Source organism: Pseudoflavonifractor sp. An44 (genome assembly GCF_002161675.1).
Lineage (GTDB): Bacteria > Bacillota > Clostridia > Oscillospirales > Oscillospiraceae > Enterenecus > Enterenecus faecium.
This window is the reverse complement of record NZ_NFIH01000003.1, coordinates 1-57,166: the sequence shown is the minus strand read 5'-3', so window position 1 is coordinate 57,166 and position 57,166 is coordinate 1. Positions and strand designations below refer to the sequence as shown.

At 60.2% G+C, this 57,166-nt stretch carries 53 protein-coding genes, 3 tRNA genes, 1 pseudogene and 1 riboswitch (1 of these 58 cut by a window edge); of the genes and pseudogenes, 22 read left to right on the top strand and 35 right to left on the bottom strand.

What is annotated here, in order from left to right; all coding sequences use genetic code 11:
* The 13 genes from B5F98_RS02235 to B5F98_RS02175 all read right to left on the bottom strand — a co-directional run.
* On the bottom strand, positions 1-367 hold the beginning of the coding sequence (locus tag B5F98_RS02235; RefSeq protein ID WP_206418058.1) for a M15 family metallopeptidase. Its footprint begins 668 nt before the window's first position; 367 of the gene's 1,035 nt are visible here — the first part of the coding sequence; its start codon is at positions 365-367; its stop codon lies off the left edge, out of view.
* A 112-nt stretch (positions 368-479) separates the two neighbouring features.
* Positions 480-1,217 (bottom strand): tRNA pseudouridine(38-40) synthase TruA, encoded by a 738-nt coding sequence (gene truA / locus B5F98_RS02230; RefSeq protein WP_087369424.1) that lies wholly within the window; start codon positions 1,215-1,217, stop codon positions 480-482.
* A gap of 3 nt (positions 1,218-1,220) precedes the next feature.
* The gene (thrS, locus tag B5F98_RS02225; RefSeq protein ID WP_087369423.1) at positions 1,221-2,981 is read right to left on the bottom strand and encodes a threonine--tRNA ligase; all 1,761 of its coding nucleotides are present in this window, start codon (positions 2,979-2,981) and stop codon (positions 1,221-1,223) included.
* 652 nt (positions 2,982-3,633) lie between these two features.
* Positions 3,634-4,410 (bottom strand): TatD family hydrolase, encoded by a 777-nt coding sequence (locus B5F98_RS02220; RefSeq protein WP_087369422.1) that lies wholly within the window; start codon positions 4,408-4,410, stop codon positions 3,634-3,636.
* A gap of 14 nt (positions 4,411-4,424) precedes the next feature.
* A complete protein-coding gene (gene metG / locus B5F98_RS02215; protein WP_087369421.1) occupies positions 4,425-6,404 on the bottom strand; it encodes a methionine--tRNA ligase in 1,980 nt (659 codons plus the stop codon).
* Positions 6,397-7,443, bottom strand: a complete 1,047-nt coding sequence (locus B5F98_RS02210) for a hypothetical protein (RefSeq protein ID WP_087369420.1) — start codon at positions 7,441-7,443, stop codon at positions 6,397-6,399. The genes metG and B5F98_RS02210 overlap by 8 nt, the downstream gene beginning before the upstream one ends.
* Positions 7,444-7,461: 18 nt before the next feature.
* Positions 7,462-8,145, bottom strand: coding sequence for a signal peptidase I (gene lepB, locus B5F98_RS02205; RefSeq protein ID WP_087369419.1), 684 nt, complete (start codon positions 8,143-8,145; stop codon positions 7,462-7,464).
* On the bottom strand, positions 8,138-10,015 hold the full coding sequence (gene ftsH / locus B5F98_RS02200; protein WP_242961578.1) for an ATP-dependent zinc metalloprotease FtsH: 1,878 nt from the start codon (positions 10,013-10,015) through the stop codon (positions 8,138-8,140). Before ftsH ends, lepB begins: the two co-directional genes overlap by 8 nt.
* A 34-nt stretch (positions 10,016-10,049) precedes the next feature.
* On the bottom strand, positions 10,050-10,592 hold the full coding sequence (gene hpt, locus B5F98_RS02195) for a hypoxanthine phosphoribosyltransferase (RefSeq protein ID WP_087232071.1): 543 nt from the start codon (positions 10,590-10,592) through the stop codon (positions 10,050-10,052).
* On the bottom strand, positions 10,585-11,898 hold the full coding sequence (gene tilS, locus B5F98_RS02190) for a tRNA lysidine(34) synthetase TilS (RefSeq protein WP_087369418.1): 1,314 nt from the start codon (positions 11,896-11,898) through the stop codon (positions 10,585-10,587). The genes hpt and tilS overlap by 8 nt, the downstream gene beginning before the upstream one ends.
* Positions 11,898-13,262, bottom strand: a complete 1,365-nt coding sequence (gene dnaB, locus B5F98_RS02185) for a replicative DNA helicase (RefSeq protein WP_087232077.1) — start codon at positions 13,260-13,262, stop codon at positions 11,898-11,900. Before dnaB ends, tilS begins: the two co-directional genes overlap by 1 nt.
* A gap of 30 nt (positions 13,263-13,292) precedes the next feature.
* Entirely contained in the window at positions 13,293-13,742 is a 450-nt protein-coding gene (gene rplI, locus B5F98_RS02180) for a 50S ribosomal protein L9 (protein WP_087232080.1), read from the bottom strand.
* 43 nt (positions 13,743-13,785) lie between these two features.
* Positions 13,786-15,807: a DHH family phosphoesterase gene (locus B5F98_RS02175; protein ID WP_087369417.1), complete on the bottom strand. Its 2,022-nt coding sequence runs from the start codon at positions 15,805-15,807 to the stop codon at positions 13,786-13,788.
* A gap of 351 nt (positions 15,808-16,158) precedes the next feature.
* Between B5F98_RS02175 and B5F98_RS02170 the strand changes: the two genes are divergently transcribed.
* A complete protein-coding gene (locus tag B5F98_RS02170; RefSeq protein WP_087369416.1) occupies positions 16,159-17,226 on the top strand; it encodes a branched-chain amino acid aminotransferase in 1,068 nt (355 codons plus the stop codon).
* A 717-nt stretch (positions 17,227-17,943) separates the two neighbouring features.
* Here B5F98_RS02170 and B5F98_RS02165 read toward each other — a convergent pair.
* The 6 genes from B5F98_RS02165 to B5F98_RS02140 form a co-directional block, all read right to left on the bottom strand.
* Complete coding sequence (locus B5F98_RS02165; RefSeq protein ID WP_087369506.1) at positions 17,944-19,545, bottom strand: CTP synthase; 1,602 nt, start codon at positions 19,543-19,545, stop codon at positions 17,944-17,946.
* A gap of 180 nt (positions 19,546-19,725) precedes the next feature.
* Complete coding sequence (locus B5F98_RS02160) at positions 19,726-20,472, bottom strand: ABC transporter ATP-binding protein (protein WP_343219388.1); 747 nt, start codon at positions 20,470-20,472, stop codon at positions 19,726-19,728.
* Complete coding sequence (locus tag B5F98_RS02155) at positions 20,469-21,497, bottom strand: ABC transporter substrate-binding protein (RefSeq protein WP_087369414.1); 1,029 nt, start codon at positions 21,495-21,497, stop codon at positions 20,469-20,471. The genes B5F98_RS02160 and B5F98_RS02155 overlap by 4 nt, the downstream gene beginning before the upstream one ends.
* Entirely contained in the window at positions 21,494-22,285 is a 792-nt protein-coding gene (locus B5F98_RS02150; protein ID WP_087369413.1) for an ABC transporter permease, read from the bottom strand. Before B5F98_RS02150 ends, B5F98_RS02155 begins: the two co-directional genes overlap by 4 nt.
* Positions 22,251-22,553, bottom strand: a complete 303-nt coding sequence (locus B5F98_RS02145) for a thiamine-binding protein (protein WP_087369412.1) — start codon at positions 22,551-22,553, stop codon at positions 22,251-22,253. The genes B5F98_RS02150 and B5F98_RS02145 overlap by 35 nt, the downstream gene beginning before the upstream one ends.
* Positions 22,554-22,606: 53 nt before the next feature.
* Positions 22,607-22,713, bottom strand: a riboswitch (TPP riboswitch).
* A gap of 26 nt (positions 22,714-22,739) precedes the next feature.
* Positions 22,740-23,606: a GHKL domain-containing protein gene (locus B5F98_RS02140; protein ID WP_087369411.1), complete on the bottom strand. Its 867-nt coding sequence runs from the start codon at positions 23,604-23,606 to the stop codon at positions 22,740-22,742.
* Between the two features lie 502 nt (positions 23,607-24,108).
* Here B5F98_RS02140 and B5F98_RS02135 point away from each other — a divergent pair.
* The 3 genes from B5F98_RS02135 (at position 24,109) to B5F98_RS02130 (ending at position 26,157) form a co-directional block, all read left to right on the top strand.
* Complete coding sequence (locus B5F98_RS02135; RefSeq protein ID WP_087369410.1) at positions 24,109-24,486, top strand: TnpV protein; 378 nt, start codon at positions 24,109-24,111, stop codon at positions 24,484-24,486.
* 197 nt (positions 24,487-24,683) lie between these two features.
* Positions 24,684-25,370: a hypothetical protein gene (locus tag B5F98_RS12620; protein WP_143482713.1), complete on the top strand. Its 687-nt coding sequence runs from the start codon at positions 24,684-24,686 to the stop codon at positions 25,368-25,370.
* A 55-nt stretch (positions 25,371-25,425) separates the two neighbouring features.
* Positions 25,426-26,157, top strand: a complete 732-nt coding sequence (locus B5F98_RS02130; protein WP_087369409.1) for a hypothetical protein — start codon at positions 25,426-25,428, stop codon at positions 26,155-26,157.
* 78 nt (positions 26,158-26,235) lie between these two features.
* Here B5F98_RS02130 and B5F98_RS02125 read toward each other — a convergent pair whose 3' ends face one another.
* Positions 26,236-26,712 (bottom strand): hypothetical protein, encoded by a 477-nt coding sequence (locus B5F98_RS02125; RefSeq protein ID WP_343219387.1) that lies wholly within the window; start codon positions 26,710-26,712, stop codon positions 26,236-26,238.
* 65 nt (positions 26,713-26,777) lie between these two features.
* On the opposite strand from B5F98_RS02125, the gene B5F98_RS02120 reads away from it, so the two are divergent.
* Positions 26,778-26,957, top strand: coding sequence for an ATP-binding cassette domain-containing protein (locus B5F98_RS02120; RefSeq protein ID WP_087369408.1), 180 nt, complete (start codon positions 26,778-26,780; stop codon positions 26,955-26,957).
* Entirely contained in the window at positions 26,917-27,318 is a 402-nt protein-coding gene (locus tag B5F98_RS02115; RefSeq protein ID WP_143482712.1) for a hypothetical protein, read from the top strand. The genes B5F98_RS02120 and B5F98_RS02115 overlap by 41 nt, the downstream gene beginning before the upstream one ends.
* Positions 27,319-27,433: 115 nt before the next feature.
* Here the strand turns inward: B5F98_RS02115 and B5F98_RS02110 are convergent, their stop codons facing one another.
* The gene (locus tag B5F98_RS02110) at positions 27,434-27,820 is read right to left on the bottom strand and encodes a four helix bundle protein (RefSeq protein WP_242961577.1); all 387 of its coding nucleotides are present in this window, start codon (positions 27,818-27,820) and stop codon (positions 27,434-27,436) included.
* A gap of 130 nt (positions 27,821-27,950) precedes the next feature.
* A tRNA-Leu gene (locus tag B5F98_RS02105) sits at positions 27,951-28,037 on the bottom strand.
* A gap of 170 nt (positions 28,038-28,207) precedes the next feature.
* Here B5F98_RS02105 and B5F98_RS13425 point away from each other — a divergent pair.
* The 5 genes from B5F98_RS13425 to B5F98_RS02080 all read left to right on the top strand — a co-directional run bounded on the left by B5F98_RS13425 (position 28,208) and on the right by B5F98_RS02080 (position 30,829).
* Entirely contained in the window at positions 28,208-29,152 is a 945-nt protein-coding gene (locus tag B5F98_RS13425; RefSeq protein WP_158099750.1) for an SH3 domain-containing protein, read from the top strand.
* 61 nt (positions 29,153-29,213) lie between these two features.
* Entirely contained in the window at positions 29,214-29,786 is a 573-nt protein-coding gene (locus B5F98_RS02095) for an STAS domain-containing protein (RefSeq protein ID WP_158099749.1), read from the top strand.
* 107 nt (positions 29,787-29,893) lie between these two features.
* The gene (locus B5F98_RS02090) at positions 29,894-30,517 is read left to right on the top strand and encodes a hypothetical protein (protein ID WP_087232126.1); all 624 of its coding nucleotides are present in this window, start codon (positions 29,894-29,896) and stop codon (positions 30,515-30,517) included.
* Between the two features lie 132 nt (positions 30,518-30,649).
* Positions 30,650-30,725, top strand: a tRNA-Thr gene (locus tag B5F98_RS02085).
* Between the two features lie 19 nt (positions 30,726-30,744).
* Positions 30,745-30,829: transfer RNA gene (locus B5F98_RS02080), tRNA-Tyr, on the top strand.
* Positions 30,830-31,181: 352 nt separating this feature from the next.
* Here the strand turns inward: B5F98_RS02080 and B5F98_RS02075 are convergent.
* The 3 genes from B5F98_RS02075 to B5F98_RS02065 form a co-directional block, all read right to left on the bottom strand.
* A complete protein-coding gene (locus B5F98_RS02075; RefSeq protein ID WP_087369404.1) occupies positions 31,182-31,976 on the bottom strand; it encodes an ABC transporter ATP-binding protein in 795 nt (264 codons plus the stop codon).
* On the bottom strand, positions 31,969-32,922 hold the full coding sequence (locus B5F98_RS02070) for an ABC transporter permease (protein ID WP_087369403.1): 954 nt from the start codon (positions 32,920-32,922) through the stop codon (positions 31,969-31,971). The genes B5F98_RS02075 and B5F98_RS02070 overlap by 8 nt, the downstream gene beginning before the upstream one ends.
* A 71-nt stretch (positions 32,923-32,993) precedes the next feature.
* The gene (locus B5F98_RS02065; protein WP_087369402.1) at positions 32,994-33,986 is read right to left on the bottom strand and encodes an ABC transporter substrate-binding protein; all 993 of its coding nucleotides are present in this window, start codon (positions 33,984-33,986) and stop codon (positions 32,994-32,996) included.
* Between the two features lie 477 nt (positions 33,987-34,463).
* On the opposite strand from B5F98_RS02065, the gene B5F98_RS02060 reads away from it, so the two are divergent.
* The 3 genes from B5F98_RS02060 to B5F98_RS02050 are packed head-to-tail and all read left to right on the top strand — an operon-like array spanning position 34,464 to position 36,221.
* A complete protein-coding gene (locus B5F98_RS02060) occupies positions 34,464-35,126 on the top strand; it encodes a thymidylate kinase (protein ID WP_087369401.1) in 663 nt (220 codons plus the stop codon).
* Positions 35,127-35,139: 13 nt separating this feature from the next.
* Positions 35,140-35,697, top strand: coding sequence for a DJ-1 family glyoxalase III (locus tag B5F98_RS02055; protein ID WP_087232141.1), 558 nt, complete (start codon positions 35,140-35,142; stop codon positions 35,695-35,697).
* Positions 35,694-36,221, top strand: a complete 528-nt coding sequence (locus B5F98_RS02050) for a 5-formyltetrahydrofolate cyclo-ligase (protein ID WP_087232144.1) — start codon at positions 35,694-35,696, stop codon at positions 36,219-36,221. Before B5F98_RS02055 ends, B5F98_RS02050 begins: the two co-directional genes overlap by 4 nt.
* Positions 36,222-36,276: 55 nt before the next feature.
* On the opposite strand, the gene B5F98_RS13055 is transcribed toward B5F98_RS02050, so the two are convergent.
* Positions 36,277-36,444, bottom strand: a complete 168-nt coding sequence (locus B5F98_RS13055) for a hypothetical protein (protein WP_164488793.1) — start codon at positions 36,442-36,444, stop codon at positions 36,277-36,279.
* A gap of 190 nt (positions 36,445-36,634) precedes the next feature.
* Between B5F98_RS13055 and mltG the strand changes: the two genes are divergently transcribed.
* Positions 36,635-37,750: an endolytic transglycosylase MltG gene (gene mltG, locus B5F98_RS02045; protein WP_087369400.1), complete on the top strand. Its 1,116-nt coding sequence runs from the start codon at positions 36,635-36,637 to the stop codon at positions 37,748-37,750.
* Positions 37,747-38,958, top strand: a complete 1,212-nt coding sequence (locus B5F98_RS02040) for a U32 family peptidase (protein WP_087369399.1) — start codon at positions 37,747-37,749, stop codon at positions 38,956-38,958. The genes mltG and B5F98_RS02040 overlap by 4 nt, the downstream gene beginning before the upstream one ends.
* 277 nt (positions 38,959-39,235) lie before the next feature.
* Here the strand turns inward: B5F98_RS02040 and B5F98_RS02035 are convergent, their stop codons facing one another.
* The 6 genes from B5F98_RS02035 to B5F98_RS02010 all read right to left on the bottom strand — a co-directional run bounded on the left by B5F98_RS02035 (position 39,236) and on the right by B5F98_RS02010 (position 48,351).
* A complete protein-coding gene (locus B5F98_RS02035; RefSeq protein WP_087369398.1) occupies positions 39,236-40,657 on the bottom strand; it encodes a 6-phospho-beta-glucosidase in 1,422 nt (473 codons plus the stop codon).
* A 14-nt stretch (positions 40,658-40,671) separates the two neighbouring features.
* Positions 40,672-42,558, bottom strand: coding sequence for a beta-glucoside-specific PTS transporter subunit IIABC (locus B5F98_RS02030; RefSeq protein ID WP_087369397.1), 1,887 nt, complete (start codon positions 42,556-42,558; stop codon positions 40,672-40,674).
* 38 nt (positions 42,559-42,596) lie between these two features.
* On the bottom strand, positions 42,597-43,454 hold the full coding sequence (locus B5F98_RS02025) for a PRD domain-containing protein (protein ID WP_087369396.1): 858 nt from the start codon (positions 43,452-43,454) through the stop codon (positions 42,597-42,599).
* A gap of 264 nt (positions 43,455-43,718) precedes the next feature.
* Positions 43,719-45,503 (bottom strand): cadherin-like beta sandwich domain-containing protein, encoded by a 1,785-nt coding sequence (locus tag B5F98_RS02020; RefSeq protein ID WP_087369395.1) that lies wholly within the window; start codon positions 45,501-45,503, stop codon positions 43,719-43,721.
* A 10-nt stretch (positions 45,504-45,513) separates the two neighbouring features.
* Positions 45,514-47,532 carry a cadherin-like beta sandwich domain-containing protein gene (locus tag B5F98_RS02015; protein ID WP_158099748.1) on the bottom strand — a complete coding sequence of 673 codons (2,019 nt, stop codon included), beginning with the start codon at positions 47,530-47,532 and terminating at the stop codon, positions 45,514-45,516.
* Positions 47,533-47,925: 393 nt separating this feature from the next.
* Positions 47,926-48,351 carry a DUF3842 family protein gene (locus tag B5F98_RS02010; protein ID WP_087369393.1) on the bottom strand — a complete coding sequence of 142 codons (426 nt, stop codon included), beginning with the start codon at positions 48,349-48,351 and terminating at the stop codon, positions 47,926-47,928.
* A gap of 157 nt (positions 48,352-48,508) precedes the next feature.
* Between B5F98_RS02010 and B5F98_RS02005 the strand changes: the two genes are divergently transcribed.
* The 6 genes from B5F98_RS02005 to B5F98_RS01980 are packed head-to-tail and all read left to right on the top strand — an operon-like array spanning position 48,509 to position 53,746.
* Positions 48,509-49,333 (top strand): purine-nucleoside phosphorylase, encoded by an 825-nt coding sequence (locus B5F98_RS02005; RefSeq protein ID WP_087369392.1) that lies wholly within the window; start codon positions 48,509-48,511, stop codon positions 49,331-49,333.
* Positions 49,334-49,343: 10 nt separating this feature from the next.
* The gene (locus B5F98_RS02000) at positions 49,344-50,645 is read left to right on the top strand and encodes an amidohydrolase (RefSeq protein WP_087369391.1); all 1,302 of its coding nucleotides are present in this window, start codon (positions 49,344-49,346) and stop codon (positions 50,643-50,645) included.
* Positions 50,646-50,675: 30 nt separating this feature from the next.
* The gene (locus B5F98_RS01995; RefSeq protein ID WP_087369390.1) at positions 50,676-52,331 is read left to right on the top strand and encodes a polysaccharide biosynthesis protein; all 1,656 of its coding nucleotides are present in this window, start codon (positions 50,676-50,678) and stop codon (positions 52,329-52,331) included.
* Between the two features lie 55 nt (positions 52,332-52,386).
* A complete protein-coding gene (gene mazG, locus B5F98_RS01990; protein ID WP_087369389.1) occupies positions 52,387-53,178 on the top strand; it encodes a nucleoside triphosphate pyrophosphohydrolase in 792 nt (263 codons plus the stop codon).
* A gap of 30 nt (positions 53,179-53,208) precedes the next feature.
* Entirely contained in the window at positions 53,209-53,484 is a 276-nt protein-coding gene (locus B5F98_RS01985; RefSeq protein ID WP_087234414.1) for an HU family DNA-binding protein, read from the top strand.
* Positions 53,485-53,506: 22 nt separating this feature from the next.
* Complete coding sequence (locus B5F98_RS01980) at positions 53,507-53,746, top strand: RNA-binding S4 domain-containing protein (protein WP_087234412.1); 240 nt, start codon at positions 53,507-53,509, stop codon at positions 53,744-53,746.
* Between the two features lie 696 nt (positions 53,747-54,442).
* On the opposite strand, the pseudogene B5F98_RS01975 reads toward B5F98_RS01980, so the two are convergent.
* The 3 genes and pseudogenes from B5F98_RS01975 to B5F98_RS01965 all read right to left on the bottom strand — a co-directional run.
* Positions 54,443-55,036, bottom strand: a pseudogene (locus tag B5F98_RS01975) (ATP-binding cassette domain-containing protein); the annotation flags it as partial.
* Positions 55,037-55,192: 156 nt separating this feature from the next.
* Positions 55,193-56,110, bottom strand: a complete 918-nt coding sequence (locus tag B5F98_RS01970) for a SufD family Fe-S cluster assembly protein (RefSeq protein ID WP_087234509.1) — start codon at positions 56,108-56,110, stop codon at positions 55,193-55,195.
* On the bottom strand, positions 56,107-56,844 hold the full coding sequence (locus B5F98_RS01965; protein WP_087369388.1) for an ATP-binding cassette domain-containing protein: 738 nt from the start codon (positions 56,842-56,844) through the stop codon (positions 56,107-56,109). The genes B5F98_RS01970 and B5F98_RS01965 overlap by 4 nt, the downstream gene beginning before the upstream one ends.
* Between the last annotated feature and the right edge of the window lie 322 nt (positions 56,845-57,166).

Sequence of the window (57,166 nt, the reverse complement as noted above, 5' to 3'; positions counted from 1 at the left end):
ACGCCTTGCCGCTGGGGCTGAGGGTCTGGGGCTTGGAGGTGGACGAACCCCCGGTGGAGGAGCCGCCTCCCTGGCTGCCTCCTCCCCCTAGAGAGCTGCCCCCCTGCCCGGACTGGGTGGGCTTGGGGGTGGGCGGCGTGGTGGGAGTGGCCGTCTCCTGGGGCTTCTGGGTCACCTCCGGGCTGGGGGAGAGCGAGGGACTCACCTGGGGCAGTTCCGACTCCGCTGTCCCCGGCTGGGTGTGCTCCACCCCTTGGGTAGCGGGGGCCTGGGTCCCTACCTGGTTGGCGGTGTCTCCACACCCTGCGGCCAACAGAGCCAGGGCTGCCGCCCAAGCTGCCAGAGCCACCAAACGCTTGTCTCTCATGGCCGTTCCTCGCTTTCTCTCCGCCTCCCATGGAGGCCGGATGTACAGTTACCCTCATTTTACCAAAAATTCCCCCCGGTGTAAATGGACTTTCACAAATATTTATAAAATCTCAAGGGTAGTACACCTCTTGCAGCACCAGGCCCTGGGCGGGGGCAGTTTTCCCCGCTGCGGTGCGCTCACGGGCCTCCAAAATATCCACCATACTCTCGGGGGTGCGCTGGCCCAGCCCCACCTCCAGCAGGGTACCGGTCAAAATCCGCACCATGTTGTACAGGAAGCCGTCCCCCCGGTACACCAGGGTCAAATCACTTCCACACACCTCGACCCCGATGTGGAACACTTCCCGCACCGTGGACTTTTTGAAGCGGCGATTTCCACAAAAGGAGCGGAAGTCGTGCTTCCCGGTGAGGTACCCGGCGGCCCGCTCCATGGCGGCCAGGTCCAAAGACTCCTCCACCCGGTACTGGTACTTCCGGGCGAACACGTCGGGGACGCTGCCCATGCGGATGTGGTAGCGGTACTCCTTGCCGGTGGCAGACAGGCGGGCATGGAACCGCTCCCCCACTTCCACCACGTCCACCACCGCCACATCCTCGGGAAGATAGCGGTTGAGGTAGTTCTGTACCTCCTGGGGGGTGTAGCCCTCTGGCAGATGAACGCTGGCCACCTGGCCACGGGCGTGGACCCCGGCATCGGTGCGGCCCGCCCCCTGGATTTCCACAGGCTTCCCCACCATACGGGACAACACACCCTCCAGGCGGCCCTGGAGGGTGTTGTCGGTGTTGCCCTGACGCTGCCAGCCGTCGTAGCGTGTGCCGTCGTACTGTATCGTCAGTTTGAAATTCATTTCTTACTTCTTGGCCTTGGTATTCACCACGTCGGTGAGCAGGGCGGCGAACTCGTCGAAGGACATGGCACCCAGGTCGCCGTCGGCGCGGTGACGGGGGGAGACGGTGCCGTTCTCCATATCCCGGTCGCCCACCACCAGCATATAGGGGACCTTCTCCAGCTGGGCCTCCCGGATCTTCTTGCCGATCTTCTCGTTGCGGTGGTCCACTTCCACCCGGAAGCCCATGTTGTCCAGCTTGGAAGCCACCTGGTCGGCGTACTCGGCGGCCCGGTCGGTGACGGGCAGCACCTTCACCTGCACCGGGGACAGCCAGGTGGGGAAAGCACCGGCAAAGTGCTCGGTGATGACGCCGATGAACCGCTCGATGGAGCCCAGCACCACCCGGTGGATCATGACGGGGCGGTGCTTCTCGCCGTCCTCGCCCACGTACTCCAGCTCGAAGCGCTCAGGCAGCTGCATGTCCAGCTGGATGGTGCCGCACTGCCAGGTACGGCCCAGGGAGTCGGCCAGATGGAAGTCCAGCTTGGGGCCGTAGAAGGCGCCGTCGCCCTCGTTGATGACGTAGTCCTTGCCCAGCTCCTCCACAGCGGCCTTCAGGGTCTCGGTGGCGAAGTCCCAGTCCTTCTCGTCGCCCATGTGGTCCTCGGGCATGGTGGACACCTCGATCTGATAGCTCAGGCCGAACACGGAGTACACCTCATCGAACAGGCGCACCACGTTTTTGATCTCGTCCTTCATCTGGTCCCAGGTCATAAAGATGTGGGCGTCGTCCTGGGTGAAGCAGCGCACCCGGAACAGGCCGTGGAGGGCGCCGGACAGCTCGTGGCGGTGCACCAGGCCCAGCTCACCCACACGCAGGGGCAGGTCCCGGTAGGAGTGGGGCTGGCTGGAGTACACCAGCATGCCGCCGGGGCAGTTCATGGGCTTGATGGCAAAGTCGGTGCCGTCGATGACGGTGGTGTACATGTTGTCCTTGTAGTGGTCCCAGTGGCCGGACCGCTCCCACAGCTGACGGTTGAGCATCATGGGGGTGGAGATCTCCACATAGCCGTAGCGCTTGTGCACCTGACGCCAGTAGTCAATCAGGGTGTTGCGCAGCACCATGCCACGGGGCAGGAAGAAGGGGAAGCCGGGGCCCTCGTCCCGGAGCATAAACAGGCCCAGCTCACGGCCCAGCTTCCGGTGGTCCCGCTTCTTGGCCTCCTCGATCTTGGCCAGGTACTCATCCAGTTCGTCCTTCTTGGGGAAGGCCACGCCGTAGATACGCTGGAGGGTCTGGCGGTTGGAGTCGCCACGCCAGTAGGCGGCATTGCAGGCGGTAAGCTTGATGGCGTTGCCCTTGATGCGGCCGGTGGAGTCCAGGTGGGGACCGGCGCACAGGTCGGTAAACTCGCCCTGACGGTAGAAGGAGATGACGGCGTCCTCGGGCAGGTCGTTGATGAGCTCCACCTTGTAGGGCTCGCCCTTCTCCTCCATGAACTTCACGGCCTCGGCCCGGGGCAGCTCAAACCGCTCCAGCTTCAGCTTCTCCTTGCAGATCTTGCGCATCTCCGCCTCCAGCTCAGCCAGCTGGGTCTCGGAGAAGGGCTCGGGGGTGTCAAAGTCGTAGTAGAAGCCGTTCTCAATGGCGGGGCCGATGGCCAGCTTCACCTCGGGGTGCAGCCGCTTCATGGCCTGGGCCAGCACATGGGAACAGGTGTGCCAATAGGTCTTGCGGTACTCAGGATTTTCAAAGGTATACAGATTCTTTTCTTCGCTCATGGTATTGCCCTCCTATCAGATTGGTTCGGGGCGAAGGTATGCAAAAAGCCTCACCCCTGAGATTGGTTCAGGGGTGAGGCATACAGTTCAAACTGATGGTCCCACGGTTCCACCCTGCTTACGGCGCAAAGCGCCGTCGCTTGTGTCCTCTGTAACGGGAGGGTCCCGTCCCGGTCATGTCCCGGGCAGCTCGGGAGTGGTACCGCCGAAGGCAATTGCAGGATGCTTGCACCAAACACATCCCTCTCTGGGCAGCTGCTGATTTCGGCTCTTCTCCGTCCACGCCATTTTGATGGGGACACTATATCACCTGTGGGGGGAATTGTCAAGGGTAGGGTGCACCGTATCGGCTCCCTCCGGGAGGGATCATCCTCCTCCAATGTCTCAGGTGCCGGCTTGCCAGCCTGGCGGGGGACGCTCCGCTGGGGTCCATTTTGACTGGCCAAAATGGACGAAAAGCCACTTAGGGCGTTCCCCCATTTCTTATCGCTAAGAAATGGGGCCCAGCGGAGCGCGTCTCCCCTGCCAGGGTGGCAGGGCAAAACCAGGAAAACGGGGAGGAGCAAGCCCCTCCCCTACGCCCCTATATGGGTGAGTATTTGCAAAAACACCCAATCCCCGGGATTTCTTCCAGAGATTGGGTGATGTTTCATCATTCTGGTTTCTGGATGCCGAAGAAGCGGCATCCGTTTTGGGTGGTGGCCTCCACCACCTCTGCCACGGTGAGGTTTTTCACCAGGGCGATGGTCTCCGCCACCCGGTAGACGTGGCGGGAGTCGTTGCGGCGGCCCCTAAAGGGCTCAGGAGAGAGATAGGGAGAATCCGTCTCAATCATGATCCGGTCCAGAGGCAGCCACTCCAGCACCTCCAACGCCTTGCGGGCGTTTTTGTAGGTGACCACTCCGGTAAAGGAGAGCATCCACCCCATTTTCACCAGGGTTTTGGCGTCCTCCAGGCTGCCGGAGTAGCAGTGGTACACGCCCGTGATGTTGGGGTGGGCCTGCACCGCCTCCAGGCAGTCCCCGTGGGCCTCCCGGTCGTGGACGATGATGGGAAGATTCAGCTTCTCCGCCAGGTCCATCTGGGCGTGGAACACATGCTTTTGAAGCTCCCGGGGCGGGTTGTCCTTCCAGTAGTAGTCCAGGCCGATCTCGCCGATGGCCCGCACTTTTTTATGTTCCCGGGCCAGCTGTTCCAATTCAGAAAGCCAGCTGTCCTGCCAATCGGCGCAGTCCCCAGGGTGGACACCCACGGCGGCGTACACGTAGGGGAAGGTCTCAGAGAGCTCCACGGCGGTGCGGGAGGTGGCCAGGTCACAGCCGGGGTTCACCACCAGCCCCACCCCGGCCTGGGGCAGGGCGGCGAGAACTTCCATGCGGTCGTCCTTGAACTGGTTGGAATCGTAGTGGGCGTGGGTGTCAAAGAGCATGGTAGACACCCTCGTTAGCACAGCTTGGCCCCGGCGGGGATGGCGTCGCTGACCATCAGCAGGTTCAGCTTCTCCTCGCCACGCTCGGTGTGCACGGCGGAGATGAGCATACCCTGGCTCTCCTGGCCCATCATCTTGCGGGGGGGCAGGTTGACAATGGCCACCAGGGTCTTACCAATGAGCTCCTCGGGCTTGTAGTACTGAGCGATGCCGGAGAGAATCTGTCGGGGCGTTCCGGTGCCGTCGTCCAGAGTGAACTTGAGAAGCTTGTTGCTCTTCTTCACGTTCTCGCAGTTTACAACCTTCACAGCACGGAGGTCGTTCTTGCAGAAGGTGTCAAAGTCCACCTGCTCCTCACTGAGAGGCTCCACCTCCAAAGCGGGGAGAGCGGCCTTCTTGGCCTCCTCGGCCACCCGCTCCAGCTCCTCCAGGGCCTTCTCGGCGTCCACACGGGGGAACAGGTTCTCACCCTTGGACACGGTGGCATGGTCGCTCAAGCTGCCCCATACACCGGCGCTGTCCCAAGTGCGGCAGCCCTCGCAGGCGCCGATCTGGGCAAACAGCTTGTCCATGCTCTCGGGCATGAAGGGGGTGAGGAGCACGCCGCAGATACGGGTGGTCTCCAGCAGGTTGTACAGCACGTGGGCCAGGCGGGCGCCGCTTTGCTCCATGTCCTTGGCCAGGGCCCAGGGGGCGTTCTCATCGATATACTTGTTGGCCCGCTGGATGACCTTGAACACCTCTTCCAGAGCCTTGTGGGGGGCGTAGGTGTCCATGTCCTTCTGGTAGGCGTCCCGCAGGGCGGAGGCCATGCCGATGAGCTGAGTGTCCACCTCCTGGGGCTCGGCCCAGGTCTTGCACCCGGCGGGCAGCTGGCCGCCGAAGTACTTGCCCACCATGGCGGTGGTGCGGCTGACCAGGTTGCCCAGGTCGTTGGCCAGATCGGTGTTGATGGTCTGGATGAGCAGTTCGTTGGAGAAGTTGCCGTCGGAGCCAAAGGGGAAGGTGCGCATGAGGAAGAAGCGCAGAGCGTCCACCCCGAACATCTCAGCCAGGATATAAGGGTCCACCACGTTGCCCTTGGACTTGGACATCTTGCCGCCGTCCAGCAGCAGCCAGCCGTGGCCGAACACCTTGCGGGGCAAAGGCAGTCCCAGGCTCATGAGCATGGCGGGCCAGATGATGGAGTGGAAGCGGACGATCTCCTTGCCCACGATGTGCACGTCGGCGGGCCAGAACTTATCGAAGTCGTCGTACTTGTCGTTGTCATAGCCCAGAGCGGTGATGTAGTTGGACAGGGCGTCCACCCACACATACACCACGTGGCCGGGGTCAAAGTCCACGGGCACACCCCAGGTGAAGGAGGTACGGGACACGCACAGGTCCTCCAGGCCGGGCTTGATGAAGTTGTTCACCATCTCGTTGACCCGGCTGCGGGGCTCCAGGAAGTCGGTGTTCTCCAGCAGGTCCTGGATGCGGTCGGCGTACTTGGACAGGCGGAAGAAGTAGGCCTCCTCCTCAGCGTCCTGCACCTCCCGGCCACAGTCGGGACACTTGCCGTCCACCAGCTGGGACTCGGTCCAGAAGGACTCGCAGGGCTTGCAGTACTTGCCCACATACTTGCCCTTGTAGATGTCCCCATTCTCGTACATCTTCTTGAAGATTTTCTGGATGGCGGAGACATGGTAGTCGTCGGTGGTGCGGATGAAGCGGTCGTTGGAGATGTTCATCAGCTTCCACAAATCCAGCACGCCCCGGTCGCCGCACACGATCTTGTCCACGAACTCCTTGGGGGACACGCCGGCCTCGGCGGCCTTGTCCTCGATCTTCTGGCCGTGCTCGTCGGTGCCGGTGAGGAACATCACCTCACGGCCCCGCAGACGCTGATAGCGGGCGATGGCGTCGGTGGCCACGGTGCAGTAGGTGTGGCCGATGTGCAGCTTATCGCTGGGGTAGTAAATGGGGGTTGTGATATAAAAACGATTGTCAGACATGGGTATCCTCCTCCTTGTTCTCTCCGGTACAATTCATGGCTTGGGATTCTTCCCGGCTCCAGGTCCAGTCCTCCTCCACCCGGGGCTGGGGCTCCGGCTGGGTCAAAGGCGGCTGCGGCTCCTGGGGCTCAACCTGGGGCTCTGAATCCTGAATGGAGCAGGTGTCCAGATTTCCCTCCCAGCCCACCTTGGGCGGATTTTGCAGGTTGATGGGCAGCCGCCACAGGGCCGCCAGGGCGGCGGCAGACTGGGAGATGAGCAGCATGGCGGTGCCAGTGTCCGGACTGGAGGCCAGGGCCACCCAGGAGCACACCACCGTCATGCCCGCCAGCCACAGGGTGCGGCGGGGCCGGGCGGCGGCACAGGACATGCCCGCCCAGTCGGTGTACATCAGCATTCCGGCGATCACCGCCAGCAGCAGGGGCACATAGTCCCACAGCACCGGGTCAGCGGCACAGTTGCGGTAGGTGTTCAGCAGCCAGCCGCACCCGGCACAGGCGGGCAGGGCCGCCCAGAAGCCGCCCCGGCTTCTCCGCCCGGGATGGTAGCCGTCCCGGCCAATTTGCAGCAGTCCGAAGAAGGCCAGCAGGGCCAGCACGGCGGTGACCATACTCAGCACACCGTTGTCGCCCCCCTGCCAGGTCTTCATGGCCAAAGCCACCTGATAGGCCTTCCACAGGGCCCGGCCCTGTCCAAAGAGCATGGGTACAGCGGCCAGAGCGCTGAAGGCACTGAACCACATCAGGGCCAGAAAGACCAGGTCTCCGGTGGCAAAAAAGCTCATGGCCCATCTCCGGCCCCGGACCTGAGCGCGCGGGGGCCGAACGATCGGCTGACGGGCGGCCAGAATGCACAGCACCGCCGCCGCCATCACCAGCACACACACCATGGCCACGCTGGCGGTGGCGCCCCGGACGGGCAGACCGAAGTCCCCCTCAAAGACGGTGGACTCCTGCCACAGCCGCACTCCGGTGGCAAGCCCGGCCAGAGCCAGAGTGCATATCAGCCACAAAATCTGATAGGGTTTCTTTCCACGCATGGAATTCTCCTCCTTCCGTTACAACAGGGTGAAATCCTGGAAGGGGAAGAGCACCATCACCGCCCGCCCAATGACGCTGCGGGTGTCGATGATGCCGATGCTGGGGTAACGGCTGTCGGCGGAGTCGTTGCGGTTGTCGCCCATGACGAAGATACACCCTTCCGGCACCGTCACATGGTTGACGCCCTCGCCGTAATTGGGCACCTTCATGGCCTCCTTGATATAATCCTCTTCCAATGGGGTGCCGTCCACATAGACGGTCCCGGTGTCATAGTCAATGTCCACCCGCTGGCCCTCGGTGGCGATGACCCGCTTGACCAGAGAGTCCTCCTGGTAGGAGCGCTGGGTGAGCACCACAATGTCCCCCTGCTTGGGCTCATAGCCCAGGCACCACACCAGCATGGAGTCCCCGTTTTGCAGGGTGTTCTCCATGGAGCTGCCGCTGACCACGATGATGCGCACCACGAAGGTGAAGATCAAAATGAGGGCGGCCAGCACAAACACCAGGGTGCGGACATTCAAGTACAGCTCGTAGCCCAGGGAGGTGTCCTTCTTGGTGCGGGTGGGGGTAGGCGGCGGGGTGGTGGTCTCGGTCAGGTCGGTGAGGTCCGACAGATCACCGAGATTCAGATTTCCCAGGCCGTCGGTGCCCTCCGGCTCAGACGGGGTGGTGGGCTGGCTGTCCTGCCATAGTTCATCCATTATTTTCCACTTCCTCTGTGGGGATTTGTTGGGCCAGAGCCTGGGGGTCGTCGTACACCATCTGGAAGGTGTCGGCGTCCATGGTCTCAAAGGCCAGCAGATAGCGGGCCACCAGCTCCAGCTTGTCGCTGTCCCGCTTCAAAATCGCCTGACAGGCCTCATAGGCCTGGTCCAGCAGGTGCTTGACCTCGCTGTCAATGAGGGCAGCGGTCTCTTCCGAGTAGGGCTTGGCCTGGGCCATGGAGCGGCCCAGGAACACCTCGTCGTGCTCGGAGGAGAAGGTGACCAGTCCCAGCTTCTCGCTCATGCCGTACTTGGTCACCATGTCCCGGGCGATGGCGGAGGCCCGCTGCAAGTCGCTGATGGCCCCGGTGCACACAAAGCCCAGGGCGTGGGCCTCGGCGGCCCGGCCGCCCAGCAGGGTGCACAGGGTCTCGCACAGCTCCTGGCGGCTCACATGGCCCTTGTCCTCCTGGGGCCGGTTGATGGTCATACCAGCGGCCTGGCCTCGGGGGACGATGGTGATCTGGTGCACCGGGTCCTGGGTGGCCAGGGCGTGGCTGACCACGGCGTGGCCCGCCTCATGGTAGGCGGTGATGCGGCGGTCCTCCTCCAGCTGGGCCCGGCTCTTCTTCTCGGGGCCAGCGATCACCTTAATCACCGACTCCTGAATGTCCTTGAGGGTGATAAAGGGCTGGTTTTTCCGGGCGGCCAGCAGGGCGGCCTCGTTCATCAGGTTCTCCAGGTCGGCCCCGGTGAAGCCGGTGGTCTCCCGGGACACCTCTTTGAGGTCCACGTCCTCGGCCAGGGGCTTGCGCCGGGCATGGACCTTCAGAATCTCCTCCCGGCCCTTCATGTCAGGGCGGCCCACATACACCTGGCGGTCAAAGCGGCCGGGGCGCAGCAGGGCGGGGTCCAGAATGTCCTGGCGGTTGGTGGCGGCCAGCACGATGACCCCCTCGTTGGCGGCAAAGCCGTCCATCTCCACCAGCAGCTGGTTGAGGGTCTGCTCTCGCTCGTCGTGGCCACCGCCCAGGCCAGCGCCACGCTGGCGGCCCACGGCGTCGATCTCGTCAATGAAGACAATGGCGGGGGCCTCTTTCTTGGCCTGGTCGAACAGGTCACGGACACGGGAGGCGCCCACGCCCACGTACAGCTCCACAAAGTCGGAGCCGGAGATGGACAGGAACTTCACCCCCGCCTCCCCTGCCACGGCCTTGGCCAGCAGGGTCTTACCGGTGCCCGGAGGGCCCACCAGCAGCACGCCCTTGGGGATGCGGGCGCCCAAATCGATGTATTTTTGGGGGTTGCGCAAAAAGTCCACCAGCTCTTGCAGCTCGGCCTTCTCCTCGTCGGCCCCCGCCACGTCGGCAAAGGTGACCTTCACGGTACCATCCCCCTGGACGGTGCGGGCCTTGCCGAAGCGGCTCATGCCCCCCTGTCCGCCCTGGGCGTTTTGCTGGCGCATGGCCATCACGCCCCAGATCACCATGACCACCACCACGGTACCCACAATGGGAATGGTGATTTGCAGCCACAGGGGCATCTCATAGGCGGGCTGGATGTCAAACTCCTTTAAGGTGCCGTCGGCCTGCTGCTGGTCGATGACGTCCCCCAGGTCGTTGTAGAACAGCTCCACATCCGCCAGGCGGTGGTACCACACCTTTCCGTCCTCCATCTGGAGCACCAGGGTCTGGTTGTCCTCCACCTGGAAGGCAGTGACCTGTTCGTTTAAGAAATAGCTTCGCACCTGGCTGTATGAGATGAAGTTCTCCTGTTGGGCGGAGCGGAAGGCGGTAAAGCTCCACACCAGCAGCAGAATGAGCACCACATACACCACGGCGCTGCGCACATGTTTTCCACGATTCAAAATTGAATACAGCTCCTTTTCTCCCCGAAGGGGCTCACTCGCCGCCGTAGACGGAGGGCTTCAAAATGCCCACATAGGGCAGATTGCGGTACTTTTCGTCGTAGTCCAGGCCATAGCCCACCACAAAGGCGTCGGGGATGGTAAAGCCCACATAGTCGGCCACGATGGGCTGGGTGCGGCGGTCGGGCTTATCCATCAGGGTACAGATGCGGATGGAGGCGGGCTTGCGGGCCTTGAGAATCTCCATGAGGTAAAAGAGGGTGTTGCCGGAGTCCAGAATGTCCTCCACGATGATGAGGTCCCGGCCCTCGATGGAGTCGGACAGGTCCTTCTTAATTTCCACCTGGCCGGAGCTCTTGGTGCCCGCTCCGTAGGAGGACACCGCCATAAAGTCCACCGTCACCGGCAGGTCAATGGCCCGGGTCAGGTCCGCCATGAAGATATAGGAGCCTCGCAGCACCGAGGCCAGCACCGGCTCCTTCCCGGCGTAGTCGGCGGTGATCTGGGCGCCCAGCTCCTTCACGCGCTGACGGAGCTGCTCTTCACTATACAGAATGGATTCCACGTGTTCATGCATGGTCTTCGTTCTCCTTTGTCACATTGATAGATCGGGCGGGCTGTCCGGGCTGGGCCAAAAAGGCCTGGTCCACCCCCAGCAGCGCCACCGCTGCCACCCGCTCCCCCTGGGCCACCACCGGAAGGCGGGGGCGGAGGTGGGAGGGGATTTTCTTCTCGATCATAAGTTTTTTCACCGTCTTGGTGGGTCGCTTGGGCAATTGCAGGGTGTCCCCCACCTCTCTGGGGCGGAGCACATAGTCCCCGGGGACGAGCCACAGCCCCTCCCTGTTCTCTTGGGGACATACCGCCGTGCGGCACTCCACCCGCCATTCCCCCCACAGGGTATCTCCGTCCCAGAGGGGCACCGAGCAGAGGGGGGGGGCCTCCCCCACGGGGGTGATTTTCATCTGATTCCAGCTTTTCCGGGCCACATAGCCGGGCAAATCCAGCCGGGCCCCGCTCTGGGCCTGGGCCATGAGTCCATACAGCCCATCCAGGTACACCTGGGAGGGGTGGATGTGCAGCCCGGTGAGGGCCTGGGCCAGCCGCCGCATCACCAGCGGTCTGGGCTGAGAGAGAAGCTGGGAAATGTCCACCGCCACCCCCTCCGGCCCTTCCGTCACCCCGGGCACAGCTTGGGCCAGGGTGTCCAACAGCTGGGCGTCCTCCCGCAGCTTGGCCGCCGCCTGGGCGATGTGGTGTACCGCCTGGGGGTTGAGTTCCCCCAGCAGGGGCAGCACCTGGTGGCGCATCCGGTTGCGGGTGTAGGCGGGGTCGGCGTTGCTCTCGTCCTCCACGTGGGGGACGTGGCGGCGGCGGAGGTAGTCCTCCACCTGATCCCGGGTCACCTCCAGCATGGGGCGGATGAGCATCCCCTGCCGGGGCTGAATGCCCCGCAGGCCCTGGAGTCCAGAGCCTCGGATGAGGTGCATGAGCACCGTCTCCGCCTGGTCTCCGGCGTGGTGTCCGGTGGCAATGAGGGTGTACCCCTCCCGCCGGGCGGTGTCGTAGAGAAAGGCATAGCGCAACGCCCGGGCGGTCTCCTCCACCCCCTGCCCCCGCTGGGCGGCAGCGGCGGGCACGTCTCCGTGTCCCACATGGAGGGGGACCTGGTGGCGTTCACACCAGGCACGGACAAAGTCCTCCTCCCCGTCGGAGGCCTCCCGGATGCCGTGGTGGAAGTGGGCGGCCCCCACCTGGTAGCCGCCCCGGCTGGCCCCGTCCAAGAGGCGGCAGAGCAGATACATGGAGTCCGCTCCCCCGGACACCGCGCACAGCACCCGGTCCCCGGGGGCAATCAGGTGGTAGGAAAACAGCTCTGCCATCAGTAGTCCTCTTCGTCGTAGTTGTAGGCCAGATTGCGGAAGGTGGTGAACTCGGGCCGCCACTCCAGCATGACGGTGCCCGTCTCGCCGTGGCGGTTTTTGGCCACAATGCACTCGGCCACGTTGGGGTTCTCGGTGTCGTCCTCGTAGTAGCTCTCCCGGTAGATGAACATGACGATGTCGGCGTCCTGCTCGATGGAGCCGGATTCCCGCAGGTCGGAGAGCATGGGCCGCCGCTGGCCCGCCGCCCGGCTCTCGTTGGCACGGGAGAGCTGGGACAGGCAGATGACGGGGACGTTGAGCTCCTTGGCCATGAGCTTCATGGAACGGGAGATGTCGGAGACGATCTGCTGGCGGTTGTCGCTGGCCCGGGTGGGCCCTCCGGCGGAGGTCATCAGCTGGAGGTAGTCCACGATCACCAGCCCCAAATCCTTGATGCGGCGGCACTTGGCGTTCATGTCCGCCACGGACAGGGAGGAGTCGTCGTCCATGTAGATCTTGGCCTGGCTGAGGGTGGCCACCGCCATGGCCAGCCGGGACCACTCCTCCTCCCCCACAATGCGGCCGGTGAGCAGTTTTTTGTTGTCAATGAGGCACTCGGTGGAAATAAGGCGCAAACCCAGCTGCTCCCGGCTCATTTCCAAGGAGAAGATGGCCACGCTCTTGCCCGAGTGCTTGCCCGCCTCCAGGCCGATGTTCAGAGCCAGAGATGTCTTACCCATACCGGGTCGGGCGGCGAGAATCAAAAGGTCGGAGTTGTTCAGACCGGAAATTCTCCGGTCCAGGTCAATGAGGCCGGTGGAGATGCCGGGGAACTCCGCCCCGTTCTCCTGCCGCTCCTTGATGGTCTCCCACACCTGGCTCATCACCGTGGCGATGTGGGTCATGCCCTGGGCGGAGCGGCCCTGGCGGATGGCGTAAATGCGCTGTTCGGCGGCCTCCAGAATCTGCTGGGCGGTGCCGCTCTCGCTGCGCACCATCTCCTCCAGCTCCCCGGCGGTCTCCCCCACTCTTCTCAGCAGGGCCTTGTCGGCCACAATGCTGACGTACTCCATGACGTTGGCCGCCGTGGGGGTGATCTCCATGAGCTGGCGCAGGTAGGCCACCGAGGTGTTCTCGTCGTACACCCCCGCCTGTTTCATGCGGTCCAGCACCGTCACCGGGTCGATGGTCTCGAAGCGGTTGAACATGGTGAACAGCACCTGATACAGCTCCCGGTTTTGCCGCAGATAGAAGTCGTCGGGGGTCAGGCGGGCCACCACGTCGGGAATACACCGGTCGTCGATGAGCATGGAGCCCAGCACTGCCTGTTCCGCCTCCACCGAGTGGGGCAGGCGCAGGCCATTGAATTCGTCCACTGTCATCCCTCCCAGTTGTATACTGTGGGCGTAATCTTACGCCTCCTCGGTGACCATCACACGGACGGTGCCGGTGATCTCATAGCCCAGCTTGCACTTGACCTCGTAGCCGCCAAAGGCCTTGATGGGGTCAGCCAGCACCAGCTTGGACTTGTTGATGTCGATGTTGTACTGCTGCTTGAGGCCCTCGGAGATCTCCTTGGTGGTCACCGAGCCGAACAGGCGGCCACCCTGGCCAGCCTTGGCCACGATCTTCACCGGGCACTCCTTCAAACGGCTCACCAGGTCCATGGCGGCCTGACGCTCCTCGGCCTCACGGGCGCGGCGGGCCTTATCCTGCATCTTCATGGTGTTGATGTTCTCGGCGCTGGCCTCCACGGCCAGCTTGCGGGGCAGAAGGAAGTTGCGGGCGTACCCGTCGGACACGTCCACCATCTGGCCCTTCTTGCCGTGGCCCTTCACGTCCTGCTGTAAAATCACTTTCATGATGTGTTCCTCCTAAAAATATGGTTTGCTTGGAGGGAAGTGTTTACTCCTCCTCTTCCCCCATCTCCTCCGGGTCGTCGGTCTTGAAGTACCGCTCCAGAGTGGCCATGAGGGATTCCGTCACCTGCTTCAACGTCTGCCCGGTGATCTGGGCTCCGGCGGCTCCGGCGTTTCCGCCGCCGCCCAGGGCCTCCAAAATCACCTGGACATTGGTGTCGTTGATGCTTCTGGCCGACACCACCACCCGGTCTCCGTCGGGATAGAGGACGAAGGAGGTGTTGATGCCTGCAATATTCAACAGCTCATCGGCCGCCTGGGCGGCTGTGACCCGATTGACGGTATGGTCTACCGGCGCAATGGCAATATCCTGCCGGTACATCTTGGCATTTTGAATGATGCCGTACTTGGCCACGGTATCGGCCAGGCCGGTCTGGAACATCTTCTTCACCTCGCCGGTGTCCCCTCCGGCCCGGCGCAGGAAGGCGGCGGCCTCAAAGGTGCGGCCTCCGGTGCGCATGGTGAAGTTCTTGGTGTCCAGCATCAGGCCCGCCATCATGGCCTCTGCCTCGCCCCGCAGCAGCTCCCCGGGCTCCATGAGGTAGCCCAGCAGCTCGCTGACCAGCTCACAGGTGGAAGAGGCGTAGGGCTCGTGGAAGTAGAGGGCGCCGCCCTCGATGTAGGTGGCGGCCCGGCGGTGGTGGTCGATGACCGCCACCTTGTTGCAGGACTGGAGCACCTCTCGGCTGGCCACCTGCTCGGGGCGGTTGGTGTCCACCACCACCAGCAGGGACCGGGAGTCTGCCTTCAAAAGGGTCTCCTGGCTGTCCAAAAACAGGTCCTTGTACTCTTCCATCCCCTCCAGCTTGCGGTACAGCTGGTCGGCGGGGGTGGGTCCGCTCTCCCGGACGATGTAGTGGGGCACGCCCTTCTTGCGGGCAATGGCGCACACGCCCACAGCAGCACCCACGGCGTCCATGTCGGCGGCGGCGTGGCCCATGACGAACACACAGGAGGCGTCCGCCACCAGCTCGCCCAGGGCGGAGGCCATGACCCGGCTCTTGACCTTGGTGCGCTTCTCCGTCTCCTTGGCCCGGCCACCGAAGAACTCGAAGTTGAAGCGGTTTTTCACCACCGCCTGATCGCCACCCCGGGACAGGGCCATCTCCACGGACAGAGAGGCAAAGCGGTACAGGTCCGCCGGGGTCTCCCCGTCCACGCCCAGCCCCAACGACAGGGTCACCGAGATGCCGTTGGGGGTCTGCACCTGGCGGATGGAGTCCAGAATGGAGAACTTCTCCTCCTTGTACCCTTGCAAATACTGCTCCTCAAAGATGTAGAGGAAGCGGTCCCGGTCCAGGCGGCAGAAGATGCCCCCCACATCCCCCATCCACTGGGAGATGCGCTGGTTGATGTCTGCGATCATGTTGGAGGCCACATTTTCCGGCAGCCCCTTGATGGTGTCCTCGTAGTTGTCCAGCAGCAGGATGGCCACCACCGGACGGGTGGCCTGGTAGATCTCTTTCAAATTGCTGGCCTCGGTGACGTCCAGCCAGTAGGTGGTGGCCAGCAGGCTCTCCTGGCCCTCCTCCTGGGTGCGGCCCACGTTGCCGAACACCTGGTAGCGGCGGCGGCCCATGGCCACCTCGTGGGGGCACTCGTGCTTGCCCTCCAGCAGCCAGCGGCTGTCAAACTGGGGGGCAATGTCGGTGAGTTTGGTGTCAAACAGGCGGTTCCGGTCCCCGGACAGGTGGAGGAATCGGTCGTTGGACCACACGATCTCCTCGGTGTCGGGGCGGAACATCATCACCGGCAGGGGGCAGTTGAGGGTGCTGTCCCGGGTGGCCTCGTCCACGCTGCCCAGCAGCTGGTCCAGGTACCGGGTGGCCTCCCGGCGGCGCAGCAGAGAGGCCCGGAGATAGAGCAGGTACAGCACCAGCACCACCGCAGCCTCTCCCAAGGCCATCTGCACATTGCCCAGCAGGGCGGTGATGGCGGCAAAGACAATCATAACCAAAAAGTACAGGCCAAATCGAGGGCCCAGCAGCCGGGACAATGTCCGATTCATCTCATTCACTCCTTTTGTCCCAAAATCCCCGTCTCACAGGGGTCCTCCGGGGTGTTTGGGCGGTTTTTCGCCCCCTTCCCCCGGGAAATTATAAAACTCCATATAGATGAATCATTATATCAAATCCCACCCGTAAAAACAAGGGATTGGAAATCAAAATGGAAGGGCCGCAAGAAATGTGGACAGATTGGATAAAATGCCATTGCACATCCCCGTCCCAGTTGCTATAATAGTTTTTACCAATCATTCAGGTATCTGCCTGGAGGTATCTGCGTCAGCCGAGGTTCTCGGTTGACGCAATCTTCTCACCCCGAGCATTTACCGCTTTACTGTGTAAAGGAGACGAGTTCCATGCTGGATATTCAAGTCAAGCTGGCGGAGCAGCGCAAGCCCCTGCCCGACCCCGACACCCTGCAATTCGGTAAGACCTTTACCGACCACATGTTTTTGATGAACTACGACGCCGGCCAGGGCTGGCACGATGCCCGGGTGGTGCCCTACGGCCCCCTGTCCATGGAGCCCTCCTGCATGGTGTTCCACTACGCCCAGGAAATTTTTGAGGGCTTGAAGGCCTACCGCACCCCCGAGGGCAACGTGCAGCTGTTCCGCCCGGTGGAGAACGCCCGGCGTTTGAACTCCTCTTGCCAGCGCCTGTGCATCCCCGAGATTCCCGAGGAGGACTTTGTGCAGGCGGTGAAGGCCCTGGTGAAGGTGGATGAGGCCTGGGTGCCCAACAAACTGGGCACCTCCCTGTATATCCGCCCCTTCATCATCGCCACCGACTGCTCCCTGGGTGTCCACGCCTCCCACAGCTACCTGTTTGCCATCATCTGCTGCCCCGTGGGCGCCTACTACCCCGAGGGCATCAACCCGGTGAAAATCTACGTGGAGAGCGAGGACGTGCGGGCAGTGCGGGGCGGCACTGGCTACACCAAGTGCGGCGGCAACTACGCCGCCTCCATCCGGGCTGGAGAACGGGCAGAGGCCCAGGGCTACTCTCAGGTGCTGTGGCTGGACGGCGTGCACCGCAAGTATATTGAGGAAGTGGGGGCCATGAACGTGCTGTTCAAGGTAAACGGCACCGTCATCACTCCCCAGCTCACCGGCTCCGTGCTCCCCGGCATCACCCGCAAGAGCTGCCTGGAGCTGCTGCGTGATTGGGGCATCCCCGTGGAGGAGCGGCTGGTCACCGCCCAGGAGCTGTTTGACGCCGCCAAGGCGGGCACCCTGGAAGAGGCCTGGGGCACCGGCACCGCCGCCGTGGTCTCCCCCATCGGCCTGCTGGCCTGGGAGGACCAGAAGGTGGAGGTCAGCGGCGGTCAAATCGGAGCGCTGACCCAGAAGCTGTACGACACCCTCACCGGCATCCAGTGGGGCACCATTCCCGACACCCACGGCTGGGTGGTTCCCGTGGAATAAGTTGAAGAAGGACGCTGCATTCCATGTGCAGCGTCCTTTTTCTCTGAAATTTATAATTGTAATGAAGAAGGCCTGTCCTTCTACCGTATTTCTGCTTCCGGCTTGCCAGCCTGGTGGGGACGCTTCCCGCTGGGGGTTTCTTTTGAGCGGGCAAAAGAAACCAAAACCCGCTTAGGGCGTTCCCCCCTAAGGACCTCCCTTGGGGTACGAGGCTGGGCCTGCGTCAAGTCTCTATTCGGCCCGTCACCCTTGCTGCGGCCCCTGTTTGTGCCACCACACCAGGCTATCTTGGGCAGCTGGCCCTATAGCTAGGTGGTTTCCATGCCCGGGCCTACCTTGGAGAAGCGGCGTTCCCGCCGCTGGGAACCAGGCATCCGGTAGCTGGGAACAGCGGTTCACCAAGGTAAAGCCCTGGCGGTAGATGGACGCTCCAGCAGAGAAGTAGATACCCCCCATAGAACGCCAAGCCATCCATGTGACCTCACCGGGCCAAGGGCTGAAAATAGAACGGCGCACACTCCAACCAGTACCGGCGGGGTGGATTCCACAAGGCGGGGGAAGGCCCCGCCTTTGGCGATTCTTTCCCCGATTTCTCATCGCTGAGAAATCGGGCCCAGCGGAGCGCGTCCCCTGCCAGGGGCGCAGGTCCCACACCTGAGAAATACGTCGAAAAAGCGGATGCAACTTCCACAGCTGCATCCGCTTTTGTGTATCTTTTTACTTCTGGTACGCCTTGGCTGCCCCCACAAAGCCCCGGAACAGGGGATGGGCCCGGTTGGGTCGGCTCTTCAGCTCGGGGTGGAACTGACCTGCCACAAACCAGGGGTGCTGGGGCAGCTCCACCATCTCCACCAGCCGTCCGTCCGGGGACAGGCCGGAGAGCACCAGCCCCGCCTTGGTTAGCTCCTCCCGGAAGGTGTTGTTTACCTCGTAGCGGTGGCGGTGGCGCTCGTGGATGTCCTGGACCCCGTAGATGTCAGCGGCCCGAGTGCCCTCCACCAGGTGGCAGGGGTAGCTGCCCAGACGCATGGTGCCGCCCATGTCGGTGACCCCCACCTGGTCGGGCATCAGGTCAATGACGGGATGGGTGGTGGCGGGATTGAGTTCGGAGGAGTGGGCGTCGGTCATGCCGCACACATGGCGGGCAAACTCCACCACAGCCAGCTGCATGCCCAGGCAGATGCCCAGGAAGGGGATGTTGTTCTCCCGGGCGTAACGGATGGCGGAAATTTTGCCCTCAATGCCCCGGTTGCCAAAGCCGCCGGGCACCAGAATACCCTGCACGCCCTCCAGCACCTGGGCCACGTTGTCCTGGGTGACCGTCTCGGAGTCCACCCAGCGGATGTGCACCTTCACGTCGTTTTCAATGCCGCCGTGGGTGAGGGCCTCCACCACGGACAGGTAGGCGTCGTGGAGGGAGACGTACTTGCCCACCAAAGCGATCTCCACGGTGTCTTTCACGTTCTTGGCCCGGTACACCATGGTAGCCCACTCGGTGAGGTCGGGGGCGTGACAGATGAGCCCCAGACGACGCACCACCACGTTGGCCAGCCCCTCCCGCTCCAGCATCAGGGGCACCTCATAGAGAATGTCGGCGGTGAGGTTGGGGATGGCGTTTTCCACCGGAATGTTACAGAACAGGGCAATCTTGTCCAAAATATCCTGGGGAATGGGGGCATCGCTGCGGCACATGATGACATCCGGCTGAATCCCCAGGCTGAGAAGCTCCTTGGCCGAGTGCTGGGTGGGCTTGCTCTTGAGCTCCCCAGAGCCGGGAATGGAGACAATGAGGGAGACGTGAATGAACATCACGTCCTGACGCCCCCGCTCGGCGGCCACCTGCCGGATGGCCTCCAGGAAGGGCTGGGACTCAATGTCGCCCACGGTGCCGCCGATCTCCACAATGGCCACATCGGTGTCGGGCCCCTCCAGAGAGTAGATGTTGGCCTTGATCTCGTTGGTGATGTGGGGGATGATCTGTACCGTGCCCCCCAGGTAGTCCCCGCGCCGCTCCCGGTTGAGCACGTTCCAGTACACCTTACCCGAGGACACCGAGGAGTTAAAGGTGAGGTTTTCGTCAATAAACCGCTCGTAGTGGCCCAAATCCAGGTCGGTCTCCGCCCCGTCGTCGGTGACGAACACCTCCCCGTGCTGGTAGGGGCTCATGGTGCCCGGGTCCACGTTGAGGTAGGGGTCCAGCTTCTGCACCTTCACCCGTAGCCCCCGCTGTTTCAGCAGGCGGCCCAGTGAAGCGGCGGTGATGCCCTTGCCCAGACCGGACACCACACCCCCGGTGACAAAGATAAATTTCGTGTTCATGGCCATATGTGCTTCCTCCTTTGGACAGGAAGATGCGCCCTTGCGCCGGACCCCATTGCCCGGCCCTGTCAAAAAATAATACGCAATATTTTACCCCCGTACCCCGGGACAAGTCAAGGCACGGCCTCGCCAATTTCCCGGGGGTACGGGGGTAAATTTCTGGTATAAAATGTAACTCTCTCACCCCTGGGCGTGGAGGGCGGCGATGATGCGCCGCTTGTACGCCAAAAATTCCGGGGTGAGGTTGAACTCCACGTGGCGGGGCCGGGGCTCTTGCACCACAATCTCCTCCCCAATGCGCCCGTCCATGAGAAGATAGATGCGGTCGGAGAGGAGGATGGCCTCGTCAATGTCGTGGGTGATGAAGAGGGTGGACAGGCGAATGTCCTCCATCACCTTCAAATACCACTCATGCACCGAGGACTTGGTGAGGGTGTCCAGGGCGGAAAAGGGCTCGTCCAGCAGCGCCACGTTCTGGGAGAACAGGTAGGTGCGCAGCAGCGCTGCCCGCTGGCGCATGCCGCCGGACAGCTGCCCCGGCCACTTCTTCTCGGTGCCCTCCAGCCCGAACTGGGCAAACAGGGCGGCGGCCTGGGCCCTGGCCTCCTTTTTCTTCATCCCCCGCAGCATCAACGGCAGCGCCACATTGTCCTCAATGGTGCGGTAGGGCAGCAACAGGTCCTTTTGCAGCATGTAGCTGATGCGGCCGGGCTGGCCCGTCACGTCCTCCCCGTCCAGAAACACCTGCCCTTCATCGGGGCGGAGCAGGCCGGAAATGACGTTGAAGAGGGTGGTCTTTCCGCCGCCGCTCACCCCCAGCAGGCACACCAGCTCCCCCTCCTTGAGGTGGATGGACACATCACGGAGGACCTGGTTGTCTCCAAAGGCCAGGCTGACGTTGCGTACTTCCAGCTTGTCCACGGTCACTTCTGGGGCAGGTAGTCGTTGGAGAATCCGGCGTTGGGGTCCACGGTGCCCTCCAGCAGCTGGTTGTCGTTGAGCCAGGTGAAGAAGCCGCTCCAGCGGTCCGGGTCCATCTCGCCCCAGCGCTCCGCGTCCGCCTGGTACTCCTTGGCCAGGTACTTCTGGCTGGCCACCACCAGCTCCTCATTGCTCTTGAGCTCGGGGGCGGCCTCCATGAGAATCTGGGCGGCCTCCTCGGGGTGCTCCATGGCGTACTCATAGCCCTGGGTCACAGCGGCCATAAATGCCTTAGACTCCTCTTCGTGCTCGCTGAGATAGGTGTTGTTGCCGATGATCACGGGGGTGTAGAAGTCAAACACCGGGTCGATGTCGGCAAACTCGAAGTAGTCGGTGTCCAGACCCGCCACCTCACAGGCGATGCCAGCCCAGCCGTAGTAAATCCAGATGGCGTCCACAGACTTGCTCTCCAGAGCAGACACCTCGTCGGTGACGGTGGAGGGGATGAGCTCCACCTTGGAGAAGTCGCCGCCGTCGGCCTCCATCACCTGCTGGATGGTAGCCTTCTCCACGGGCAGATCCCAGGTGGCGTACTTGTGGCCCTCCAGGCCCTTGGGGGTGTCCATGCCCTCTCCAGCCCGGGAGATGATGCCGGAGGTGTTGTGCTGGATGATGGCAGCCACAGCGGTGATGGGCAGGGGGTCGTCCCCAATGAGGCCGGGGGCGATGTAGTCCTGGAAGGACACGCCGAACTGGGCCTTGCCCGAGGCCACCAGCACTTCCGCGCCGTCCTCGGGGGGCTGCACCACCTCCACCTCCAGGCCGGCATCCTCAAAGTAGCCGTTGGCCATGGCCACATAGATGCCGGTGTGGTTGGTGTTGGGGGTCCAGTCCAGCACGAAGGTGATCTTCTCCAGGTCCTTCTCTCCGTCCTGGGTGTTGTTCTCGGTCTTCTGCCCGCAGGCAGTGAGAGACGCCGCCAGACCCAGGGTCAGCGCCCCGGCCAGCAGGCGATACGTCCATTTCTTCATCCTTTGTTCCTCCTCTTCTCCTCATCCACGGAGCGGTAGGGCATACACCGCCGCTCCAGCCACCCCACCAGGGCCATGAGGGCCAGGGACAGGGCGGAAATTAAAAAGATCACAGCAAACATCTTGTCAAAGGCAAAGGCCTTTTTCACCCGGGTCATGTACACTCCCAGGCCGCCGAAGCCGCCCAGCCACTCGCTGATGACGGCGCCCACGATGGAGTAGGCGGCGGCGATGCGCAGCCCGGAAAAGAACTGGGGCAGAGCCCAAGGGCATTTTAAGTAGCGAAAAATCTGCCACCGCCCCGCTCCCATGGAGCGCAGCAGTCCCACGGCGTCGGGGTCTACCCCCCGGAAGCCGTCCAGCAGCCCCACCGTCACCGGGAAGAAGGTGACCAGCACCACCAAAATGACCTTAGGAGTCATCTCGTAGCCAAACCACAGCACCAACAGGGGCGCAATGGCCACGGTGGGGATGGTCTGGGTGATGACCAGAATGGGGTAGAAAATCTTGTACAGCAGTTCAAAGGCATCCATGGCCACGGCGAACACAAAGCCCACCGCCACCCCGATGCACAGGCCCAGGGCGGCCTCCTGCAAGGTGATGAGCAGGTTTTCCCACAGGGAGGGGGCGTCGGTGACAAAGGCGGTGACCACCTGCACCGGGGAGGGCAGCATGTAGCTGGGCACCAGCCCGGACACACACACCAGCTGCCACACCACCAGCAGCACCGCCACCCCGGCAATCCCGGGCAGTTTAGCCCTGGTGGTGTTTGGTAACTTTCTGATCAATGGTGAGAATCTCCCCTTCCGGCTCGTAGACCACCTTGATGTAGGCGGACACCTTGGGGGCACCCGCCCGGACGGCCACGTGCTGGCACTCCTTGACAATATCCATCAGCTGGTCGTAGTTATCCCCCTCGATGGTGGTCTCAAAGGGGCCCACATAGTAGTTCAGGCCCGTGGAGCGGATGTAGTCGATGACCTCGTCCACCATGCGCACCAGTTCCTGGTCGTTGTCCGCCTGGGGCAGACTCTGAATGGCAACACTTGCTTTCATAGCACTTCCTCCATATCCATAAAAAATGCCCCGCCGGCAATACCGGCGGGGCATGACAAAACACGGATGCTCCCTACGCTGGCATTACCCAGATCAGGTTAAGGGTCGCAGGATATACCTGCCTCTCAGCTCCTTCCCTGGAGCTCCCCTGTCAACATGCCAGTTTAGTCCTTTTTTCGGCGGTTGTCAACACTTTGCGTCCTGTGCCATCCTCCGTGATTCTCGGACCGATACCCTCTGCCCAATCATCACCGTCATGGTAAACCGCCGCTTCTCCTGGTCATAGTCCCACTGGAAGTCCCCTTCATACTTTTTCAGGGCCTTGGCCACACTTTTCAGGCCAAACCCGTGGTCCTCTCCCCCTGCCTTGGTGGAGCGCAGCCCTTCTTCTCCCACAATGGGGGGCCGATCACAGCTGTTTTCCACCACCACCACCTGATAGCCGTTGCGCCGGGCGGTGGCCAGCTCCATCCACTTTCCCTGGGAGTCCTGGGCGGCGGTGAGGGCATTGTCCAGGAGGTTGCCCAGAATGGCCACCAGGTCGAAATCCTCCACGCCACCCAGGTTGCACAGCTGCACATCATAGGTGAAGGCGATGTTCTTCAGCTCACAAGCGGTGACGTACTTGTCCACCATCACGTCCAGGGCCCGGTTGCCGCTGTGGCAGCGGCGGGTGTATGCCTGGAGCTGCTGCTCCATCTGGGCGATGTACTGCTCCACCTTGGGGTCCTGGTTCAGGTTTCGGATGGCCTCCAGGTGATTTTTGGCGTCGTGGGCGTAGCTTCTCAGCTGCTGGTTCTGCCGCTCCAAAATCTCATAATAGGACTGCTCCATCCGGAGCTGCTCTTCCTTTTGCCGCTGGGCCAAGGCAATCCGTTTCCGCTCCCACCCCAGCTGGTACACCAACACCACCACTACTGTGGCCACGCACAGGGCCATGCTGACCACCAGCATCATCGTGCGCCCGGACATGGTCACCGGCTCCTGGGCTATGCCTTTGGCCAGCCATACCACCCCCACCAGCACAGCGGCAGGACACAGATACACCGGCACCGGAAGCTTTCCATACAGACAGCCCCATATGGGACAGTTCCGCCACCAGCATGGGTTGTACCACCAAGACCGTAAGGCCCAGCAACAGCAGCTCCCATTCGGGTATCCGCGGCTTTGCCAGCCGAGAAAAGAACAGATATATGATCACCAATTCCAGCAAGGCCACCACCGGAGAGGTGGCGAAGTTCCACTCTCCAAACAGTTCAATCATTCCTATCGCCTCCTCAAATAGTCAAATTTATATTTGAATATCAGTAAATTATGACCTTTCAACAGAGGTTACAGTGCTTTAATAAAATCCTCCAAAAGCCTTGAAAACAAAGGATTTATCGCAATGTGTTCGCCCTATCTCTTTATACGGTTACACACAAGTTTACTCTTTTCCTTATTGCTCATAAGGGCAAATACAAGGGCAAGAAAATCTCATAACAAGATATAACAGAGTGTGGCAATCGGAGAACTGTGATGTATGTGCGAATATATTATAACGGAGGATTTTTCAATGGACAAGTATATTTACGATGATAAAAATGGTCTGTGGTATGAACTGCAAGGAGATTATTATATTCCTTGTCTTATCTTACCAGCCGAAAAAGAACAGCCTATCGGTTTGTGGGGGCAGCGGCATTTGCGGTATCTGAAAGAACATCGCAGAAATACATACACAACGCTACTTACAAGCGGCAGACTGAACACTTACCTTGCCGATATAGATAAGCAAGCACAGGAGCGCATCGAAAGGCTCACAGAGCAGATGAAACGGGCGCAGGGTATCACAGAGCAGCTAAAGGCGGAAAACGCTTTAGAATGGACACAGAAAGTAAATAACATACGAGCGTGTGCAAAGGAGATTGTAGAAAAGGAAATCATCTTTGCATAAGTAGAGAGCGGTGGGGAGAAAAGCCCTGCCGCTTATATTATCTATTGCGTCTATTTTGACTTAGATTAAAAAATCCGATACTTTCTGATGTTCAGATAAATGTCTGCGATCACTAAGATTGAATATGGTCAGGCTTTATTGTATAATAACAATAAGCAAACTACACCGAAGCTCCATGATTTGAGGGGGGATATGTTTTGAAAAAAATGGGAACGATTTTGATGATCCTATTATTATGTACGGCTTTTTCCGGCTGTTCTGAAATAGGTAAATTAGTGCGGGATGTTAATAATCCTGATAATCCTTTAAGCGGAAAAAATACAGATGAACGTATTATAATGTGTCTCCAGCAAGCTTACCCTGAGCACACTTTTAATATCGTTACACCTTTTGATGAAGGCGAAGACTGCGGGGTATATTCCGATGAAAACGGAGTGAAATTTAGTGTATCAAATATCATCTATAATAATACTTATCATTTTGGTTGCTGCGATGATTATTTGAAAACGTTGCTTGAAGAACAAGGATATATCGAGCGCATTGCTGAAATTGCAGAAAAATATCATCTTCGTTTAAGATATGATGACGAAAACGAAACAGTAGGATTAGAAACTGATGAGGAAAACACAATATCAGAATACGCTGCCGCCCTTTCAGAAATATTAAATTCTGTAAATGTTCCAAAGGTAAAATTGCCGGAAGAACAAGGATTTTCAACTGGTGAAGTAAATTATTATACCCGCCCAAACTGGGGAATGCTTTTGTGCCGATGTGAAGCAGACAACAATGCTTCTAATGAGATTTTTTCTTTTGATGATGTGAATTTGACTCAGCAAGAGATTGAGCAACGACTGGACACATGTTATAAAAGGATTCAAGAATAAATTATATATGGGAATTCTTAAACTCTGAAAAAGTGATAAATAAATTTTTGAGGGGATGGTAGAGCTGAAAAAAATAGGAATGATTTTGATAATCCTATTATTATGTATGGCTTTTTCTGGCTGTTCTGAAATAGGTAAATTAGTGCAGGATGTTGATAATTCTGATAATCCTTTAAGCGGGAAAGATACAGATGAACGCATTTTAATGTGTCTCGAGGAAGAATATCCAGAACATGATTTTGTGATTGTGGAATCGTATAATAAAGAAAATGATTCAGGAAAATTTCAAGACGAAAATGGAATAGAATTTACAGTACATGGTCTGGTCTATGATAATACATATCATTTTGGATGTAGAAATGACTATTTAAAAGTTCTGTTGGAAAGCCAGGATTATCTAAAAGAGGTAAGTGATATTGCTGAAGAATATGGGTTTAGTGTTGATTATTCAGAGGAAACCATAGGGATTGAAGGCAATGAAAACGAGGATAACTCTGATTCAATAGATAGAATTTTTGAAATGGTACAAAAAATTCTAAACAGCGTTGATACTCCGCAAATTATGTACCCTAAAGAGGCTGGAAGTTTCTCTACTGGTAAAATTAACTACTACAGCATCCCATGTTGGGGACAATTAACTTGTCTATATCATATACAAGGTCATGCAGCGGTAATGACATTTCGTTTTGGAGATGAAAACATAAATGAAGAAACAATTAGAAAAAACATCATAGACGCATTGAAACAAGTTGAAAGCAATATAGAAAATGATAAATCGTATGAATAAAAAACTTAGTCCCACATTCCTTTCAAAAGTGTTTATATGTACGATACCGCCAGCAGTCACACGCTGACGGTGTTTCCTTTATCGGCTGTCTCTGTCAAAGGATTTCTTTCTCTGTCTCAGCTGGTTTCTTTGCTTGCCCTCCGCCTGAAGCTGGCGCAGGCGTTCCAGTACGCTCTCCCGTTCAGGCGGCTTTGCCTGCTCTTTTTTGGGCGGTTTTCGTTTTTCCCTGACTTGCCGCTCCCATGCGGCAAGGTCACGATTGTACTGCTCCACAACAGCCTCCGCCTTGCGGTAGGTTGCCATGAACGCCTGCACATCGGGATAACCGTCCTCTTTCAGAACATCGGGCAGTTTATCCAGTTTTTCAGCGATTTCCTTTTCTGTCCGCTTTATCTGCTCTGTGAGCGCCTTGCGCTCCTTACCCTTGAAAATCCCTTTTGTGTCGGCAAGTTGCTGTTTCAGTTTCGGAAGTACCGTATCCTGCAAGTGCCGGATTTCTTTCGCCTTATCCTGCGCCTTTATCATCAGCTTTTGTATGGTACGGAATTCTGCCATATCTATTTCAAGGACAGGCTTCGGCGGCATATCGTGTTCACGGATTAAGTTTTGCAGAAAGTCCTATGAAACTCACCGCAGAACATGTATATAAGACCATTCACGGGGCCCCCATTCTTCAGGACGTGGACCTCACCCTGGAGGGGGGCACCATCTACGGCTTTGTGGGCCGCAACGGCAGCGGCAAGACCACAGCGCTTTTATGTGGTGGATGTGTATGCCGGGGAAGGACTACAGAATGGTGATCTCATTTGGCTCACCAGCTCCCAGTGGAAACTTCCGGAGTCCCCCACATCGGGCCATCTACAGACCGGCTATGTCAACCTGCCCCAAAACAACTGGGAATACTTGGTGTTTCTCCAGGGCCCAGCGGATGAGTTCCAGCCCATCTACGAACAGCCTGTCTACCAGCTCCGGGACGATCTCACCCTTACCCCCATTCTCTGCTGTACCGATTGGAACGCAGAGGTGGAGGAAGGCCAGGGAGACACGATTCTGTACAAGGAAGCACGCTGGCATGAATTTTGCACCCAGACCCAGCAGGGCATGGACACCCTCATGGAGGCCAAGCACCAGGTGATTGCTCAATTCCCTGTAAACGAGTAAGAAAAAGCCCCGAATGCCGCTGCATTCGGGGCAACCAAACCAAGAATCATAAAACAAAAATCCCGAATGCGCTTGCATTCGGGATTTTTTAAATATCACAACAATATAGATACCCTTATACCTGATTCTTTTTCGCTGTGTTGATGGAAGCAATGAGCAATCGCTTGACCTCGGTACATTGTTTCAAAATGGTAGGATCATCATAGTAGCCACTTTCGATGAGCAGCTCCAGCCAGTATTCGCTTTCCGAACATTCTTTCAGTGCGATTTGCAATTTTGCAATAAAATCAGCCTTTCCATGGGCATACATGGCTTCCCGGATGTTGGCACCGATGCTGGTTCCCGAGCGAATGAGTTGATTGGTCAGGACGCTTTCCCGTTTGGAGTGTTTCATCTCATTGCACACTTTGATGATTTCCAACGCAAATGCCTTGGATTTATCTTGAAGGGGACTGGGCATAATCTTCTCCCCAAAAATAAAATCCGTGCCGCCTGGCGGCACACCTTACTTCTTCACTATTCACTATTACTTATTCACTTCCAAAAATCGACCCATCCAGTTTAGTGAAGAGTGAAAAGTGAATAGCGAATAAGTAAAAATCGACAAGCCCCTGACGGTGCTTGTCGATTTTTGGTGCCGGTGGCCGGACTCGAACCGGCACGGTGTCGCCACCGGTGGATTTTGAGTCCACTACGTCTACCAATTCCATCACACCGGCATGGTGCGAGTGGTATTATACTATATTATTTCCCATTTCGCAAGAGAAAATTTTGTTATTTTCCCTCTTCCCTCTCCGCTGCCAGACTGGAATCTACGGTTTCAGGGATTGACGAAATGGTGCAAAACGTGTACTATATGTGTATCTATGGTCAACGGAGGTATGACACCATGGTTCGTAAAAAAGATTCCAACGTGGTGCACTGTGCATCCTGCGGCGAGGATTACAGTGCCACATATAAGTTCTGTCCCTTCTGCGGCGGCGCTCAAACCCCCACCACCCAGCCCGCCATGGCCGATGAGAGCGGCTATGAATTTGACGGACAGGATGTGTTTGATCGCCCCGACGCCCAGCCCGCCGGAAAGGGCGGCAAGCGTCTGCCCGGAGCCGGCGGTCAGGCTCCCACTCCGCCCCCGCCCATCAACTGGCCCCGACTGATCACCTTCCTGTGCTCTCTGGTCATCATCGCCGCCGCTCTGGTGATGGTATTCACCGTGGTCTACCCCCATCTGCGGGATGTGACCAACCCCGATGCCAACCCCTCCGCGTCGGTATCCGTGTCCCCCACCGCCACCCTGTCCCCTGAGGGCCTGGCTGGCATGACCCTGGACACCACCGACTTCACCCTCCAGCCCCAGCAGACCCACACCCTTACCGTCACCTTTGACCCCGCCGATTGGGAGGGCACCGTCTCCTGGACCTCTTCCGATGAGACCTGCGCCACCGTAGACGAGGACGGCGTGGTCACCAACGTCAATGCTTCCGGCACCCAGCGTCGGGCCGTGATCACCGCCACCGCAGGCGGCCAGACCGTGACCTGCACCGTGTACTGCCAGTCCACGGCCCCCGTCACCCCCGCCCCCACGGCCGAGCCCACGCCCGAACCCACTCCTGAGTCCGGTGACATCCCCAACGGCTCCACGGGCACCATCATGAACGCCGCCAACGGCCTGCGGGTGCGCTCCGGCCCCGGCACCAGCTATGACGTGCTGGCCAGCCTGAAAAACGGCGACTCCATCACCGTGGTCTCCTACGCCGGGGACAACTGGTATGAGATCCGCTATTCCAGCACCAAGATCGGCTACATCATGGGCGACTACATCAACGCCAACTAAATTCAGCTTTTTGTACATAACACCACTGCAAGGTCCCTTGCAGTGGTGTTATGTTTCCATCTTGCAATTCTTTTCCATCCGCTACCTCTTCTCCCACAAACTCAAGGGCGCCACCCTGGCCTTCTTTGTCACCTTGGCCTGCACCGTGCTCTTTGACCTGTCCATCGCCATTGTGGCGGGTATGGCCCTGTGCTGCGTGATCTTCACCGTCAAGTGCGTGCAGCATGTGGAGGTGACCATCAGCGAGGTGGACCCCCAGCGGCTCCAGCGCATCAACCTGTCCTATCACCCCCGCCACTCCTCGGTGCGGGTGGTGTACATCTCCGGGGCCATCTTCTTCGGCTCTGCCGGGTATCTGGAGCGGTCCCTGGCCCAGCTGCCTTCCGACACCACCTCGGTGATTCTCTCGGTGCGGGGCGTGTCCACCGTGGACGCCACAGGCATCCAGACCTTCTCCCGGTTCATCCAGGCCCAGCAGGCCCACGGCACCCGGGTCTTCTTTACCGGAGCCAGCCCCGCCTTCCGCACAGCCATGGACCGGGGCGGCGTCACCCAGCTGATGGGCGAATCCGCCTTCTACTGGAGCGCCATGGACGCTCTGTCCGACATCGCCCAGGAATCCCAGACCGTCTAAGTTCCTTTTTCCCGCCCACCCTCGGGTGAGCGGGAATCTTTCTTGCAGTTTTGCCCCAGTTCTGGTATACTGGAGAAAATTCATACCTAACAGGAGGTATTTCTTTCATGCTTACCGTTGACCATATCAGTGTGATGAATCTGGAAAACGCCATGCGGGGCGCCCGCAATCCCCTGAACAGCTGGGCCCGCAGCGACAGCCACTACGACGAGCAGGGCAACTACATTCTGGGTGAAAACGACCTTGGCCTGGCCCAACGCCTATGCTCGGCTGGCACCGACCACCGGAAGTTCATCCGTCAGATCATGGTGTCCATGGACATCACCGCCCCCATGTACTGGTGGAAGGAGTTTGACACCTACAAGGTGGGCACCGTGGCCAACTCCACCTCTACCATGCACAAAATCCACGCCAAGGCCTTTGAGCGCAGCGACTTCAGCTGTGACCACATGACCCCTGAAACCCTGGCCCACTTCGACGGCACCATCGCCTACTTAGAGCAGGTGCGCAACCGCTATCTGGAGACCAAGGACAAGACCCACTGGTATGACCTCATCCAGCTGCTCCCCTCCAGCTACAATCAGATGCGCACCGTCACCCTCAACTATGAGGTGCTGGCCAACATCTACTATGCCCGGCGCAATCACAAGCTGGACGAGTGGCACACCCTGTGTGACGTGATTCTCACCCTGCCCTACGCCAAGGAGCTCATTGGAGCCTGCGAGAAATAAGGCGATGACAGCCCCGGGACCGGGGGTTCCGGGGCTGCTGAAAAAAACTTTCATTTTTTTGAGAAAACATGTTGACAATAGGGGGGACCCCTGCTATAATAATCTTCGCTGCAAACGTGATGTGCCACACACGCTGGTGTAGCTCAGCTGGTAGAGCAGCTGATTTGTAATCAGCAGGTCGGGGGTTCGAATCCGTCCACCAGCTCCACGTTTCTACAATTTCATATGGAGGAGTACCCAAGTGGCCAAAGGGGGCAGACTGTAAATCTGTTGTCTTCGACTTCGATGGTTCGAATCCATCCTCCTCCACCAAAAATCCCGAATGCGAATGCGTTCGGGATTTTTACTTATTCCTTTTTCCCTCTTCCCTATTCACTAACTTCTACTGCCTGCCCGGGATTTTTGGAAAGTAAGAAGTAATAGGTAATAGTGAATAGGTGTGGTGTGCCGCCAGAGCGGCACGGATTTATATAACGTCGGATTCCCGGCAGACGGTGGTAGGGGCCGTGGCTTGCCCGGCCCGTGTCTACCCTGGCCTTGCCCTGGGGGATTCGGGAGGGGCAAGCCCCTCCCCTACGCCAGATGCCCAAGAAGTCCATCAATGGTTACGACTATTTTTCATTACAAAAGGCCGCCTGTGGACATGCCACAGGCGGCCTTTTTGTTATCCCAGCAGCAGCTTGTCGTCCGCCTCGTCGGACCCGGTGGCCTGGCCAAACTTGGCCAGCAGGTCCTCCACGGTGAGTTTTTTCTTCTCCTCCCCGGAGATATCCAGAGCCACCCGGCCCTCGTACATCATGATGAGTCGGTTGCCGTGGGCAATGGCGTCTCGCATGTTGTGGGTAATCATCAGGGTGGTGAGGTGGTCCCGCTGCACGATGGTCTCGGTGGCAGCGAGCACCTTGGCCGCCGTCTTGGGGTCCAGAGCGGCGGTGTGCTCGTCCAAGAGCAGCAACTTGGGCTTCACCAGGCTGGCCATCAAAAGGGTCAGGGCCTGGCGCTGGCCGCCGGAGAGCAGCCCCACCTTGGAGGTCATGCGGTCCTCCAGTCCCAGGTCCAGCAGCTTGAGCATCTCCCGGTACTCCTCCCGCTCCGCCTTGGTGATGCCAGCGCCCAGAAAACGGCGCTTGCCCCGGCGGGCGGCCAGAGCCAGATTCTCCTCAATTTGCATGGTGGCGGCGGTGCCCATCATGGGGTCCTGGAACACCCGGCCAATGTAGCGGGCCCGCTTGTGCTCGGGCAGACGGGTCACGTCCACCCCGCCGATGGTGATGGTGCCCTCGTCCGCCGGCCACACCCCGGCCACGGCGTTGAGGAGGGTGGATTTGCCCGCTCCGTTGCCGCCGATGACGGTGACAAAGTCCCCTTCCTTCAGGTGGAGGGACACGCCGTTGAGGGCGGTCTTCTCGTTCACCGTCCCGGCGTTGAAGGTCTTGTAGATACTCTCAATCTTAAGCACGGTTCACACCTCCCCGCTTCACAGGCTTGGCAAAGTACTTGCCCTTCCAGTAGGGCACCGACAGGAACACGGCCACCACCACCGCAGACAGCAGCTTGAGGTAGTTGGAGTCCATAAGGTTCAGAGACAGCACCAGTTGGATGACCATGTAGTAGATGATGGCGCCGATGGACACCGCCAGCAGCTTCAAACCGAAGTTGCGGAAGAGCTTGGAGAAGAGCACCTCACCGATGATGACGGCGGCCAGACCGATGACGATGGCGCCCCGGCCCATGTTGGCGTCGGCAAAGCCCTGGTACTGGCTCAGCAGGGCCCCGGACAGGGCCACCAAGCCGTTGGAGATCATCAGGCCCAGCACCTGGTTGAGCCGGGTGTTGATGCCCTGGGCCCGGGCCATGGCCTGGTTGGCGCCGGTGGCACGGATGGAGCAGCCCAGCTCCGTGCCGAAGAACCAGTACAAAATCGCGATGATGACCACCGTGACCACACCCACCACAAAGATGGGGTGCTGATAGAAGGGGCGGGTGCCCTTCCCCACGTCCTGAACAAAGCGCAGGGACACCAGCAGCTTGTTGAGCACGTCGGGGTTGATGATATTCAAGGCCACATTGGCCTTCATGGACATGATGGCCAGGTTCACCGACCACAGCCCCAGCTGGGTCAAAATTCCGGCCAGAATGGCGGGAATGCCGCACACAGTGTGGAGCAGTCCGGTGACCAGCCCCGCAGCCATGCCCGACGCCGTGGCCGCCAGCAGCGCCACCCACAGGTTGATTCCCTGGGAGAAGAGCACTACGAACACCGCACCTCCGGTGCAGAAGGAGCCGTCCACGGTGAGGTCGGCAATATCCAGAATCTTATAGGTGAGGTAGACGCCAATGGCCATAATGCCCCAGATCAGGCCCTGGGAGACCGCCCCTGGCAGGGCGTTGAGAAAATCCAGCATGGTTGTTCCTCCTTGCAATCAAGACACAAGAGAGCGAGGGGGTTCCCCCGCTCTCTTGCTGATGTATTCTCTTATTCTGCTTCAATGGCAGTGTAGCCCTCCGGGGGCGTCAGCTTCAGGTCGTCGCAGATGTCCTGGTTGTACATCTTGGTGAACTGGGGGGCGTACTCAATGGGCATCTGGGAGATGTCCGCCTCCCCACGGAGCACCTTCACCGCCATCTCGCCGGTGGTGACGCCCAGGTCATAGTAGCTGATGGACAGAGTGGCCACGCCGCAGCCCTTGCAAATGCCCTGCTCTCCGGCGAAGACGGGGATCTTGGCGGGGCGGCAGATGTTATCCACGATGGAGGCGTTGGAGGCCACGGTATTGTCGGTGGGCACGTAGATGACGTCGCTGTTGTCCGCCGCCGTCTGAGTCACCGCCGCCATGTCGTTGGAGTCGGAGAAGGCGTACTGGGTGCAGGTGTAGCCCAGCTCCTCCAGATGCTCCTGGACGGTGTCCACCTGGTACTGGCTGTTGGGCTCCCCGGAGCAGTAAAGCAGGCCCACCGTCTTGGCCTCGGGACACCACTCCTGAATCATGGCCGCCTGCTGGTCCAGGGGGGCCAGGTCGGAGGTACCGGAGACGTTGGTGCCCACGGTGCCGGAGAAGTCGTCAATTTTCAACGCCACGCCGTACTCGGTCACTGAGGTGCCCAGCACCGGGATATCCCCGGTGGCAGAGGCCGCCGCCTGCAAGGCAGAGGAGGCGTTGGCCATGATGAGGTCCACCCCGCTGGAGACAAAGGTGTTGGCGATGGTGGCACAGGTGGCGGGGTCGTTGGCGGCGTACTCCAGATCAAAGGTCACCTTATCCCCAAACGCCTCCTTTAACGCGTCCTGGAACCCTTTGGTGGCCTGGTCCAGCGCCTCGTGGGGGGTCAGCTGCACAATACCGATGGTATAGCTGTCCTTCTCCCCGCCGGACTGGGTCTTCTGGGAAGTCTGGCCGCCGCAGCCTGCCAGTCCCGCTGCCATGGTCAGCGCCAACAGCGCTGCGCCTGCTCTCCAACTGTGTTTCATGTTCCTTCCTCCTATCCAAATGGGCACTTCAACGCTTTTAGCCATCAAAGTGTCTGAGTCTGAACAAAGAGCCTCCCGGCTCGTTGCAAACAGTATAATGCTTTAATGCATTGATGTCAAGGGGGGATTTACACATTTGTGAACGAAAGGGAAACAACTTGGCCGGGCATGGACTTTCCCATGGGAGTATGATATACTGTTCAATGGTAGATTGCCAAAAAACTTCATGGTAAAGAAGCCCCATCATCTCGCATCACCCAGCAGCCCTCGGCAGAGTTTTCCCATCCGCAGATGGGAAAATAAATTGAAATCACGTATTTTCCCAGGACATGCGCATGGGAAAATACACTGCTCAGCCCGCCAGTGTGGAATTGGGTCGCCCTTTGACCCAATTGTGCATGCAGCGGGCTGCATCCCCCTCGAGAAAATGCTGGCATGTTCGAGATATAGATAGGTATGCCCAAGGAGGTCAGCCCCATGGCTGGAAAACTGATCGTGTTTGAGGGAACGGACGGCTCGGGAAAGTCCACCCAATTTCAACTGTGCTGTCAGGCACTGAATGAGGCGGGGCGGGAATTCCGTACCACCGTCTATCCCCGCTACCGGGAGGAATCCTCGGCCCTGGTGCGGATGTATCTGGGGGGCGCCTTCGGCTCCCATCCCGACGATGTCAACGCCTATGCCGCCTCCACCTTCTTTGCTGTGGACCGGTACGCCGGGTACAAGCAGGAGTGGGGGGCCTATTATGAAGCTGGAGGACTGATGGTGATGGACCGTTACACCACCTCCAACGCCGTGCATCAGGCCTCCAAGCTGCCGGAGGACCAGCGGGAGGCGTTTTTCCACTGGCTCTTTGATTTGGAGTACCAGCGCATGGGCCTGCCCAGCCCCGACCAGGTGATCTGGCTGGATATGCCCACCCATCTGGCGGTGGCCAACCTCCGCCGCCGGGAGGCGGCGACCCACACCCAGGCGGACATCCACGAGGAGGACAACAACTACCTCACTGCCTGCGCCCAGGCCGCCGCTCAGGCCGCCCAGCTCTACGGCTGGAAGCGCATCTCCTGTGTCAACGACCAGGGCCAGCTGCGCGGCGTAGAGGCCATTCATGAGGAAATTATGCAACTGATTTTGGAATAAGGAGGACGATATCATGGTTTACATTCTGTTAGCCACTGGTTTTGAAACCGCTGAGGCCTTGGCCCCCGCCGACGTGCTGCGCCGGGGCAATGTGCCCGTGTCCCTGGTGGGTGTCACTGGCCCCACCGTCCAAAGCGCCCAGGGTGTCACCGTCACCACCGACGTGGCCCTGGCCGAGGTGACCCTGGCTCCCGGCGACATGGTGATGCTCCCCGGCGGTCTGGGTGGTGTGGACGCCCTGGAGCACAGCGAGGCCGCCATGGCCCTCATCCGCCAGGCCGCTGCCGATTCCCAGGTGTGGCTCACCGCCATCTGCGCCGCCCCCACCCTGCTGGCCCGGGCCGGGCTCATCCCCGCCGGAGGAAAGGCCGTGTGCTACCCCGGCATGGAGGGGGAGCTGGTGAAGGCGGGCGTGGAGCCCTGTATGACGGAGCCTTTCGTGGTGGAGGGACACCTCATCACCGGACGGGCCGCCGGGTCCAGCTTCGACTTCGGTCTGGCTCTGCTCACCGCTCTTTCTGGGGCTGACGTGGCCCGCCAGGTCCAGAACGCCATTCACTACATGGCATGACCCCCCAGGAGCTCAAGGAGCGGCTGCGCCGGCAGGCCGCAGCCCTTCCCCGTGCCAATGTCCCCCACCTGTTGGAGCAGTTTCTGGCTCTGCCCCAGGTGGAAGCGGCCCACACCGTGATGGTCTTCTACGGCGTGGGTCGGGAGCCGGACACCACCGCCCTCATTGACCAGCTTCTGGCCATGGGCAAGCGGGTGGCCCTTCCGGTGTGTCTGCCCCAGCGGAAAATGGAAGCCCGTATCATCACCAGCCAGGACCAGCTCATCCCCAACCACTACGGCATTCCGGAGCCGGACGGGGTGTGCCCCATCGTCCCCCAGGAGGACGTGGACGTGGTGCTGGTGCCCAACATGATGTGTGACCGGGCGGGATACCGCCTGGGCCAGGGCGGCGGCTACTACGACCGGTGGCTGAAGGGCTATACCGGGTTCACCGTGTCCGTGTGTCCCGCCGACCGATTCCAGGAGCAGCTGCCCCACGCCGAGTACGACGTGCCGGTGCAGCTGGTACTCACCGACGCCTGACAAACGCCAAGGGCGGAGAGGGGTCCCCTCTCCGCCCAACGGATACGTGCGCTTTTTAGCAGCAGCCGTCGTTGCAGCCGCAGCCGCAGTTGTTGCCACAGCCATTGCCGCAGCCACAGCCGTTGCCGCCCATGTTACCGCCACCGCAGCAGCAGCAGAGAATGAGTACCAGGATGATGATCCACCAGCAGCCGCCACCGAAACCATTGTTACCACAACACATAACAAGTCACCTCACATAAGATTTCCGGTACAGGTACCGGCTCGGACGCCGCACACCACATGGTCTGCGGCGCCGGAGTCGGCGCCCGTCCCCGTTTCTGCGTTATACTATGTGGTCACGGCGAGATTGGTTCCCCAACCTTAGAAGAAATTTTTCAGATAACCTATCCTGATGAGGAGTGAAACAAGACATGTCAGAACAACGTTCCCACGCCCCCCAGGAGCCCCAGCGACGGCCACGGGTCTCCCGCAACCAGAAGAAAACCCACCGCACCAAGGCGGCCAGCGCCCTGCTGTATGTGCTGTTCGTGGTGGGTCTGTCCGCCGTGCTGGCCACCGTGGGCTGGATCTGGGCCAACGACCTGCTGGCCCTGAACAAGGAGTACACCTCCGCCATCGTCAAGGTGGAAAACGACGAGAAGTTCAGCGATGTGGTGGATTCCCTCAAGGACAACGGCCTCATTGAGTACAAGTTCCTCTTCCACCTCTATGGCCTGTTCTCCAACGCCAGCGACAAGATCACCCCGGGCACCTACGAGCTGAACACCGATATGGACTACCGGGCCCTGGTGACCAACATGAGTTCGTCCTCGTCCACCCGTCAGACCATTGACATCACCATCCAGGAGGGCTACACCATCGACCAGATCTTCCAGCTGCTGGAGGAGAAGGGGGTCACTACGGTGGAGCAGCTCCAGGATATGTCCGCCAACTGGGACTACAACTTCAGCTGGCTCAAGGACCTGCCCCTGGGCGACTACCACCGTCTGGAGGGCTACCTCTTCCCCGACACCTACACCTTCTATCTGGGTGAGGACCCCAAGTACGTCATCAACAAGATGCTGGTGAACTTCGAGTCCAAGATGGAGGACTATATGGACCAGTTCAACGAGGAGAGCAAGTACTCCCTCCACGACATTGTCACCATCGCCTCCATGATTGAAAAGGAGACCGACGGCGAGGACTACGCCAAGATCTCCTCGGTGATCTACAACCGTCTGGAGAACACCAATGCCGAGACCCAGGGCTACCTGCAAATCGACGCCACCCTGGTGTATCTCAACGGCGGCAAGGTGCCCACTGAGGCAGACAAGGCCATTGACTCCCCCTACAACACCTATCTGTACAAGGGCCTGCCCGCCGGACCCATCTCCAACCCCGGTATGACCGCCCTGTATGCGGCTCTCAACCCGGAGAACACCAGCTACTACTACTATGTGCTCAACCCCGAGACCAAGAAGCACGAGTTCACCAAGACCTACGCCCAGCACCAGGCCCTGGTGGAGAAGTACGGAGTGGAAGAATGAAAAACGTAGAGTTATTATCCCCCGCCGGGGACATGGAACGTCTGACCATGTCCCTGGCCTACGGGGCTGACGCCGTGTATCTGGCGGGCAACGCCTTCGGCATGCGGGCCTTTGCCGGCAACTTCGACCGGGACGAGATGACCCAGGCCGTGCAGCTGGCCCACGACAAGGGGGTGCGGGTCCATGTGACCTGCAACACCCTGGCCCGCAACGATGAGATCGCCCGTCTGCCCGAGTACCTGGAATTTCTGGAGTCCATCGGCGTGGACGCCGTCATCAGTGCAGGCGTGGACGTGCTGAGCCTGGCCCACCGCTACGCCCCCCATGTGGAGGTGCACATGTCCACCCAGACGGGCATCACCAACTATGAGATGGCCCGGGTGTGGCACGACCTGGGCGCCAAGCGGGTCATCCTGGCCCGGGAGCTGTCCCTGGACGAGGTGGCGGAGATCTGCGCCAAGGCCCCCCGTGATTTGGAAGTGGAGGCCTTTGTCCACGGCGCCATGTGCGTGAGCTACTCCGGCCGCTGCCTGCTGTCCAACTATATGACCGGGCGGGATGCCGCCCGGGGCGCCTGCGCCCAGCCCTGCCGCTACCAGTACGCCCTCATGGAGGAGAAGCGGCCTGGGGAGTACTTCCCCGTCTTCGAGGAAAACGGCGAGACCTTCATCATGAACAGCCGGGACATGTGCATGATCGACCACGTGCCCGAGCTGCTTCAGGCGGGTCTGGACTCTCTGAAAATCGAGGGCCGGGCCAAGAGCGCCTACTACGCCGCCATGACCACCGCCGCCTACCGCCACGCCATTGACGCTGCGGTGGAGGGCAAGCCCCTGGAGCCCATCTGGCGAGCGGAGGTGGACAAGGTCAGCCACCGCCACTACTCCACCGGCTTCTACTACGGCCAGCCGGGGCAGTACACCGACTCCGCCCGGTACATCCGGGACTGGCAGGTGCTGGCCATCGTCACCGACTGCGACCAGGACGGCAACGCCACCCTCTCCCTGCGCAACAAGTTCACCGCCGGGGACCAGATCGAAGTGGTGGGCCCCGATGTGCCCGCCTTCCCCCTCACCGCGCCCCTCATGACCGACGGGGAGGGCTTCACCCTGGCCCAGCCCCGGCACCCGCAGATGGTATTTCACATGAAGCTCCCTCGCCCGGTGCCCCCCCTGTCGGTGGTGCGGGCCTGCCGCCCCAACTCCTAAAAGTAATCAAAAAAATGCAAGCATTTTTTTGAGGGGATGCAGCCCGCTGCATGCATAATTGGGTCAAAGGGCGACCCAATTCCACACTGGCGGGCTGAGATGTGTTTTTCCCGATGCGCATGTCCCCGGGAAAAACGGATTTCAATTTATTTTCCCATCTGCGGATGGGAAAACTCTGCCGAGGGCCTATTTACCCTAAGCCCCCCACGAACTTTTGCCTTTTGGATAATCTAAAATCCCCGGTTGGATGCAGGAGCATCCAACCGGGGATTTTCTGTTAGGTCAGGTCCTGGCCGTTGGTGGCAATCACCTTCTGATACCAGTAGAACGAGTCTTTGCGGTGGCGGGACAGGTCGCCGCTGCCGTCATCGTGCTTGTCCACGTAAATCATGCCGTAGCGCTTGCGCATCTCTCCGGTACTGGCAGACACCAGGTCGATACAGCCCCAGGGGGTGTAGCCCTGGAGGTCTACCCCATCGGCCACCGCCTCGGCCATGGCGGTGATGTGCTCACGCAGGTAGTCGATGCGGTAGGGGTCGTGGATGGTGCCATCCGCCCCCATGGTGTCCATGGCCCCCAGGCCATTCTCCACCACCATCAGGGGAATCTGATAGCGGTCATACAGGTGGTTGAGTACCCAGCGCAGACCCTGAGGGTCAATCTGCCAGCCCCACTCGGTGACCGGCAAATAGGGGTTTCGAATGCCGCCCAGAGCGCCGTTGCCCGTGGAGGGGTCTCCCTCCTGCTTGGTGCCCACACACCGGGAGTCGTAGTAGCTGAAGGTGTAGAAGTCCACGGTGCCCTCCCGCAGGTCCACCTCGTCCTGGGGGGTGATGTCCAAAGTGACCCCCTTCTCCGCCAGCAGGCGGCGGGCATAGCTGGGATAGGCTCCCCGCACGTGCACATCTCCCGCCAACAGGTTGTGCAGGCGGTCCATGGACAGCTGGGTGAGCTGATCCTCCGGGGCGCAGGTACGGGGGTAGACGCACATGTAGGCGATCATACAGCCCAGCCGATTGTCCGGGTCGATCTGGTGGCCCAGGCGCACCGCCTGAGCGGAGGCCACCAGCTGGTGGTGCATGGCCTGCCAGCGGTCTTGCTCGGTGGTGGTCTCCGGGAGCATACCTCCGGCGATGAAGGTGCCAAAGGGCACAGACAGCATGTTGATCTCGTTGAAGGTCAGCCAGCGGCGCACCTTGCCCTTGTACCGCTCCATCACCGTCTTGGCGTAGTGAACAAAGAAGTCCACCAGCTTGCGGTTCTTCCACCCCCCATATTGAGTGGTCAGGTACAGGGGATTTTCATAGTGGGACAGGGTGACCAGAGGCTCAATGCCGTACTTGGCCAGCTCGTCAAACACCTGGTCGTAAAAGGCCAGCCCCTCCTCGTTGGGCTGCTCCTCATCCCCCCGGGGGAAGATGCGGGACCAGGAGATGGACATGCGGTAGACCTTGAAGCCCATCTCAGCAAACAGGGCGATGTCCTCTTTCCAGTGGTGGTAGAAGTCGGTGGCCTCGTGATTGGGATAGAAGGCGTCAGGCTGGGCGGGAATGGTGATGCGGCGGGGGGTGTTCACCGAGCCCCCGGTGAACACGTCGTCAATGGAGGGGCCGCGGCCCCCTTCGTTCCATCCACCTTCATACTGGTTGGCGGCGGTGGCGCCGCCCCACAAAAAGCCATCCGGGAAGCTCCGGTTCATGGTGGTTCCTCCTTTTACAGTACGGTGAGCAGACGTGCGCCGTGCTCAATGTTGATCTCCTTGGTGGGCACCACTTCCAGGTATTCCTCGGAGTTGGTGACGATGACCGGGGTGGTCACATCATAGCCCTCTGCCCGAAGCCCGTTCAAATCACAGGTGAGCAGCAGCTGGCCCTTTCTCACAACGTCGCCCACCTTCACATGAGGAGTAAAATACTTGCCGTTCAGGGCCACCGTGTCCCGGCCCACATGGACCAGCACCTCCAGGCCGTCGTCGCTGCGCAGGCCCACCGCATGGCTGGAATCCATCAGGGTCTCCACCACCCCGTCAAAGGGGGCGTACACTCGGCCATCGGTGGGAATGATAGCCGCACCGGTGCCCAGCACGCCGGAGGCAAAGGTCTCATCGGACACCTGGCTGAGGGGCATCAGCTTGCCGGTCATGGGGCTGTTCACCACCAGGCGCTGAGGGGCCTGCACCTGGGTGCCCTTGGGGGCGGTATTCTTGGTGGTGGTAGCCGCCTCTCCGCTGCCCTGGGGGTCACGGAAGCCCAGGATAAAGGTGAGGACAAAGGACACCACCACGGCGATGAGGCAGGTCAGGCCGATGTACAGGATGGAGCTGGGCCGTCCCGCCTCCACATACTGGATGGTGGTCACCAGGCCGGGGCAGGCGGCAGAAAAGCTCTTGAGCTGCATCAGACCGGCAAAGCAGCCGGAGGCGAAGGAGGCGATGAGCACGGCGATGAAGGGGCGCTTGAGGCGCAGGGTGACGCCGTACATGGCGGGCTCGGTGATACCAGCCACCAGGGCGGAGAAGCCGGCGGCGGCGGCGGTCTGACGCATGTTCTTGTTCTTGGAGCGCAGGGCCACGGCCATGGAGGCGCCGCCCTGGGCCAGGTTGGCACCCAGCTGGGCCACCATCACCAGGCCGTCAAAGCCAGCCGGACCGCTGATGGCTGCGATGGCGATGGGGGTAAGCACATGGTGCATGCCAAAGAGCACCAGCACGGGGTAAATGCCGCCGATGATGCCCACGGCCAGCCAGCCCAGATTGGTCTGAATCCACTCCAGACCGCCGGAGATGGCCTCACCGGCAATGGCTCCGGCAGGGCCCACCGCCCACAGGGCAATGGGGGCGCAGATGAGCACGATGAGCATGGGGTTGAGGAAGGTCTTGGTGATGGCGGGGGTGATGCGGTCCACCAGCTTCTCCACCTTGGACAGCACCCAGGCCATGATGATGGCGGGCAAAATGGAGTAGGGGTAGTTGGCCGCAGTCACAGGCACCCCGAACAGGGAGATGGGGTCTCCGGCAGTAAACATGGCCTGGAGGGTGGGGTGCACCAAAATACCCGCAATGGTGATGCTCAGATAGATGTTGGTGTTGAAGTACCGGGCGGCGGAAGCGGCCACCAGGATGGGCAGGAAGTAGAAGGAGCCGTCGCCGATGACGTTGAGCACCTGATAGGTGGAGCTCTCCTCAGCCAGAATCCCCAGCATGGGCAGCAGCACCAGCAGCACCTTCATCATGGCGCAGCCGATGATGGCGGGGATGACGGGGGTCATGGAACCCAGCAGGGCGTCCATCATCCGGGCGGGAATGGGCTTTTTCTTTTTCTCCTCTTCCTCCTGGACGGGCTGGCCCTTGTTCTCCAGCACCCCCATCTCCTGCAAGGCCTCGTAAACCTTGGGCACCCGGTTGCCGATGATGATCTGATACTGGCCGCTGGCGTGGACCACGCTGATGACGCCGGGGACCTCAGATACCGCCGCATCGTTGGCCAGCGTCTCATCGGCCAGGGCCAGACGCAGCCGGGTGGTGCAGTAGGTCGCCCCTAAAATATTCTCTTTGCCGCCCACATGGGCCACAATTTGTTCCGCAGTCTTCTTCCAATCCATGGTTTAATCCCTCTTTTCAACTGAATATTCCAGAAAAGTCAGTTCTTATCTTGCAAAAGTCCATGTTTTGCTACTCTGGCGATGTGCACCGTGAGGTACAGTTCCTCCTCACGGCCCAGGTTCTGCCCCCGCAGCTGCAAAATGTAGGCTGCAATCTTTTGGGTACAGGCATAGGCCTGGGGGTACTTGACGCAGATCATATCCAGCAGATCTCCGTCATCCTCCTGGTAATAGGTGCCCAGCAGCAGACGCTGGGCAAAGAACCTGACATGGGTGATAAAGCGATGGTATGCCAGGGCCTGGGTGTCAAACTCCGCCCCAAACTCCCCGTGTACAATGGTACAGATGCCGGAAATCAGCTCTGTCACCTCATACATCTGCCCAATCTCCATGCCCGTACCTGCGTTGACAAAGTGCAGCGCCATAAAGGCCGCCTCATCCTCGGCAAAGGGCACTTCCAGGGCCTGGCGCACCATCCGGGCCGCCTCCAGCCCCACAGCATACTCTTGGGGATAGTAGCGCTGGATCTCCCAGCGCATGGAGTTGCGCAGCACCAGCCCCCGCTGGTAGCGCTGTACAGCGGAGTAGATATGGTCGGTAATGGTGATGTGAATGCTCTCATCCAATGTCTTGTTCATGTTTTTCTCAGCCATAGAGATGATTTTCTCGCTGAGGACCATGTAGTTCATGGGGATGCGGGCAATCAGCTCCTGAAAGCGGCTGGTGTTTTCCTGAGACAGCTGGAACACCTGCTCCGCTCTGCTGCAAGGAATCCGATCTCCTCCGCTCTTTTGGAATACAATTCCCTTTCCCATGACCACAATTTCCTGGCCATTGGCATCCACCGACACAAAGGCGTTGTTGTTGAGTATGCGACGTACCACATAGGTTCCCACGGTTCATCCCCCCTTTCAGGCAAAGAAAAAAACAGGCACCACAAATAAAACCCGTTGCAATCGAGTTTTACGTGGTCTTGCCTGCCTTACCAGTTACAATCCGAATATTCAGTTGCTAGGGACAGTATAGCCCTTTTCCTCCCCCTTGTCCATTCCAATTCCATACAAAAGTACATGCGATTTTTTGGTAATTTAGTCAAACCTCCAGCCCTTCCTCGAAAAAACTCCCCACGGTGGGCCGTGGGGAGTTTTATAGCATTCTATTTAGTTGTCATCTTCCTGGTCCTCAGCGGGCTGCTCGGCCTCCTGCCAGGACACGTCGATGGTCTCTCGGGGGGGCTGCTGGGTCTGGGAAGGCAGGGTCCGGCTGCCCCGGTCCTCCAACATGGGCTTGCTGCGGCTGGTGTACTCCGCCACGATATCGTCCACGTTGATGCCGGCATGGGGGCCAGCGATGATCTTCCACTGCCGCTGTTCCTCCTCCCGCATCCAGGCCAGATGCAGGGCCTTGCGGGCCTTCACCAGGCACACCACCAGCACGATCACGGCCACCAGCAGCACCACGGCCAAGGCAGTGACCCCCACCATCAGGTAGGACACGGCGCGGTTGCTCCAGCCGGTGCGGATCTCCCGGCCAAAGAGGGTGAACACAAAGCCCTCGCTCTGGGGCTCCTCTGCCACCTCAGCCAGGACCAGAGGGGCGTCCCCCAGCTGGGTGAACTGGTAGCGCTGGAAGCTCTCCTGCTCCACGTCGTACAGGTACAGCCCCAGCTTGCCCTCCTCGTCCATGGCGTAGACGATGTAGTGGTTGGGCTCCTCGGTGTCATCGGGCACCAGCAGGGTGTGCTGCTGGCCGCCCAGCTCCATGAGGGTGGAGGTATAGCCCTGGGGCACCACCAGCTCCTGGGGCAGGTCCACCAGGGTCAGCTTTCCGGTGGACATGGCCACCGGGGTCATGGCCTGGACCTCCCGGGTCTTCTCGTTGTAGAAGTAGAAGCCTGCGGGATGGCCCTCGTCGCCAGCCAGGTACACGGCCACCAATCCACCCTCCTTGTGCACGGCGGTGGGAAGGGTCTGGCCGTCCACCTCCAGCTGGGAGGACTCAAAGCCCTTGGGCAGGGTCACGTCCTCGGGCAGCTCCTTGGACACCGCCAGCTGGGTGTCGTCGGGCAAGGTCACCATGATATCGGGCACCGGAGTGGCGGTGGGCTCAGGGGTCTGGGTGACCTCGGGAGCCTGGGAATTGCCACCCGTGTTGCCCCCGGTGTTCCCGCCTGTATTGCCACCTGTGTTTCCTCCGGTATTTCCACCGGTATTCCCGCCACCGCCGCCGGAGGCCCGGTTGACGGTGATGGTATAGGTCTTTTTGCTGCCATTCTCAGCAGTGACCTGGACGGTGACGGTGTTGTTGCCCACATCCAAGCCGGTGTTGCCCCACACCGCCACCTTGGCCTTTCCATCAGCGGCCTTGGCGGACACTGCCACGCTGGTGGTGGAGTTGGACACCGAGGCGCTGTAGCTGGTGGTGCCGGCGGAGAAGCCGGGGGACAGGGTGCCGGGGCTGATGGACAGGGAACTGAGGTTGTTGTTCCCCGAGGCGGTGTAGGGGGCGTTGATGGTGACCGTAGACCAGCCGGGGGTCACATCCAGGAAATCGCCATTGCTGTCCACAATGGAGTTTTCATAGTTGTTGATGGTAGTCTTACCCGCTTTCAGCGCCTTGAAGGTCATCGAGAAGCTGACGTTACCCGTTCCAGCATTCTCTTTATCCATGACAATCACATTGCCGCTAGGATATCCGTAGCCTAAATCACCGGAAACATATTGCAGATAGCTGGAGTCATAGTTCACCTTCACCGTGGCAATGGCCACAGCTCCAGTCACCCTCACATTGACGGTAAACGTTTGCCCCACAGTGACCGTAGGATCCGAAAAGGTGACAACACAGCTTCCAGCCGCCTGACTCCGGGGGGTAGTCAGACCCAAACCCAGAATCATGGCTAACGCCATGACCAGCATCGCACACTTATTGAGAAAGAATTTTTTCATTGATCTACTCCTATTGGTTGATGAGAGAGGTACCTAATACATGGTTGCGAACCTTGACGCGGTCCGAATTGTTCACTTGTCCATCTTTGTTCACATCTGCGGCCACCGCATATACCCCGGAGAGTTTACTGGTCGCCAAAACGTGATTGCGAATCTTCACACGGTCCGAGTTGTCGATCTTCCCGTCCCCGTTCACATCGCCGTACAGGAGCACCGTCCACTTGGCGTACTGGGTGCCGTCGTTGCGGTAGATGGTCACAGTGTCCCCGGTGGCCACCACAGCGGAGTTCTGCTTGGTGGAGCCGCTGGCGGTCTTCACCTGGGCATAGCCCCCCACGATGTTCAGGTTCTTGACAAAGTCGGAGACCTTGGTGCCCAAGGTGATGCCGGAGACCTGGTTGGACCCGCTGACCTTGTACTTGGGCTTGACGGAGAAGGTGGGCGAGCCGCCGGAATCGGAGCCGCCCTCCCGGGCAATGGTGAGGGTAAAGACCCGCTGGCTGCCGTTTTGGGCGGTGACCGTCACCTTCACGGTATTGGCCCCCACCTTCAGCTGCACCGTCCCGGCGCCGCTGACCTTGGCGGTGGACGCCTTGGGGGTGGCGGTGATGGTGACAGAGGAGACGGAGTTGGGCACCACCACACTGTAAGAGGTGGTGTCGTTGTCAAAGCCCGGGGTGAGGGCGTAGTTGCCCACCTTCAAGGTGCTCAGGCGGTTGTCCGGGGAGCCGTCCCCGGTGGGCTGGGCACAGGGGCTGCTGGGCATATTGTCATACACAGGGATGGAGAACACCAGGGGGGACTGGCGCAGCTCCTCGCTGTATCCCCCGGCCAGACTCAGACCCTCGGAGGCCGCGCCCCACACACTGGTCATATACCGATGGGTAAAGGGGTTGTCCCCCTGGGCGTTGAACCGCTTTAAGTACATGGTGTCCTGTCCGGCGGTGACGTAGCCGTTGGCGTAGAACTGGGCTCCGCCGCTGATGGCCCGCACCCGGCTGTTCCAGGGCCGTCCATAGCTGGTGCCTGTGCCGCTGGAACCGCCCTTGGCGTAAATGAGGCCGTTTTTCACCGCAGTGTTGCCGCCTCCGGCCACCGCGCCGATGTTGTAGAAGTTAAAATATCCCTCAAAGCCGGGGGCCTTGCCGGAAATGCTGTCGCTGAGCCCCTTGGTGCCCTGCTCCTGGATGATCATGGCGGCCAGCACATAGGGGTTGACCCCCACCTTCTTGCCCGCATCATAGATCACCTGGGGGTAATAAATTCGCTTGCCGTCGGTGTCGGTGACGGTATTGGCCAGGAAGGTGCCGTCCACCAGCCGCTCCACTCCCGCCACGCTCTGCACCTGGGCGTCATAGCTCTGGAGGAGGAACTGGAAGATGCTGTTCTGGGTCAGGAAGTTCCGGGGGTCCATGTAGTAGGCCACAATCTCCCGGGAGGCAGCCACCCAGCCGCCGGAGTCAAACACCGTCCACACCCCGGTGTCCCAGTTGTAGGCCTTGGGGTCGGTGGACTTCCAGCTGGACTTGGAGGAGGACTGCACCAAACTGTTGCCGATTTTGGACTCCTGGTCCACGGCGTAGTTCCAGTCAAAGCCGTTGTGGTCGGCCTTGAACACCCACTCGGGGTACATGGCGTGGAGCACCTTCAACCCGCTCCAGTAGGACTCGGGGAAGCCCTGCTGTTTGAGGTAGGCCTCAAACTCCTTGTCATCCACACCGCTGTCCATGAGCTTGATGTAGGTGCTGATGACGTATCCGGTGCCGCCGTTGTAGTCAATGGCATACCAGGTGGCGCCGTCTGAGGCCTTTTTCTCCCCGGTGATGGTGACGGTGGTGCCGTCGTAAATAAGTCCCAGCCGGGTGTACGAGGTTCCCGCTCCCGCACGCACGCTCAGGCCCACCTCGGTGCCAGTGACCACGCCGTAGCGCACGCCTCCGGCGTACACCGCCACAAAGGCGGACAGAACCACCATGCAGGCAAAAAACACCGCCGCCAGCCCTGCCAGCGTCCGTGTTTTCTTCTCCATTCTTCTTCCACTTTGTAACATTCGTCTCTCCTTATTCTCTTCCACTCCGGGCTGCTTTTTGACAAAGACCGCCCAATTCTTCCATATAATGCCATATTTCGGGGTGCAATGCACCCGTTACTAAACACTCGACAAATATTTTATAAGATGAGGCCTCCCTTGTCAACCAAGGCAGGCCTCTAGCGTGTCGAAAAGTTCGACACGCTTCTCAAAAATGCCAGCATTTTTTCGAGGGGATGCAGCCCGCTGCATGCATAATCGGGTCAAAGGGCGACCCGATTACACACTGGCGGGCTGAGATGTGTTTTTTTCGATGCGCATGTCCCCGAAAAAAACAGATTTCAATTTATTTCCCCGCCTGCGGGCGGGGAAACTCTGCCGAGGGCTTTTTGTTCAGGTTTGCAGCTCGGCGGCAATCAGGTCCACACAGTCGTCCAAATAGCGGCGCAGGGGCTGCTCGCCCCCCATGGCGATGCGGATGCCGCAGCGGTTGGCGGGGATGAGCACCTTGATGGCAGAGCTGTCCCCCACCGCCTGGGCCATACGGGGGGAGATCTCCCCCATGAGGCCGTTAGCCATGAGGATGGCCACGGACCCCACCACGAAGTCCGCCTTTCCCACATTGAAAATCACCGCATTCTCTCCGGTGGCCCCGTCCTCGGCTCCCCCCTTGAGCATGGCCTCGGTGGCGGCGGAGTTGGTGCCCACCGCCCGCACGTGTACCTGGGGCAGCCGCTCTCTCAGCCGAGCCACCAGGGCCTTGCCCATGCCGCCGCCGTGGCCGTCCACCACCACCACCAGGGGTCTTGTGTCCCGCATGTCGTCTCCTCCTCATTGGATCTGTTTTTATATATGATACCACATTTCCCCTCCCCTGCCAATGCGGACGGGGTCAGGATTGATTTTCCTGGTTGAATGGTGTAAACTATCTTGTAATGCTCTCATATTTCCCAAGATTTTGTCAGGAGGGAAGCCTATGTCCCATCCGTATTCCCATTATCAGGAAAGCGCCGCCTATCTGAGGGCTCAGCTGGGGGAATTTGTCCCCAAAGTGGCCCTGATTCTAGGCTCGGGGCTGGGGGATCTGGCCCAGGAGGTGGAGAACGCTGTGGCGGTGCCCTACGCCTCCATTCCCCACTTTCCCCGCTCCACTGCCCCCGGACATGTGGGGCAGCTGGTCTTTGGCACCTTGGCAGGCAAGCCCGTGGCGGTGATGCAGGGCCGGGTGCACCACTACGAGGGGTACTCCTATGAGGATGTGGCCTATGGCGTGCGGGTGCTGCGGCTGTTGGGGTGCGACACCCTGCTGGTGACCAACGCCGCCGGGTGCGTCCGCCCGGACTGGAACGCCGGGGACATCATGCTCCTCACCGACCAGATCAAGCTGGGCGGGGAGTCCCCGCTGCGGGGGGAGAACCTCCCGGAATTTGGGGTGCGCTTCCCCGACGCCTCCCATCTGTACACCCCCCGGCTCCAGGAGGTGGCCCGCCAGGTGGCCCAGGAGCTGGGTAGTCCCCTGCGGGAAGGGGTATACTATTACAGCTTCGGGCCCCAGTATGAGACCCCCGCCGAAATCCGGGCCATCCGGGCCCTGGGCGGGGATGCGGTGGGCATGTCCACCGCCCCCGAGGTCATCGTAGCCGCCCACTGCGGCATGGAGGTGCTGGGCTTCTCGCTGCTGTCCAACCTGGCCGCCGGGATGCTGCCCAAGCCCTTGAGCGAAGAGGAAGTGCTGGAGGCGGGCAAAGCCGCCCGGCACCGGTTTGTGCCCCTGGTCCTGGGCTGTCTGGCCCAGTTATAAGGAGGAACCTATGTCCGTACTATTTACCAACGTCACCGCCGTCCTCATGGACGAGGCGGGGACCATTCTGAAAAATGGCTATGTCCAGGTGGAGGGCACCTCCATCACCTATGTGGGCACGGACCGCCCCCAGGGCGACGTTGACCGGGTGGTGGACTGCTCGGGCAAGGTGATGATGCCCGGCCTCATTAACGCCCACACCCACCTGCCCATGACCCTCATGCGGGGGTATGGCGGAGGCTGCGACTTGCAGACCTGGCTCCACGACTACATCTTCCCCGCCGAGGGCAAGCTGGATTCCCGGGCGGTGCAGGCCGGGGCGGGGCTGGGCCTGGCGGAGATGATCGCCTCCGGCGTCACCTGCGTGGCGGATATGTACATGTTCACCTCCACCATCGCCCATGAGATTTTGAAGTCCGGCATCAGCGCCAACCTGTCCTGTGGCGGAGTGTATTTTGGCGACCCGGCCGACTTTCACCCCGACACCTGCGGGGACTGCGTGGCTCAGCGGGCCCTCACCGAGGAGTTCCACGGGGCGGGAGACGGGCAAATTCTTATAGACGCCTCCATCCACGGAGAGTACACCTCCTCCGCCCCCCTGTGGCAGTGGATGGCCCAGTTCGCCCACGACCACAACCAGCGGATGCACGTGCATGTGTCGGAGACCAAGAGCGAGCACCAGGCCAGCCTGGACCGCCACGGCCTCACCCCCATCCAGACGCTGAACCAGTACGGGGTGTGGGACAACGGCGGCATTGCCGCCCACTGTGTGTACACCACCCCGGAGGACTGGGCCATTATGGCGGAAAAAGGGGTGTCCTGCGTCCACAATCCCTACTCCAACTTGAAGCTGGGTTCGGGCATCGCCCCCATCCCCGACATGCTCCAGGCCGGGGTGAATGTGGCCCTGGGCACCGACGGCATGTCCTCCCACAACAGCGCCGACCTGTTTGCCGATCTAAAGCTGGCGGCGCTGCTGCCCAGCGGGGTGCGCTGCACCCCCGGGGTGGTCACACCCCGGCAGGCTCTGGAGATGGCCACGGTGGCAGGTGCCCGAGCGCTGGGCCGTCCCACGGGCCAGATTGCCGTGGGCAAGGTGGCGGACCTCATCCTGCTGGACTTCACCGTCCCCAACCTCACCCCCTGCCATGACGTGGTGGAAAACCTGGTGTTTGCCGCCCACGGCTCCAATGTGGTGATGAATATGGCCCGGGGCAACATCATATATGAAAACGGTACCTTCCACACGCTGGATGTGGAGCGGATTCAGGCCGAGGTCCGGGACTATGCCCTCCCTCTCCTCTTCCACTGACCCTGGACTTCTTGGTGAAAGGTTGAGATCATGTCAAATCCCACTTCCAAAAACAAAAATAATACCTTCTTTGGCGGCGCCGCCATTCTGGCCGCCGGTATTGTCATTGTCAAGCTCATTGGAGCGCTGTACAAGATTCCCCTGGGCAACATCCTGGGGGAGGCGGGGTTCTCCGACTTCAACACCGCCTACTACATCTACTCCCTGCTCATCACCGTGTCCACCGGCGGTCTGCCGGTGGCCCTGTCCAAGATGATCTCGGAGGCCCACGCTCTGGGCCGTCACAACCAGGTGCAAAAGACCTTCCGGGTGGCCTTCCTCACCTTCCTGGCCCTGGGCACCATCAGCTTCTGCCTCATGTTCTTCTTCCCCCAGCAGCTGGCAAACCTGATGAACAACTCCCGGAGCTGGTACTCCATCCGGGCTCTGGCCCCCGCCATCTTCTTCCTGTGCCCCCTGTCTGCCATGCGGGGCTACTTCCAGGGCCACTCCATCATGACTCCCACGGCGGTGTCCCAGATCATCGAGGCCCTGAGCAAGCTGGTTATTGGCCTGACTTTGGCCTATTTTCTGCTCAAGTCCTCGGATAACGAGTCCGTGGCCGCCGCTGGCGCCATCTTCGGCGTGTCCGTGGGCTGCGCCCTGGGCATGCTGTACACCGCCTTCTGCTTCCGCTCCCACCATGGGAGCACCCCGGTGGGGCAGGACAAACCGGAGTCCTCCAAGAAAATTTTCCGCACCCTGCTCCAGCTGGCCATTCCCATCACCTTGGGCTCCTCGGTGATTGGTCTGGTGAACCTCATTGACACCAGTATGATCTATGGGCGGCTCCAGGACGGAGCCGGTTTTACCGAGCTGGAGGCCCGCTCCCTCAAGGGCGTGTTTGACCAGGCGGCCACCCTGTACAACCTGCCCTCCTCCTTCATGGTGCCCCTCACCGCCTCCATCATCCCCGCGGTGTCGGCGGCTCAGGCGGTGAAGAACCGGAAGCTGGGGGCCCAGATCAGCGAAACCGCCCTGCGCACCACCGCCCTGCTGGCCATTCCCGCTGGCGTGGGTCTGTGCGTGCTCAGTGAGCCCATCATGCGGCTGCTCTACCCCACCACCGACGTGGAACTGGGCGGTTGGATGCTGTCCGTGCTGGGCATCGCCGTCATCTTTGTCTGCTTCATGCTGGTGTGCAACGCCATCATGCAGGCCCACCGCCTGGTGACCATTCCCATGGTCACCACCGTCATCGGGTGCCTGTTCAAGCTGCCCATCAACTACATTCTGGTGGGCAACAAGAACATCAACATCCACGGCGCTCCGGTGAGCACCCTGGTGTGCTTTGCCATCATCGCCGTGCTGGACCTCATCATCATCAAGCGCACCCTCCCCCGCTCCCTGAGCCTCTTCCGGGCCTTTGCCAAGCCTCTGGTATCTGCGGTCGTCATGGGTCTGGCGGTGTGGGCCTGCTATGGCCTGTCCTCCTCCGTCCTGGGTGGCATGTCCGCCTTCCAGACCGCCGCCAAAACCCTGAGCAACTCGGGCAACGCCATTTGCACCCTCTTCTCCGTGGGTGTGGGCGGCCTGGTGTACCTGGCTCTGGTGGTGCTGCTCCGGGCCATCTCTCCCCAGGACTTGAAGTTTATGCCCAAGGGCGACAAGATTGGCCGCCTGCTGCGCATCACTCCCGCCGAATAACTTCCCCGGCAAAAAGGTTCCATTTTGAAATAATCCTTGCATTGTAGGTGATAGTATGGTAGATTTTTCTCTCAAGGACAAGTACAACGTCCAAGATCTCGTTGACATTGTAAAAGTGCTGCGGGCTCCCGGCGGCTGCCAGTGGGACGCCCAGCAGACCCATGAGTCCATCCGACGCAACTTCCTGGAGGAGGCCTACGAGGTGGCCGAGGCCATTGACCAGCAGTCCACCGAGCACCTCCAGGAGGAGCTGGGTGACGTGCTGCTCCAGGTGGTGTTCCACACCTCCATTGAGGAGGAGGAGGGCCGCTTCAACCTGGACGACGTGGCCAACGGCGTGTGCCAGAAGCTCATCTTCCGCCACCCCCACGTGTTTGGGGATGTGACCGTCTCCTCCACCGGGGAGATTTTGGCCAACTGGGAGGAGCTGAAGAAGAAGGAGAAGGGCCAGGCCACCCAGGCCGACGCCGTAGACGCCGTGGCCCGCTCCCTGCCCGCTCTGTGGCGGGCGGAGAAGGTGCAGAAGAAGGCCGCCAAGGTGGGCTTTGACTGGGACAGCGTGGACGGCGCGGTGGACAAGCTCTCCGAGGAACTGGACGAGGTGAAAGAGGCCATCGCCGGCCACGGAGACCCCGCCGAGGAGCTGGGGGACCTGCTCTTTGCCGCGGTGAATGTGGCCCGCTTTTTGAAGGTGGACCCGGAGGACGCCCTCCAGGCCGCCTGTGACAAATTTGCCGCCCGGTTCCGCCGGGTGGAGGAGGCGGTCACCGCCCAGGGCAAGCAGATGGAGAACATGAGCCTCACCGAGCTGGACGACATCTGGAACGCCATCAAGCACCAGCCTTGAATTGTAGACCATTAGGAGGAACAAACGACCATGAACAAAGCTGATCTCATCAACGCCGCCGCTGAAAAGGCTGGGCTGTCCAAGAAGGACACCGAGGCCGCCCTCAACGCCGCCCTGGAGGCCATTACCCAGGCCCTGGCCCAGGAGGAGAAGGTGCAGCTGGTGGGGTTTGGCTCCTTTGAGGTGAAGAGCCGTGCCGCCCGCATTGGCCGCAACCCCCACACCAAGGAGCAGATCAACATCCCCGCATCCAAGACCCCTGTGTTCAAGCCCGGCAAGGCGCTGAAGGACAGCATCGGAGCATAAGGAGAAACATAGGAGGATTTCTATGAGACTTGACAAGTGGTTGAAGGTGTCCCGGCTCATCAAGCGGCGCACCGTGGCCAATGAGGCCTGTGACAACGGCCGCATCACCGTGGGGGGCCGGGTGGTAAAGGCCTCCTACGAGGTGAAGGTGGGGGACATTCTGGAGATGAAATTCGGCGAGAAGGCCATCCGGGTGGAAGTGCTGTCCACCGCCGACATTGTGGGCAAGGCGGATGCCAGCGCCATGTATCAACAACTATAAAAGGCAAAAAACGTGGGAGTACCCTGGGTGCTCCCACGTTTTTGCATTTCTTATATGTCCCGCCTTGACGAACTTGTTCTTTCTTTTTTGTCTTGTACCGGCTTCCAGCCTGGTGGGGACGCTTCCCGCTGGGGGTTTCTTTTGAGCGGGCAAAAGAAACCAAAACCCGCTTAGGGCGTTCCCCCCTAAGGACCTCCCTGGGGTACGAGGTTGGAACTGCGTCAAGCTGGTGTTCGGCCCGTCACCCTTGCTGTGGCCCCTGTCACTGCCACTACACCCAGCCACCTTTGCAGCTGGCCCTATGGCTGGGCAGTTTCCAGGTCCGGGCCTACCCTGGCCAAGCGGCGTTCCCGCCGCCGGGAGCCAGGCCACCGACAGCTGGGAACAGCGGTGCACCAGGGTGAGGCCCTGGCAGTAGAAGTAGTATTTGTCAGAGAAGTCGGTGCTTTCTGTGGAATTTCCACGCCATCTATGTGACCCTATCATGCCAAGGGCCGAAACAAGGAGGACGCAGGGGCTCCCAGTACCGCGGGGTGGATTCCACAAGGCGGGGGAAGGCCCCGCCTTTGGCGATTCTTTCCCCGATTTCTCATCGGCGAGAAATCGGGCCCAGCGGAGCGTCCCCGGCGGGGACACTGGTTTCTGCCAAGAAAATCGGAGAAGGACAATCCCTCTGTCACAGCGAAGCCCTGAGAATCAGGCAGACTCTTCTGCCAGATTTCCGGTATACAGCTGATAATACTTGCCCTTCTTCTCGATGAGCTCGTCATGGGTGCCCCGCTCGATGATGCGGCCCTGCTCCATAACCATGATGCAGTCGGCGTTGCGCACGGTGGACAGCCGGTGGGCGATGACAAAGGTGGTGCGCCCGGTCATCAGAGCGTCCATGCCGTCTTGCACCAGCCGCTCGGTACGGGTATCGATGGAAGAGGTGGCCTCGTCCAGAATGAGCACGGGCGGATCGGCCACGGCGGCCCGGGCGATGGCCAGCAGCTGCCGCTGACCCTGGCTCAGGTTGGCCCCGTCTCCGGTGAGCATGGTGTCATACCCGTCGGGCAGACGGCGGATGAAGCCGTCGGCGTTGGCCAGCCGGGCGGCGGCCATGCACTCCTCGTCGCTGGCCTCCATGTTGCCGTAACGGATGTTGTCCATGACGGTGCCGGTAAACAGGTGGGTGTCCTGAAGCACAATGCCCAGGGAGCGGCGCAGGTCCGCCTTCTTGATCTTGTTGATGTTGATGCCGTCGTAGCGAATCTTGCCGTCGGCAATGTCATAAAAGCGGTTGATGAGGGGTTGACCGATCAATCCCTCCGACCCGGCTTACGCCGGGCCACCTCCCTTTACACAAGGGAGGCTTTTCGCAATTCCCATCAAGCACAAAAAAACACCGTTGTAAAGGAAACTTCTCCTTCACAACGGTGTTTTTCTTATTTATGTGTAATTGTATTACCGCAGGAATCCGTCCAGAATCTTCTGCTCGGCCTCCTCCTCGGTGAGACCCAGCGTCATGAGCTTCAACAGCTGATCTCCGGCAATCTTGCCGATGGCCGCCTCGTGGATGAGCTGGGCGTCGGTGTGGCCCGCCACAATGGCAGGGATGGAGCTGACCTTGGCGTGGTCCATGATGATGGAGTCGCACTGGACGTGGCCGAAGCAGGGGGCATCCCCCTGCACCTGGGGATAGAACACCTGTACCGAGTTGTCCTGGGCCACAGACCGGGAGATCACCTGGGTGCGGGCCCCCTCCCCCTTCATGATGACCTCCATTTTGCTCTCGGCAAACTGGTCGCCGTGGGTGAGCAGACGCTCGGTGACCACTGCCTCGGCATTGGCCTCCATCTCCACCTTGGTGTAACGGCGAGTGGAGTCCACGCCCCGAATCTGCACCGTCTCCAGCTGGATGGAGGCGCCCTCCTCCAGATAGATGATGGTGTGGGGGTTGAGAATGCGCTTTCCGGTGCCCTCGCCCTCGCCGTAGTGCTTCTCCACATAGCGCACCTTGGCATTCTTGCCCACGTAGAAGGTGTGGACGCCGTCGTGCTGGGCGGTCTCACAGCCGGAGTTGTGGATGCCGCAGCCAGCCACAATGCTCACATCGCTGTTCTCGCCGATGTGGAAGTCGTTGTACACCAGGTCGGTGAGACCGGTCTGGGTGACGATAACGGGGATGTGCACCGACTCGTTGACGGTGCCGGGGGCGATGTGGATGTCGATGCCCGGCTTGTCCTCCTTGCTCTCAATGACAATGTTGGCGGAGTTGCTGCGCCCCTCCAACTGGCCGTTCTTGCGGATGTTATACGCCCCCTGGGGCACACGCTCCAGGTCTGCGATCTCCCGGAGCAGATGGGTGTCGATGGAATTCATGCCTGGGCTCCTCCCTTCACAAAGGCGCACCCGGATTGGGTGTTTTCCAGAATCTTGGGGAACATCTCCTCTTTGGCCCCCCGCTCCACCACCTCGCCGCCAGCGATCATGACGATCTCATCGGCCAGGTTGATGATGCGCTCCTGGTGGGAGATGATGATGATGGTGGCCTGCCGCTTCTCGTGGATATAGCGGAAGGTCTCGGTGAGCTTGGCAAAGCTCCACAGGTCAATGCCCGCCTCCGGCTCGTCAAAGATCATCAGGGGAGACTTCCGGGCCAGAATGGTGGCGATCTCAATGCGCTTGACCTCGCCGCCGGACAGGGAGTTGTCCACCTCCCGGTCGATATAGTCGGCGGCGCACAGCCCCACCTGGGTCAGCAGCTGGCAGCCCTCGGCGTGGGTGAGCTGGGCGTTGCCCGAGGCCAGGCTCAGCAGGTCCCACACCCGCAGGCCCTTGAAGCGAGGGGGCTGCTGGAAGCCGTAGCTGATGCCCCGGCGGGCCCGCTCGGTGATGTTCAGGTGGGTGATGTCCTCCCCGTTCCAGATGATCTGGCCGGAAGTGGGCTGGTTGAGACCCATGATGGTCTTGGCCAGGGTGGTCTTGCCGCCGCCGTTGGGGCCGGTGACCACCAGGAAGGTGCCGTCCTGGACGTTCAGGGACACGTCCTTCAAAATCTCCTTCTGACTGCCCTCTCCCTCCACAGAGAAGGTCAGATGTTTCAGTTCCAACATAGTGCAAATCTCCCGTTTGAAGCCGTCCCCCGTGGGAGGGACGGCTTATAATTCATAGTTTTCTTATATGTTTTGCTAGTATATCATGATTATACCCATCTGTCAACCGTGGCAATCCCTGGATTGGGGCATAGAATGGGGTATTTAGGAGGTGTTTTCCCATGGATGAGATCATGAATTCCCGTTCCCAGAGCCAGGAGGTCTTTGAGCGGGTGTGGGCCCGGGTCATGGGCTCCGCCGCGCCCCAGACCGCTGCCCAGCCGGAGCCGGTCTCCCAGCCCACCCCCGAGGCCCAGCCTGTCATGGCCCCCCAGACCATGGC

Coding starts and splice junctions, on each gene's coding strand:
- truA (WP_087369424.1), bottom strand. CDS start 1,217: ATGAATTTCAAACTGACGATACAGTACGACGGCACACGCTACGACGGC.
- thrS (WP_087369423.1), bottom strand. CDS start 2,981: ATGAGCGAAGAAAAGAATCTGTATACCTTTGAAAATCCTGAGTACCGC.
- B5F98_RS02220 (WP_087369422.1), bottom strand. CDS start 4,410: ATGCTCTTTGACACCCACGCCCACTACGATTCCAACCAGTTCAAGGAC.
- metG (WP_087369421.1), bottom strand. CDS start 6,404: ATGTCTGACAATCGTTTTTATATCACAACCCCCATTTACTACCCCAGC.
- B5F98_RS02210 (WP_087369420.1), bottom strand. CDS start 7,443: ATGCGTGGAAAGAAACCCTATCAGATTTTGTGGCTGATATGCACTCTG.
- lepB (WP_087369419.1), bottom strand. CDS start 8,145: ATGGATGAACTATGGCAGGACAGCCAGCCCACCACCCCGTCTGAGCCG.
- hpt (WP_087232071.1), bottom strand. CDS start 10,592: ATGCATGAACACGTGGAATCCATTCTGTATAGTGAAGAGCAGCTCCGT.
- tilS (WP_087369418.1), bottom strand. CDS start 11,898: ATGGCAGAGCTGTTTTCCTACCACCTGATTGCCCCCGGGGACCGGGTG.
- dnaB (WP_087232077.1), bottom strand. CDS start 13,262: ATGACAGTGGACGAATTCAATGGCCTGCGCCTGCCCCACTCGGTGGAG.
- rplI (WP_087232080.1), bottom strand. CDS start 13,742: ATGAAAGTGATTTTACAGCAGGACGTGAAGGGCCACGGCAAGAAGGGC.
- B5F98_RS02175 (WP_087369417.1), bottom strand. CDS start 15,807: ATGAATCGGACATTGTCCCGGCTGCTGGGCCCTCGATTTGGCCTGTAC.
- B5F98_RS02170 (WP_087369416.1), top strand. CDS start 16,159: ATGCTGGATATTCAAGTCAAGCTGGCGGAGCAGCGCAAGCCCCTGCCC.
- B5F98_RS02165 (WP_087369506.1), bottom strand. CDS start 19,545: ATGAACACGAAATTTATCTTTGTCACCGGGGGTGTGGTGTCCGGTCTG.
- B5F98_RS02155 (WP_087369414.1), bottom strand. CDS start 21,497: ATGAAGAAATGGACGTATCGCCTGCTGGCCGGGGCGCTGACCCTGGGT.
- B5F98_RS02145 (WP_087369412.1), bottom strand. CDS start 22,553: ATGAAAGCAAGTGTTGCCATTCAGAGTCTGCCCCAGGCGGACAACGAC.
- B5F98_RS02135 (WP_087369410.1), top strand. CDS start 24,109: ATGGACAAGTATATTTACGATGATAAAAATGGTCTGTGGTATGAACTG.
- B5F98_RS02130 (WP_087369409.1), top strand. CDS start 25,426: ATGGTAGAGCTGAAAAAAATAGGAATGATTTTGATAATCCTATTATTA.
- B5F98_RS02125 (WP_343219387.1), bottom strand. CDS start 26,712: ATGGCAGAATTCCGTACCATACAAAAGCTGATGATAAAGGCGCAGGAT.
- B5F98_RS02120 (WP_087369408.1), top strand. CDS start 26,778: ATGAAACTCACCGCAGAACATGTATATAAGACCATTCACGGGGCCCCC.
- B5F98_RS13425 (WP_158099750.1), top strand. CDS start 28,208: ATGGTTCGTAAAAAAGATTCCAACGTGGTGCACTGTGCATCCTGCGGC.
- B5F98_RS02090 (WP_087232126.1), top strand. CDS start 29,894: ATGCTTACCGTTGACCATATCAGTGTGATGAATCTGGAAAACGCCATG.
- B5F98_RS02070 (WP_087369403.1), bottom strand. CDS start 32,922: ATGCTGGATTTTCTCAACGCCCTGCCAGGGGCGGTCTCCCAGGGCCTG.
- B5F98_RS02065 (WP_087369402.1), bottom strand. CDS start 33,986: ATGAAACACAGTTGGAGAGCAGGCGCAGCGCTGTTGGCGCTGACCATG.
- B5F98_RS02060 (WP_087369401.1), top strand. CDS start 34,464: ATGGCTGGAAAACTGATCGTGTTTGAGGGAACGGACGGCTCGGGAAAG.
- B5F98_RS02055 (WP_087232141.1), top strand. CDS start 35,140: ATGGTTTACATTCTGTTAGCCACTGGTTTTGAAACCGCTGAGGCCTTG.
- B5F98_RS02050 (WP_087232144.1), top strand. CDS start 35,694: ATGACCCCCCAGGAGCTCAAGGAGCGGCTGCGCCGGCAGGCCGCAGCC.
- B5F98_RS13055 (WP_164488793.1), bottom strand. CDS start 36,444: ATGTGTTGTGGTAACAATGGTTTCGGTGGCGGCTGCTGGTGGATCATC.
- mltG (WP_087369400.1), top strand. CDS start 36,635: ATGTCAGAACAACGTTCCCACGCCCCCCAGGAGCCCCAGCGACGGCCA.
- B5F98_RS02040 (WP_087369399.1), top strand. CDS start 37,747: ATGAAAAACGTAGAGTTATTATCCCCCGCCGGGGACATGGAACGTCTG.
- B5F98_RS02035 (WP_087369398.1), bottom strand. CDS start 40,657: ATGAACCGGAGCTTCCCGGATGGCTTTTTGTGGGGCGGCGCCACCGCC.
- B5F98_RS02030 (WP_087369397.1), bottom strand. CDS start 42,558: ATGGATTGGAAGAAGACTGCGGAACAAATTGTGGCCCATGTGGGCGGC.
- B5F98_RS02020 (WP_087369395.1), bottom strand. CDS start 45,503: ATGAAAAAATTCTTTCTCAATAAGTGTGCGATGCTGGTCATGGCGTTA.
- B5F98_RS02015 (WP_158099748.1), bottom strand. CDS start 47,532: ATGGAGAAGAAAACACGGACGCTGGCAGGGCTGGCGGCGGTGTTTTTT.
- B5F98_RS02010 (WP_087369393.1), bottom strand. CDS start 48,351: ATGCGGGACACAAGACCCCTGGTGGTGGTGGTGGACGGCCACGGCGGC.
- B5F98_RS02005 (WP_087369392.1), top strand. CDS start 48,509: ATGTCCCATCCGTATTCCCATTATCAGGAAAGCGCCGCCTATCTGAGG.
- B5F98_RS02000 (WP_087369391.1), top strand. CDS start 49,344: ATGTCCGTACTATTTACCAACGTCACCGCCGTCCTCATGGACGAGGCG.
- B5F98_RS01995 (WP_087369390.1), top strand. CDS start 50,676: ATGTCAAATCCCACTTCCAAAAACAAAAATAATACCTTCTTTGGCGGC.
- mazG (WP_087369389.1), top strand. CDS start 52,387: ATGGTAGATTTTTCTCTCAAGGACAAGTACAACGTCCAAGATCTCGTT.
- B5F98_RS01985 (WP_087234414.1), top strand. CDS start 53,209: ATGAACAAAGCTGATCTCATCAACGCCGCCGCTGAAAAGGCTGGGCTG.
- B5F98_RS01980 (WP_087234412.1), top strand. CDS start 53,507: ATGAGACTTGACAAGTGGTTGAAGGTGTCCCGGCTCATCAAGCGGCGC.
- B5F98_RS01970 (WP_087234509.1), bottom strand. CDS start 56,110: ATGAATTCCATCGACACCCATCTGCTCCGGGAGATCGCAGACCTGGAG.
- B5F98_RS01965 (WP_087369388.1), bottom strand. CDS start 56,844: ATGTTGGAACTGAAACATCTGACCTTCTCTGTGGAGGGAGAGGGCAGT.